At 67.0% G+C, this 57,671-nt stretch carries 44 protein-coding genes and 1 pseudogene (1 of these 45 running past the window's edge); 25 read left to right on the top strand and 20 right to left on the bottom strand.

Annotation, left to right across the window (positions count from 1 at the left end; all coding sequences use genetic code 11):
* The 8 genes from ABDV78_RS03995 to ABDV78_RS03960 form a co-directional block, all read left to right on the top strand.
* On the top strand, window positions 1-906 hold the 3' portion of the coding sequence (locus tag ABDV78_RS03995; RefSeq protein WP_343525920.1) for a hydrolase. The gene continues 297 nt to the left of window position 1, outside the view; only the last 906 of its 1,203 coding nucleotides appear in the window; the start codon falls outside the window, past its left edge; the stop codon is at window positions 904-906.
* Window positions 903-1,922 (top strand): arginine N-succinyltransferase, encoded by a 1,020-nt coding sequence (locus tag ABDV78_RS03990; protein WP_343525919.1) that lies wholly within the window; start codon window positions 903-905, stop codon window positions 1,920-1,922. The genes ABDV78_RS03995 and ABDV78_RS03990 overlap by 4 nt, the downstream gene beginning before the upstream one ends.
* A gap of 5 nt (window positions 1,923-1,927) precedes the next feature.
* Window positions 1,928-3,181 (top strand): N-succinylarginine dihydrolase, encoded by a 1,254-nt coding sequence (locus ABDV78_RS03985; protein WP_343525999.1) that lies wholly within the window; start codon window positions 1,928-1,930, stop codon window positions 3,179-3,181.
* Between the two features lie 40 nt (window positions 3,182-3,221).
* Window positions 3,222-3,440, top strand: a complete 219-nt coding sequence (locus ABDV78_RS03980) for a hypothetical protein (RefSeq protein WP_343525918.1) — start codon at window positions 3,222-3,224, stop codon at window positions 3,438-3,440.
* Between the two features lie 49 nt (window positions 3,441-3,489).
* Window positions 3,490-4,389, top strand: coding sequence for a sulfate adenylyltransferase subunit CysD (gene cysD / locus ABDV78_RS03975; protein ID WP_343525917.1), 900 nt, complete (start codon window positions 3,490-3,492; stop codon window positions 4,387-4,389).
* A complete protein-coding gene (gene cysN, locus ABDV78_RS03970; RefSeq protein ID WP_343525915.1) occupies window positions 4,389-6,302 on the top strand; it encodes a sulfate adenylyltransferase subunit CysN in 1,914 nt (637 codons plus the stop codon). Before cysD ends, cysN begins: the two co-directional genes overlap by 1 nt.
* On the top strand, window positions 6,299-7,030 hold the full coding sequence (locus ABDV78_RS03965) for a 3'(2'),5'-bisphosphate nucleotidase CysQ (RefSeq protein WP_343525914.1): 732 nt from the start codon (window positions 6,299-6,301) through the stop codon (window positions 7,028-7,030). The genes cysN and ABDV78_RS03965 overlap by 4 nt, the downstream gene beginning before the upstream one ends.
* A 215-nt stretch (window positions 7,031-7,245) precedes the next feature.
* The gene (locus tag ABDV78_RS03960) at window positions 7,246-7,953 is read left to right on the top strand and encodes a ZIP family metal transporter (protein ID WP_343525913.1); all 708 of its coding nucleotides are present in this window, start codon (window positions 7,246-7,248) and stop codon (window positions 7,951-7,953) included.
* A 199-nt stretch (window positions 7,954-8,152) separates the two neighbouring features.
* Here the strand turns inward: ABDV78_RS03960 and ABDV78_RS03955 are convergent, their stop codons facing one another.
* From ABDV78_RS03955 to ABDV78_RS03945, 3 genes are all read right to left on the bottom strand, one after another.
* A complete protein-coding gene (locus ABDV78_RS03955; RefSeq protein WP_343525912.1) occupies window positions 8,153-9,328 on the bottom strand; it encodes a zinc-dependent alcohol dehydrogenase in 1,176 nt (391 codons plus the stop codon).
* Window positions 9,325-9,915 carry an SRPBCC family protein gene (locus ABDV78_RS03950; protein ID WP_343525911.1) on the bottom strand — a complete coding sequence of 197 codons (591 nt, stop codon included), beginning with the start codon at window positions 9,913-9,915 and terminating at the stop codon, window positions 9,325-9,327. The genes ABDV78_RS03955 and ABDV78_RS03950 overlap by 4 nt, the downstream gene beginning before the upstream one ends.
* 98 nt (window positions 9,916-10,013) lie before the next feature.
* Window positions 10,014-10,754: a Crp/Fnr family transcriptional regulator gene (locus ABDV78_RS03945; protein ID WP_343525909.1), complete on the bottom strand. Its 741-nt coding sequence runs from the start codon at window positions 10,752-10,754 to the stop codon at window positions 10,014-10,016.
* A 507-nt stretch (window positions 10,755-11,261) separates the two neighbouring features.
* On the opposite strand from ABDV78_RS03945, the gene ABDV78_RS03940 reads away from it, so the two are divergent.
* Entirely contained in the window at window positions 11,262-12,452 is a 1,191-nt protein-coding gene (locus ABDV78_RS03940; protein ID WP_343525908.1) for an aromatic amino acid transaminase, read from the top strand.
* A gap of 124 nt (window positions 12,453-12,576) precedes the next feature.
* On the opposite strand, the gene xylA is transcribed toward ABDV78_RS03940, so the two are convergent.
* Genes xylA through ABDV78_RS03925 form a run of 3 tightly spaced genes read right to left on the bottom strand, consistent with a single transcriptional unit; the run spans window position 12,577 to window position 16,510 of the window.
* On the bottom strand, window positions 12,577-13,899 hold the full coding sequence (xylA, locus tag ABDV78_RS03935; protein ID WP_343525906.1) for a xylose isomerase: 1,323 nt from the start codon (window positions 13,897-13,899) through the stop codon (window positions 12,577-12,579).
* Window positions 13,900-15,348: a xylulokinase gene (gene xylB / locus ABDV78_RS03930; RefSeq protein WP_343525905.1), complete on the bottom strand. Its 1,449-nt coding sequence runs from the start codon at window positions 15,346-15,348 to the stop codon at window positions 13,900-13,902. It abuts the gene before it with no gap.
* Window positions 15,349-15,358: 10 nt separating this feature from the next.
* Window positions 15,359-16,510, bottom strand: a complete 1,152-nt coding sequence (locus tag ABDV78_RS03925; protein WP_343525904.1) for a glycoside hydrolase family 43 protein — start codon at window positions 16,508-16,510, stop codon at window positions 15,359-15,361.
* A 167-nt stretch (window positions 16,511-16,677) separates the two neighbouring features.
* On the opposite strand from ABDV78_RS03925, the gene ABDV78_RS03920 reads away from it, so the two are divergent.
* Window positions 16,678-17,847, top strand: coding sequence for an alpha/beta fold hydrolase (locus ABDV78_RS03920; protein WP_343525903.1), 1,170 nt, complete (start codon window positions 16,678-16,680; stop codon window positions 17,845-17,847).
* A complete protein-coding gene (locus ABDV78_RS03915; RefSeq protein WP_343525901.1) occupies window positions 17,844-20,189 on the top strand; it encodes a glycoside hydrolase family 95 protein in 2,346 nt (781 codons plus the stop codon). The genes ABDV78_RS03920 and ABDV78_RS03915 overlap by 4 nt, the downstream gene beginning before the upstream one ends.
* A 3-nt stretch (window positions 20,190-20,192) precedes the next feature.
* Here ABDV78_RS03915 and ABDV78_RS03910 read toward each other — a convergent pair whose 3' ends face one another.
* On the bottom strand, window positions 20,193-22,808 hold the full coding sequence (locus ABDV78_RS03910; RefSeq protein WP_343525998.1) for a glycoside hydrolase family 3 C-terminal domain-containing protein: 2,616 nt from the start codon (window positions 22,806-22,808) through the stop codon (window positions 20,193-20,195).
* A gap of 211 nt (window positions 22,809-23,019) precedes the next feature.
* Between ABDV78_RS03910 and ABDV78_RS03905 the strand changes: the two genes are divergently transcribed.
* The 4 genes from ABDV78_RS03905 (at window position 23,020) to ABDV78_RS03890 (ending at window position 29,414) form a co-directional block, all read left to right on the top strand.
* Window positions 23,020-24,942, top strand: a complete 1,923-nt coding sequence (locus tag ABDV78_RS03905; protein ID WP_343525997.1) for an NPCBM/NEW2 domain-containing protein — start codon at window positions 23,020-23,022, stop codon at window positions 24,940-24,942.
* Between the two features lie 103 nt (window positions 24,943-25,045).
* Complete coding sequence (locus ABDV78_RS03900) at window positions 25,046-26,179, top strand: endo-1,4-beta-xylanase (RefSeq protein WP_343525900.1); 1,134 nt, start codon at window positions 25,046-25,048, stop codon at window positions 26,177-26,179.
* Entirely contained in the window at window positions 26,176-27,840 is a 1,665-nt protein-coding gene (locus ABDV78_RS03895) for a glycoside hydrolase family 43 protein (RefSeq protein ID WP_343525899.1), read from the top strand. The genes ABDV78_RS03900 and ABDV78_RS03895 overlap by 4 nt, the downstream gene beginning before the upstream one ends.
* Before the next feature lie 20 nt (window positions 27,841-27,860).
* Window positions 27,861-29,414 carry a glycoside hydrolase 43 family protein gene (locus ABDV78_RS03890; RefSeq protein ID WP_343525897.1) on the top strand — a complete coding sequence of 518 codons (1,554 nt, stop codon included), beginning with the start codon at window positions 27,861-27,863 and terminating at the stop codon, window positions 29,412-29,414.
* A 14-nt stretch (window positions 29,415-29,428) separates the two neighbouring features.
* On the opposite strand, the gene ABDV78_RS03885 is transcribed toward ABDV78_RS03890, so the two are convergent.
* Both ABDV78_RS03885 and ABDV78_RS03880 read right to left on the bottom strand, forming a co-directional pair.
* On the bottom strand, window positions 29,429-30,973 hold the full coding sequence (locus ABDV78_RS03885) for a tryptophan halogenase family protein (protein WP_343525896.1): 1,545 nt from the start codon (window positions 30,971-30,973) through the stop codon (window positions 29,429-29,431).
* A gap of 69 nt (window positions 30,974-31,042) precedes the next feature.
* Complete coding sequence (locus ABDV78_RS03880; protein ID WP_343525894.1) at window positions 31,043-34,045, bottom strand: TonB-dependent receptor; 3,003 nt, start codon at window positions 34,043-34,045, stop codon at window positions 31,043-31,045.
* Window positions 34,046-34,285: 240 nt separating this feature from the next.
* Between ABDV78_RS03880 and ABDV78_RS03875 the strand changes: the two genes are divergently transcribed.
* Entirely contained in the window at window positions 34,286-34,975 is a 690-nt protein-coding gene (locus ABDV78_RS03875; protein WP_343525893.1) for a SapC family protein, read from the top strand.
* Window positions 34,972-35,973 carry a cupin-like domain-containing protein gene (locus ABDV78_RS03870; protein WP_343525892.1) on the top strand — a complete coding sequence of 334 codons (1,002 nt, stop codon included), beginning with the start codon at window positions 34,972-34,974 and terminating at the stop codon, window positions 35,971-35,973. The genes ABDV78_RS03875 and ABDV78_RS03870 overlap by 4 nt, the downstream gene beginning before the upstream one ends.
* On the opposite strand, the gene ABDV78_RS03865 is transcribed toward ABDV78_RS03870, so the two are convergent.
* On the bottom strand, window positions 35,970-38,429 hold the full coding sequence (locus ABDV78_RS03865) for a glycosyl hydrolase 115 family protein (protein ID WP_343525891.1): 2,460 nt from the start codon (window positions 38,427-38,429) through the stop codon (window positions 35,970-35,972). The two genes, ABDV78_RS03870 and ABDV78_RS03865, sit on opposite strands and share 4 nt — an antisense overlap.
* Before the next feature lie 121 nt (window positions 38,430-38,550).
* On the opposite strand from ABDV78_RS03865, the gene ABDV78_RS03860 reads away from it, so the two are divergent.
* The gene (locus tag ABDV78_RS03860) at window positions 38,551-39,777 is read left to right on the top strand and encodes an SGNH/GDSL hydrolase family protein (protein WP_343525890.1); all 1,227 of its coding nucleotides are present in this window, start codon (window positions 38,551-38,553) and stop codon (window positions 39,775-39,777) included.
* Here the strand turns inward: ABDV78_RS03860 and ABDV78_RS03855 are convergent, their stop codons facing one another.
* The 4 genes from ABDV78_RS03855 to ABDV78_RS03840 all read right to left on the bottom strand — a co-directional run bounded on the left by ABDV78_RS03855 (window position 39,778) and on the right by ABDV78_RS03840 (window position 46,938).
* Entirely contained in the window at window positions 39,778-42,192 is a 2,415-nt protein-coding gene (locus ABDV78_RS03855; protein ID WP_343525888.1) for a TonB-dependent receptor, read from the bottom strand.
* On the bottom strand, window positions 42,189-43,133 hold the full coding sequence (locus tag ABDV78_RS03850) for a FecR domain-containing protein (protein WP_343525887.1): 945 nt from the start codon (window positions 43,131-43,133) through the stop codon (window positions 42,189-42,191). The genes ABDV78_RS03855 and ABDV78_RS03850 overlap by 4 nt, the downstream gene beginning before the upstream one ends.
* Window positions 43,130-43,633, bottom strand: coding sequence for an RNA polymerase sigma factor (locus tag ABDV78_RS03845; RefSeq protein ID WP_343525886.1), 504 nt, complete (start codon window positions 43,631-43,633; stop codon window positions 43,130-43,132). The genes ABDV78_RS03850 and ABDV78_RS03845 overlap by 4 nt, the downstream gene beginning before the upstream one ends.
* 140 nt (window positions 43,634-43,773) lie before the next feature.
* Complete coding sequence (locus ABDV78_RS03840) at window positions 43,774-46,938, bottom strand: autotransporter domain-containing protein (protein ID WP_343525885.1); 3,165 nt, start codon at window positions 46,936-46,938, stop codon at window positions 43,774-43,776.
* 256 nt (window positions 46,939-47,194) lie between these two features.
* On the opposite strand from ABDV78_RS03840, the gene mgtE reads away from it, so the two are divergent.
* The gene (mgtE, locus tag ABDV78_RS03835; RefSeq protein ID WP_343525884.1) at window positions 47,195-48,553 is read left to right on the top strand and encodes a magnesium transporter; all 1,359 of its coding nucleotides are present in this window, start codon (window positions 47,195-47,197) and stop codon (window positions 48,551-48,553) included.
* Here mgtE and ABDV78_RS03830 read toward each other — a convergent pair.
* The 4 genes from ABDV78_RS03830 to ABDV78_RS03815 all read right to left on the bottom strand — a co-directional run bounded on the left by ABDV78_RS03830 (window position 48,550) and on the right by ABDV78_RS03815 (window position 51,248).
* Window positions 48,550-49,413 carry a glycoside hydrolase family 16 protein gene (locus ABDV78_RS03830; protein ID WP_343525883.1) on the bottom strand — a complete coding sequence of 288 codons (864 nt, stop codon included), beginning with the start codon at window positions 49,411-49,413 and terminating at the stop codon, window positions 48,550-48,552. The two genes, mgtE and ABDV78_RS03830, sit on opposite strands and share 4 nt — an antisense overlap.
* 73 nt (window positions 49,414-49,486) lie before the next feature.
* Window positions 49,487-50,290 carry an SDR family oxidoreductase gene (locus ABDV78_RS03825; RefSeq protein WP_343525882.1) on the bottom strand — a complete coding sequence of 268 codons (804 nt, stop codon included), beginning with the start codon at window positions 50,288-50,290 and terminating at the stop codon, window positions 49,487-49,489.
* Between the two features lie 12 nt (window positions 50,291-50,302).
* Window positions 50,303-51,070 carry an alpha/beta hydrolase gene (locus tag ABDV78_RS03820; RefSeq protein ID WP_343525881.1) on the bottom strand — a complete coding sequence of 256 codons (768 nt, stop codon included), beginning with the start codon at window positions 51,068-51,070 and terminating at the stop codon, window positions 50,303-50,305.
* 19 nt (window positions 51,071-51,089) lie between these two features.
* Window positions 51,090-51,248 carry a hypothetical protein gene (locus ABDV78_RS03815; RefSeq protein WP_343525880.1) on the bottom strand — a complete coding sequence of 53 codons (159 nt, stop codon included), beginning with the start codon at window positions 51,246-51,248 and terminating at the stop codon, window positions 51,090-51,092.
* A 59-nt stretch (window positions 51,249-51,307) separates the two neighbouring features.
* Here ABDV78_RS03815 and ABDV78_RS03810 point away from each other — a divergent pair, with 59 nt between their 5' ends.
* Window positions 51,308-51,442: a hypothetical protein gene (locus ABDV78_RS03810; protein WP_343525878.1), complete on the top strand. Its 135-nt coding sequence runs from the start codon at window positions 51,308-51,310 to the stop codon at window positions 51,440-51,442.
* A 73-nt stretch (window positions 51,443-51,515) separates the two neighbouring features.
* On the opposite strand, the gene ABDV78_RS03805 is transcribed toward ABDV78_RS03810, so the two are convergent.
* Complete coding sequence (locus ABDV78_RS03805) at window positions 51,516-52,391, bottom strand: hypothetical protein (protein WP_343525877.1); 876 nt, start codon at window positions 52,389-52,391, stop codon at window positions 51,516-51,518.
* Window positions 52,392-52,454: 63 nt separating this feature from the next.
* Window positions 52,455-53,735 (bottom strand): S8 family serine peptidase, encoded by a 1,281-nt coding sequence (locus tag ABDV78_RS03800; RefSeq protein ID WP_343525876.1) that lies wholly within the window; start codon window positions 53,733-53,735, stop codon window positions 52,455-52,457.
* An 86-nt stretch (window positions 53,736-53,821) separates the two neighbouring features.
* Here ABDV78_RS03800 and ABDV78_RS03795 point away from each other — a divergent pair, with 86 nt between their 5' ends.
* From ABDV78_RS03795 to ABDV78_RS03775, 5 genes and pseudogenes are all read left to right on the top strand, one after another.
* Window positions 53,822-54,307, top strand: a complete 486-nt coding sequence (locus tag ABDV78_RS03795; protein ID WP_343525875.1) for a sigma-70 family RNA polymerase sigma factor — start codon at window positions 53,822-53,824, stop codon at window positions 54,305-54,307.
* Window positions 54,304-55,002 carry an anti-sigma factor gene (locus ABDV78_RS03790; RefSeq protein ID WP_343525874.1) on the top strand — a complete coding sequence of 233 codons (699 nt, stop codon included), beginning with the start codon at window positions 54,304-54,306 and terminating at the stop codon, window positions 55,000-55,002. The genes ABDV78_RS03795 and ABDV78_RS03790 overlap by 4 nt, the downstream gene beginning before the upstream one ends.
* 92 nt (window positions 55,003-55,094) lie before the next feature.
* The gene (locus ABDV78_RS03785; RefSeq protein WP_343525873.1) at window positions 55,095-56,111 is read left to right on the top strand and encodes an LLM class flavin-dependent oxidoreductase; all 1,017 of its coding nucleotides are present in this window, start codon (window positions 55,095-55,097) and stop codon (window positions 56,109-56,111) included.
* A gap of 531 nt (window positions 56,112-56,642) precedes the next feature.
* A complete protein-coding gene (locus tag ABDV78_RS03780; protein ID WP_343525872.1) occupies window positions 56,643-57,290 on the top strand; it encodes a hypothetical protein in 648 nt (215 codons plus the stop codon).
* 152 nt (window positions 57,291-57,442) lie between these two features.
* Window positions 57,443-57,671, top strand: a pseudogene (locus ABDV78_RS03775) (IS3 family transposase); the annotation flags it as partial.

Below are 57,671 nucleotides of genomic sequence, written 5' to 3'. Positions count from 1 at the left end.
GGCCATATGGATACCGTCTATCCGGCCGATCATCCGTTCCAGGCGGTGACTCGGATCGACGACAACCGCCTCGGCGGCCCCGGCGTCGCGGACATGAAGGGCGGGCTGGCCGTGCTGCTGGCCGCGCTCCACGCGGTCGAGGCGAGCCCGCTGGCGGGGCGACTGGGCTATGACGTGCTCATCAATTCCGACGAGGAAACCGGCTCCGCGTCTTCGGCCGCCCTGATCGCGCGGCTGGCGGCGGGGAAGGTCGCCGCGCTGACCTATGAGCCCGCCCTGCCCGACGGCACCCTGGCGGGCGCGCGCGGCGGGACCGGCAATTTCACGATCGTCGTGCGCGGACGCAGCGCTCATGCCGGCCGCAACGCGGAAGAAGGCCGCAACGCCATCGTCGCCGCCGCCCGCATCACGCTGGAACTGAGCCGGCTCGCGGCGGACGACATCACCGTGAACCCGGCCCGGATCGATGGCGGCGGCCCGAACAACGTGGTCCCCGACCTCGCCATGCTGCACGTCAACTTCCGCCCCCGCGCCCTCGCCGCGATCGCGCGCACCGGCCCCGCGATGCAGGCGATCGCCGAGCGCATCGCCGCCGAGCATGATGTCGAAGTCATGGTCCATGGCAGCTTCAATCGCCCTCCCAAGCCGATCGACGACGGCGCGGCCGCCCTGTTCGAAACGGTCCGCGCGGCGGGCACGGATCTGGGCCTTGCGATCGGCTGGCGCGCGACAGGGGGCGTTTGCGATGGCAACAACATCGCCGCGGCGGGCGTGCCGGTGGTCGACACCATGGGCGTTCGCGGCGGCGCGATCCACTCGCCGGACGAATATATGCTGATCGACAGCCTCGCCGAGCGGGCGGGGTTGTCCGCACTGACGATCCTGCGCATCATCCGCGCCGCATGAGCAGCTTTTGCATCCGCCCCGCCGTCGCCAGCGACCTTCGGCATTTGTATGAAATGGCCAAGCTGACCGGCGGCGGTTTCACGAATCTGCCCCCCGACCGGCGCGCGCTGACGGCCAAGCTCGCCCGCAGCCATGATGCCTTTTCCCATGACGGTGATGGCGAGGTGAAGGACGAACTCTTCGTCCTGATGCTGGAGGACCGCGCGACCGGCGACGTGCGCGGCACCTGCCAGATCTTCACCCATGTCGGGCAGAAGCATCCCTTTTACAGCTATCGCATCGGCACCCTGGCCCAGCATAGCCGCGAACTCGATCGCACCTTCCGCGCGGAGATGCTGTCGCTGACCACTGACCTGGAGGGGGCGAGCGAAGTCGGCGGGCTGTTCCTCCATCCCGGCGAGCGGGCGGGCGGGCTCGGCCTGCTTCTCGCGCGCAGCCGCTACCTCTTCATGCGCGCCAATCGCCCGCGCTTCGCCGACCGCGTGCTGGCCGAACTGCGCGGCGTGATCGACGAGGCGGGCGGGTCGCCTTTCTGGGACGGACTGGCGGGTCGCTTCTTCGGCATGAATTTTCAGGAAGCCGACCAATTCAACGCGATCCACGGGCACCAGTTCATCGCCGACCTGATGCCCAAGCACCCCATCTATACCGCGATGCTCACCGAAACCGCGCGCGCCGCGATCGGCCTGCCTCACCCGTCGGGCCGGGCCGCGATGCGGATGCTGGAGAATGAGGGCTTCGCCTTCGAACATTATATCGACATCTTCGACGGTGGCCCGACCATGACCGCGCGGACCGACCAGGTCCGCACGATCCGCGATGCACGTGAGAGCCGGGTGGTCGCGATCGACGCGCATCCGGGGCGCGAGGCGCTGGTGGCGGCGGGACGGCTGGCCGACTTTCGCTGCGCGCTGGCGGAGGTCCGCGAGGGGGACGGCGGGATCATCCTGTCCGAACAGGCCGCCAACACGCTCGACCTGACGGTCGGCGACACCGTCCTGCATATCGATCGGTGAGCATCATGCTGAGAGAGATCAACTTCGACGGCATCATCGGGCCGAGCCACAATTATGCCGGGCTGAGCCATGGCAATCTCGCAGCCACCCGCAATGCGGGCAAGACCTCCCGCCCCCGCGCCGCCGCGCTTCAGGGCATCGCCAAGATGCGCGCCAATCTGGACCTTGGCCTGGTACAGGGCATCCTCCTGCCCCATCCCCGGCCCGACCATCACTGGCTGACGCGGCTGGCGGCCGATTATGAAAGCGCCTCGGCGGTCCTGAAAGCCCAGGCCCTGTCGGCCTCGGCGATGTGGGCCGCCAATGCCGCGACCGTCTCGCCCGCGCCCGACACGCGCGACGGGCGTTGCCACCTGACCGTCGCCAACCTGCTGACCATGCCGCATCGCAGCCATGAATGGGCCACCACGCTGGCGCAGTTGCGCATTGCCTTTGCCGACCCGGCCTTCATCGTCCATCCGCCGGTTCCCGCCCCCTTTGGCGACGAGGGAGCGGCCAACCACATGCGGCTGTGCCATGCGCATGACCATCCGGGGGTCGAGGTCTTCGTCTATGGCGAAAGCGGTGGCCCCTTCCCCGCGCGCCAGCATCGCGAGGCGTGCGAGACCGTCGCGCGCACGCACCGCCTGCATCCCGACCGCGTGCTGTTCGCGCGCCAGTCGGATGCGGCGATCGCGGCGGGCGCGTTCCACAACGACGTCGTCGCCGTCGCCAATGAGCGGGTGCTGTTCGCGCATGAACAGGCCTTTGCCGATCGCGACACCCTCTATGCCGATCTCCGCGCGCTGATGCCCGATGTCGAGATCGTCGAGGTGCCCGCTGCCCGGGTCAGCCTGGAGGATGCGATCACCTCCTATCTCTTCAACGCGCAACTCGTCACATCGCCGGGCGGCGAACCGACGCTGATCCTGCCGCAGGAGGCACGGGACAATGCCGCCGTCTGGTCCTGGCTTCAGGATCATGTGGCGGGCAATGGCCCGATCCGGCGGCTGGAGGTGGTGAACGTCCGCGAATCGATGGCCAATGGCGGCGGCCCCGCCTGTCTTCGCCTGCGCGTCGTCGCCGATCCCGCGACGATCGACCCGCGCTTCCTGGTCGATCATGTCGGGCTGGACCGGATCGCGGCGGTGGTCGAGGCGAACTGGCCCGAGGCGATCGACCCGACCGACATCGGCAACCCGGCCCTGATCGCACAGGTGGAAAAGGCGCGACTGGCGCTGCTCGAGGCGCTCGACTGTCTCATATTGGCAAAGGGTTAGGGGCTTGGCGACGCGGCGGCCTGGTGGTCTAACCGCAGCCATGTGGTCCCGCATCGTCGCCCTGTTCACGATCAAGTCGAAGTTCGAGGCGTTCCTCGTCATCTATGCACTCGGCCTCGGCGCGGTCGAGCGGGGGCAGCATTATCTGGCCGCCTATCCGGGCGTGACGGGCAAGATCCTGTTCGCCGCCTGCCCCATCGCCGTGTTCATGGCGGGCGGCCGCATCCTGGACTCGCTGGAGCGGGACTATCGCGATTGACAGGATAAGTTGGTCGCGCCGTTCGCTGGCGACATTATCTGACAAACCGATGACTGGCCTTACCCACCTTCAGCGCCTCGAAGCCGAGAGCATCCATATCCTGCGCGAAGTCGTCGCCGAGACCGAAAGGCCGGTGATGCTCTATTCGGTCGGAAAGGATTCGGCGGTGATGCTGCACCTTGCCAAGAAAGCGTTCTTCCCGGCGCGCCCGCCCTTCCCGCTGCTCCATGTCGACACGACGTGGAAGTTCCGGGCGATGTACGAGTTGCGCAACCGGGCGGCCGAGGCGGCGGGCATGGAACTGATCGTCCACCGCAATCCAGAGGCCGAGGCGCTGGGGATCAACCCCTTCGACCATGGCAGCCGCCATACCGACATGTGGAAGACCGAGGGGTTGAAACAGGCGCTGACCGCGGGTCGCTATGACGCAGCCTTCGGTGGCGCGCGCCGCGACGAGGAGAAGAGCCGCGCCAAGGAGCGCGTCTTCTCCTTCCGCTCCGCCGCGCATGGCTGGGACCCCAAGGCCCAGCGGCCCGAATTATGGAATCTCTACAACAGCCGCATCCACAAGGGCGAGAGCATCCGCGTCTTCCCGCTGTCCAACTGGACCGAACTCGATATCTGGCAATATATCCTGCAGGAAGGCATCGAGATCGTGCCGCTCTATTTCGCCGCCCCCCGCCCGACGGTGGAGCGCGACGGGATGCTGCTGATGGTCGATGACGACCGTTTTCCCTTACGCCCCGGCGAAGTGCCGGTGGAGCGTTCGATCCGGTTCCGCACGCTTGGCTGCTACCCGCTGACGGGGGCTGTCGAAAGCGAGGCGGCGACGCTGTCCGAGGTCATCCAGGAAATGCTGCTCACCACCACGTCCGAGCGACAGGGGCGCGCGATCGATCACGATCAGACGGCCAGCATGGAGAAGAAGAAGCGCGAGGGGTATTTCTGATGACCGCCTATCAACCCGATGCGCTGATCGCCGCCGATATCGACGCCTATCTCGCCACCCACGCCGCCAAGTCGATGCTGCGCTTCATCACCTGCGGCTCGGTCGATGACGGCAAGTCGACGCTGATCGGCCGGTTGCTGTACGATTCAAAGACGATCTTCGAGGACCAGTTGGCCTCGCTGGAGGCGGACAGCCGCCGGGTCGGCACGCAGGGGCAGAATATCGACTTCGCCCTGCTGGTCGACGGCCTCGCTGCCGAGCGCGAACAGGGCATCACCATCGACGTCGCCTATCGCTTCTTCGCGACCGAAAAGCGCAAGTTCATCGTCGCCGATACGCCCGGCCATGAGCAATATACCCGCAACATGGTCACGGGCGCATCGACCGCCGATCTCGCCGTGATCCTGATCGATGCGCGCAAAGGCGTACTGACCCAGACGCGACGGCACAGCTATCTGGCGCACCTGGTGGGGATCAAGGAGATCGTGCTGGCGGTCAACAAGATGGATCTGGTCGGACATGACCAGTCCGTCTTCGATGCCATCGTCGCCGAATATGCCGACTTCTCCAGGAGTATCGGCATCGAGCGGTTCACCGCCATCCCGCTGTCGGGGCTGACCGGCGCGAACGTCACCACGCCCTCGCCGGACATGCCCTGGTATGACGGTCCCGCCCTGCTCCCGCATCTGGAGACGGTGGCGATCGACGGAGATCGCGCGGTGTCCGCCGCATTCCGGCTGCCCGTCCAATGGGTCAACCGACCCGATCTCGACTTCCGGGGCTTTGCGGGCCTGATCGCCAGCGGGCATGTGTCGGTCGGCGATCGGGTGAGGATCGCCCCTTCCGGCCGCACGACCAGCGTTGCGCGGATCGTCACCCATGATGGTGACCGGGAACAGGCGATCGCGGGTGAAGCGGTGACGCTGGTACTGGCGGAAGAAGTCGACTGTTCGCGCGGCGACGTGATCGCGGCGGCCGAAGACCCGCCCGAAATCGCCGACCAGTTCGTCGCCACCATCGTCTGGATGGCGGATACGCCACTGGTGCCGGGGCGCAGCTATTCGCTCAAACTCGGCACGCAACTGGTCGCCGCGACCGTGCAGCCGCCGCGCCATGTCATCGACGTGAACAGCCAGGAACAGCGCCCCGCGGCCACGCTGGCGCTGAACGATATCGGGCTGGCGGAGGTCTATACCGACCGCGCGATCGTGTTCGAACCCTATGAGAAGGGCAGCGCGCTCGGCGGCTTCATCCTGATCGACCGCGCGACCAATGCCACGGTCGCGGCCGGGATGATCGACCATGTGCTGCGCCGGGCGCAGAACGTCCACTGGCAGTCCGCCGTCGTGACCCGCGAAGCCCATGCCCTGCAAAAGGGGCAGCTTCCCCGCGTGCTGTGGTTCACCGGCCTGTCGGGTTCGGGCAAGTCGACGATCGCCAATATGGTCGAACAGAAGCTGCACAGCATGGGCCGCCACAGCTTCCTGCTCGACGGCGACAATATCCGCCACGGGTTGAACCGCGACCTGGACTTCTCCGACGCGCGGCGCGTGGAGAATATCCGCCGCGTGGGCGAGGTCGCCAGGCTGATGGCGGATGCGGGGCTGATCGTGCTGACTGCCTTCATCTCGCCCTTCCGCGCCGAACGCGACATGGTCCGCGCGCTGCTTCCCGAGGGCGAATTCATCGAGATTTTCGTCGACACGCCGCTGGAGGTCGCCGAGACGCGCGATGTGAAGGGTCTGTACGCCAAGGCACGGCGCGGCGAGATTGCCGATTTCACCGGCATTTCCAGCCCCTATGAAGCGCCCGAGCGCCCGGAAATCCATATCGACACGACCAAGGAAACGGCCGAACAGGCGGCCGAGCGAATCGTTGAGCGGGTGCTCGGCATTTGGAGTTACGATCTTTGACAGACGCCGAACTCGCGCGCGCCATCGCTGTCGAGGCGGGCCAGTTGCTCAGGGACCTGCGTAAGCAGGGCGGTCTCGACGGGGCGGCGCTGGGGGCCCGAGGCGACCGTGACGCGAACACGCTGATCCTCGACCGGCTGCGCGCCGCCCGTCCTGACGACTTCATCCTGTCCGAGGAATCGGTGGACGATCGGGCGCGCTGCGCCGCCCGTCGAGTCTGGATCGTCGACCCGCTCGACGGCACCCGGGAATATGCCGAGGGCCTGGACGAATGGGCGGTGCATATCGGACTTGCCGTGGACGGTCGCCCCGCGCTGGGCGCGGTGGCGGTGCCCGCTCGTGACCAGGTCTTCGCGACCGACGATCTGCCCCCCGTCCATCCCCCCTGCCCGGCCGGCCTGCGAGTCGTCGTCAGCCGCAGCCGCGCACCCGACATTGCGCGGTGCGTCGGCGATCGCCTGGGCGCGACGCTGATCCCGATGGGGTCGGCAGGCGCCAAGGCCATGGCCGTGGTCGAGGGGCGGGCGGACGTCTATCTTCATGACGGCGGCCAATATGAATGGGACAATTGCGCCCCCGCCGCCGTCGCCCTGGCCGCCGGTTTCCACGCCTCGCGCATCGACGGCAGCCCGCTGGTCTATAATTGCGAAAATCCGCTGTTGCCCGACCTGCTGATCTGCCGACAGGAGGTCGCCGGTCGCGTGCTCGACGCCATCGCCCGCGGCTGAGCCCCTTATCGCCATTCGCATCCGTGCCAATCGGATCGCGCTTTTCCCGGCGCAACCGGCTCGACTCGCGCCCATGCAAAGCCATCCTGTCTGGGTCGCCGGCCAGATGAGCATCATGGATGGCGCAAAGGTGACCTTGTAACGTCACATCCGCTGGTCCATGGGACAGACATGCCGCCCCTTCTCGTTCTCCTCCTCCGATGGCGGATCGCCCGATGACCTTGATCCCGCTGGCGTTCGGACTCGCCGCGATGGTCGCGACCCTCGCGGGCGGCCTGCTGGCACTGCGGCTGCGCAATCGTATCGGGATCGTGCTGGGCGTGACGGCCGGAATCGTGCTGGGCGTCGCGCTGTTCGACCTGGTACCCGAGGCCCTGGAGCTGGCGGGAGATCGCTGGCCGGTACGCAGTCTGATGGCGTTCACGGCTGTCGGGCTGGGCGGCTATATGCTGCTCGACCGGCTGCTGGCGCGCATACCGCAGGCGGCGGATTCATGGCGCGGGCATCTCGGCCCGGCGATGCTTTGCCTGCACAGCCTGATGGATGGCCTGGGCATCGGCATCGCCTTTCAGATCGATACGGCGGCAGGCTGGATGATCGCGCTCGCGGTGCTGACCCATGACGTCGCCGACGGGGTGAATACGGTCAGCCTCAGCCTTGCCGCGCGTTCGGAAGCCGCCGCACGGCGTTGGCTGATCGTCAACGGCGTCGCGCCGATGCTGGGCGTATTGCTGGGAATGGCGATCGCCATTCCACAGGGCATGCTGGCGCCGCTGATGGCGCTGTTCGCGGGCATATTCCTCTATATCGGCGCATGCGAACTGGTGCCGCGCAGCCGGGCGCTCGATCCGCGCCTGCGCACCAGTCTGGCGACGCTGGCGGGCATCGTCCTGATGATGGGCGTCACCCACTTCGCGCATTGAGCCGGATCATAGGGGGCGCAGCGGAAGGTAACCGCGCCAGATCGGCACCGCCGCCTGGGAAGATTATCCCGGCGACGATGCCCCGACCTCAGGCGCGCTCGGCGGCCTCGGCCGCTGCGTTATAGCCTATGCCCATCGAAGCGCCGGTCACGACCGCGAATTTTCGGGGTGCGAACGTCTCTGCCATGATCGCCTCTCCTTATTGACCGGGCTTCAGCACGACCTTGGTCACTTCGTTCTGCTTGTCGTGGAACATCCGGTACCCCTCGGGCGCCTGTTCCAGCGGCAGGCGGTGCGAGATCAGGAAGGTGGTGTCGATCTTGCCCTCCATGATCGCGTCGAGCAGGCCGGGCAGGTAATGCTGGACATGGGTCTGCCCGGTCTTGAGGGTCAGCCCCTTCTGCATCACCGCGCCCAGCGGAAACTTGTCGACAAAGCCGCCATAGACGGCGGGCATCGACACCCGGCCGCCCTTGCGACAGGCGATGATCGCCTGCCGGATGGCATGGACGCGGTCGGTCCCCAGGAAGGTCGACGCCTTGATCTGGTCGATCGCATTGTCGACGAACAGCCCATGCGCCTCCAGCCCGACCGAGTCGATCACCGCATCCGGGCCGATCCCGCCGGTCATGATCATCAGCGCGTCATAGGTCGCGCTCTCTTCGTAGTTGATCGTCTCCGCACCGAATTTGCGTGCGAGTTCCAGGCGGTGCGGGAAATGGTCGATCGCGATGACCCTCTCCGCACCCATCAGAAAGGCGGACTGGACGGCAAACAACCCGACCGGGCCGCACCCCCAGACGGCGACGGTATCGCCCGGCTCGATCTGGGCATTCTCCGCCGCCATCCAGCCGGTGGGCAGGATGTCGGACAGGAAGAGCACCTTCTCGTCCTCCACCCCGTCGGGAATCACGATCGGTCCGACATCGCTGAATGGCACCCGGACATATTCCGCCTGACCACCCGCATAACCGCCGGTCATGTGGCTGTACCCGAACAGCCCGGCCATCGGATGGCCGTAAGCCTCGCGCGCGATATCCTGATTGTCGGCGGGCAGGCCGTTCTCGCACCCCGAATATTGGTGCTTGCCGCAATGATAGCAGGAGCCACAGGCGATGGTGAACGGCACCACCACCTTCTGTCCCTTTTTCAGGGTCGAGGCCGGGCCGGTTTCGACCACCTCGCCCATGAATTCATGGCCCAATATGTCGCCCGACTTCATCGTCGGGATGTATCCGTCATAGAGGTGAAGGTCGGAGCCGCAGATGGCGGTCGCGGTCACCTTGATGATCGCATCGCGCGGATTGACGATGCCGGGATCGTCGACATTGTCGATTCGGACGTCATGCTTGCCATGCCATGTCAGCGCCTTCATGCCGCCTTCTCCTCGAATTGACGGCGGTTCATGGCGTTGGTCGCGACTTCGCCGGTTTCCATGCGTTGCTTGAAACGCGCAAGGTCACGGCGAAGCTGGATATTGGGCTCGCGCTGGAACAGCTTGGCGACCATCTTGCCGATCACGCCCGCCGGGGGATCGTAAAGGATGGTCGCGGTGACCACCGTGCCGCGCGCGCCCGCGTCCCGGAAGGTCACGCGGCCCGAATTGGCGACATCCGCACCTTCGGCAGAGGCCCAGGCGATCATCCTGCCCTCCTCCTCCTGGGTCAAAACGGCATCCCATTCGACCATCGTGCCACCCGGAGCCTTGACCACCCAATGCGAACGCTGGCGATCGATCACATCGATCCTCTCGACATTCTCCATGACGCTCGCCAGGTTGGAGAAGTCGCGCCACCAGGCGAACAGTTCGGCCGCCGGACGGTTGATCGTGGTCGCGCAGCCGGTCAGGCTGTCGCCGCGACCCTCGACCTCTTCATGCTTGGCGATCCTGACCGCGGCGTCCGCATCCTTGGCCGTCGAAATCGGCGCGTCATCATCGGGCCTGTCGGCGATGTCCGGCATCCTGACCTCCTCTTTGCTCTGCCGGACAGCGTTGGATGCGGACGGATGTTCCAGATTATATCATGTTTTTACAATATCTTAATTCATATCAATCCCCATCAGGGCCGATCGTCCGCCGGCCGTCCGCCCACCTTCACCGGAACACGGCCGACCTTACCGGCAAGCTGCTTCGGATCGGGGATGGTCATCGAGCGCGACGACCAGATCAGGTCGCCCGCCCGCCGCGCTGCCTGTAGCATCCGGTTGACGTGCACGGCGGTCAGCCCCAGCGCATCGGCCAGCGTCTCCTGCGTGATCGGCAGTTCATAGCTGCGCCCATTGGTCAGATCGCTCATCGCCAGACGCTCATGAAGTTCGAGCATCAGGTCGCCGATCCGCTCCATCGCGTTCATCCGGCCAAGCCGGGCGATCTGCGACAGCAGATAGGCCTCGTCCAGCGCATGCGCGACCGCATAGGCCTCATCCAGCACATCTGACACGCCCATGCTCGGCGGCGTGCAGGTCGACACCTCGGTCAGCGAGATGACAGTGGTGGGCGCGATCGGACGCGGGTGCAGATAGAGCCCGATGACATCGCCGGGCAGCAGGAAGCTGAGGAACTGCCGCCGCCCGTCCAGCAGGATTCGAACCCGCGCGGCCCAGCCCGACAGGATCAGTTGCGGGCCGGCGATATCCCGCCCCTCGACCATCAGGTCGCGCCGGGGACGGAATAGCTGCGGTCGGCTCATCGCCTCGGCGAGAGCCGCCGATGCGGCTGGATCGAGCGTGGCCAGCCGGGACAGGCGTGTGATCGCGGGCGAGACCGTGCCGGTCGCAGCGCGCACCGAATCCTTGGTCATGGCAGACCTCCCCTCTCAGGCAGCAGGATGGATGTGCCATGGCAAGGTTCGCAGCGGCATAAACTCATCGCGGAAATCCTCGTGAGGCCGTCTGCGGAGTCCGGCAGCGCGGCGAGGGCGATGACGTGACGCACGTCACCGGAACATGGTGATGGGAGCGCTCGATTGCGCCGAAGCGGCAACGATGTCTGGGGTCGTGCCCACCACTCCGAATCCGGTGGACGGACCCGGTACCATCGCAACGTTTTCCGTTCGTAACGTTTACGAACAACCGTTGCCCAAGCTCCATAATACAAATCAATACCAAGCGTTTTTCGTGTGTTAGGTGTAAAAATGGGGCCATCCGAACCGATTTTGGGCGACGGCGGCCTGGTTTGACCCGTCGGCCGCCCCGCCCGTTCGGTCAGATCTAGGAATGAACGCCGTGGAATCGGCACGGATATGGGACATTCCCTTTCCGGGCGATGGCCCTATGGTGCGCGCCTTTCGTTTCCAAAAGGCCTTTGCATGCGTTTCGCAACCCTGACCCGCCAGCCCGACGACCCCCTGCTCCGTATCATCGGACAGCATGCCGCCGACCCCCGCCCGGACAAGGTCGATCTGGGCGTCGGCGTCTTCCGTGACGAAGAGGGCCACACGCCCGTCATGACCGCGGTCAAGGCGGCCGAGGCACGGCTGCTCGCCGAACAGCCGAGCAAGTCCTATCTGGGCCCGGAGGGCGACAAGGGCTTTGTCCGCGCGCTGGCTACCCTGGTTCTGGCGGACACGGTGGCAGCCGACCGGGTGGTCGGGCTCCAGACCCCCGGCGGCACCGGCGCGCTGCGTCTGGCCGCCGAACTGCTCGCTCGCGCGGGTGTGGCGCGCATCTGGATCGGCAGCCCAAGCTGGGCCAACCATGCACCGCTGTTCAAGCAGGCGGGCGTCGAACCCGCACTGATCCCCTGCTATGACCTGACCAGCCAGATGTTCGATCTGGACGGCTTTCTCGCCGGGCTGGACAAGGCGGCCGAGGGGGAGGCGGTGCTCCTCCATGGCTGTTGCCACAATCCGATCGGGATCGACCCCGACGCGACCGGTTGGCAGGCGATCGCCGATTATGTCGCACGCCGCGCGCTGACCCCGGTGGTCGACCTGGCCTATCAGGGGCTGGGCGACGGGTTCGACGCGGACGCGGCCGGAGCACGGACGATCCTGGCGGCGGTGCCGGAAGCCCTGCTCGCCTATTCCTGCGACAAGAATTTCGGCCTGTATCGCGAACGGACGGGTGCCCTGTTCGCACTGTCGCCCGATGCGGATACGGGGGGCGTGGTACTGTCCAATCTGCTGGCACTGGCCCGCGCCAACTGGTCGATGCCACCGGACCATGGCGCGGCGGTGGTGCGGATCATCCTGGAAGATCCCGCACTGACCCAGGAATGGCGCGACGAACTGGAAACCATGCGTCGGCGGCTGGCCGATCTGCGCGCAACCCTGGCGGCTGGCGGGCGGATCGGCACGATCGATCTCGCGGCGGTCGCGGGCGGCAAGGGCATGTTCGCAACCCTGCCCCTCTCCCCGACCCAGGTCGAATGGCTGCGCGACCGGCATGGCATCTACATGGCCGGGTCGGGACGCATCAATATCGCCGGTTTCAGCATGGCGGCGATCCCGCGTTTTCATGACGCGCTGCGCGACATGGCGGCCAACGGGGTGGTGTAACCCGACGCCCTTTCTCCGTTCAGCCTGAGCGGGGGTTGGGTTTGACAGAAAAAAGGGGCGCGCCCGGTCTGTCGGACGCGCCCCTTTTCTTGTCGGAAGGGCCGGGCTACCCGACCGATCCGCCTTACTTGCCCGAATTGACGATCCGGTTGATGATATTCTCGATCCGCTCCTGACGGCCCGAACGGGGCTTGGGATCGATCGCCTTCTCCACCGCCAGATCGGCGATGCCCGCGAGGTCGAGGCCGCCGATCTGCTGGCCGAACGCGCCGGTCCAGCCCGCATAACGCTCCGCCTTGATCGCATCCAGGCGACCGTCCTCGATCAGCGCGGCGGCGTTCAGCAGGCCCTTGGCCACCACGTCGATGCCGCCGACATGGCCGTGGAACAGATCGACCGCATCCATCGACTGGCGACGCACCTTGGCGTCGAAGTTGAACCCGCCGGTGGTGAAGCCGCCCGCGCGGATGATCTCCAGCACGGCCAGCGTCAGTTCCTCGACCGAGTTGGGGAACTGGTCGGTATCCCAGCCATTCTGGTGATCGCCGCGATTGGCGTCGATCGAGCCGAAAATGCCCAGCGCGCCCGCCGTCGCGATCTCATGCTCGAAGGTGTGGCCGGCCAGCGTGGCGTGGTTCGCCTCGATATTGACCTTCACCTCATTCTCGAGGCCGTAGGCCTTGAGGAAGCCATAAACCGTCGCCGTGTCGAAATCATATTGGTGCTTGGTCGGCTCATGCGGCTTCGGCTCGATCAGGATCGTGCCGGTGAAGCCGATCTTGTGCTTGTGCTCGACGACCAGGCTCAGGAAGCGGCCGAGATTGTCGAGTTCACGCTTCATGTCCGTGTTGTGCAGCGTCTCGTAACCCTCGCGACCGCCCCACAGCACATAGTTGGCGCCGCCCAGGCGATGCGTGGCCTCCAGCGCGTCGCGGACCTGCATCGCGCCGAACGCATAGACTTCCGGGTCCGGGTTGGTCGCACCACCGGCGGCGAAGCGCGGATGGCTGAACAGGTTGGCGGTGCCCCAGAGCAGCTTGCGGCCCGAGGAGGCCTGGAGCTTTTCGAGATGATCGACGGCTTCGGCGAAATAGCGGCGATGCTCGGCGACGCCGTTGGCTTCCGCCATCACGTCGACATCGTGGAAGCAGTAATAGGGAATGTCGAGCTTCGAGAAGAAGTCGAACGCCACTTCGCGCTTCTGCGCGGCCGCCGCGCTGTCGTTCGCACCGGCATGCCAGGGGCGATTGAAGGTGCCGCCGCCGAACACATCCGAACCCGGCCAGCAGAAGGTGTGCCAGAAACAGGCGGCGAAGCGGAGATGCTCCTCCATCGTCTTGCCCAGCACGACACGGTTCTTGTCATAGAAACGATAGGCCAGCTCGTTCTCGCTGTCCGGGCCTTCGTAACGGATCGTCGGGATATCGGCGAAGAAATCGGTAGCCATTTAGAAGCTCCTAGGAGTGATACGGGAATAGCTGTCGCGGAAACGCGCGATCTTGGGGGCGAAACGGTCGGCGAGCGCGGCGTCGGGGGCGATGCGGTGGCTGACGGGCGGGGGCGCACAGACCTCCTCCGGCGAGCCGCCATCGACCGCCAGTTGCGCCAGACGCGCCGCACCCAGGGCCGGGCCAACCTCGCCACCCTTGAGATAGACGAGTTCGACATTCAGCGCGGCGGCCAGAATCTGCCCCCAATAGGAGGACCGCGCGCCGCCGCCGATGACGGAAAGCTGCGACAACTCCGTTCCCGCGTCGCGCAGCACCGACAGGCCATCGGCGAGCGCGAAGGCGACGCCCTCCAGCACCGCCTGCGCCAGTCGTTCCGGTGTGGTGTCATGGTCGAGGCCCAGGAACGCGCCGCGCACTTCCGCATCGTTATGCGGCGTCCGCTCCCCCGACAGATAGGGCAGGAAGATTTCAGGGCCACTCGCCGGGCCGACGCTCTCGGCCCGCGCGAAGAGTTCGGCCGCCCCCGGCGTCCCGGTCAGTCGGGCCACCCAGTCGATGCACGCCGCAGCGGACAGATGGACCGACATCTGGTGCCACATATCGGGGAGGCAGTGGCAAAAGGCATGGACCGCCCCGGCCGGATTGGGACGAAACGCGCTGGTCGCGGCGAAGATCACGCCCGACGTGCCCAGCGACAGCAGCGCATCGCCGTCCTTGACCACGCCGACGCCGGCCGCGCCCGCGGCATTGTCACCGCCGCCGCCCGCGACCGGCACCCGATCGATGCCCCAGGCCTCCGCCACGTCCGCACGGAGAAGGCCGGTCTGCGCCGTGCCCTCGACCGCCTGCGGCATCTGGTCGCGGGTCAGGCCAGTGGCGGCGAGGATGTCGTCACTCCATTCGCGCGCGGCGACGTCCAGCCACAAGGTGCCCGCCGCATCCGACACGTCGGACGCCTTCTCGCCCGTCATCCGCAACCGGACATAATCCTTGGGCAGGAGGACGGTGCGGATCTTCGAGAACGTTTCCGGTTCATGGTGCGCGACCCAGAGCAGCTTGGGCGCGGTAAAACCCGGCATCGCCAGATTGCCCGCGATGCGATGAAGCTCGGGGGCCTTGGCCTCCAGCTCGGCGCACTCGGCATGGCTGCGCCCGTCATTCCACAAAATGCCCGGACGCAGGACCTGATCGTCCGCGCCCAACAGCGTGGCACCGTGCATCTGCCCGGCCAGCCCGACCCCGCGCACCGCCCGGCGCACCGCCGGGTCGATCGCGCGCACTGCCGCCGTCGTCGCCTGCCACCAGGCCTCCGGGTCCTGTTCGGACCAGAGGGGGTGGGGCCGCTGCACGGTCAGCGCCGCCGTCCCCTGCCCCACGACCGCGCCATGTTCATCCAGCACGACGGCCTTCACGCCCGACGTGCCGATATCGATGCCTAGGAACATCCCGCCGTCCTTACTTCACAAACGGATCGATGGTCGGGATCGTCCCGTCCGGATTGAACGTTAGCTCGGTCATCTTGACGTTGCGCAGGTGGTTCTTCCCAGACAATTGCGTGTCGGCGTAGAAGAGCCACCACTTGCCCTTCCACTCGACGATCGAGTGATGCGTGGTCCAGCCCTGGACCGGGTTCAGGATATGGCCCTTATAGGTGAAGGGGCCATAGGGACTGGTGCCGATCGCATAGTTCAGGAAATGCGTGTCGCCTGTCGAATAGGTGTAATAATATTTGCCGTCGCGCTTGAAGACCCAGGACGCCTCGAAGAAGCGGCGGTCATGGTCGCCGCCCAGCACCGGCTTGCCCTGTTCGTCGAGGATGACGACATCGCGCGGGCTTTCGGCGAAGGTCTTCATGTCCGGGTTCAGGCGCGCGATCTTGCCCGAAATGGCGGGCTGGTCATCCTGCTTCAGGTCGGTGTCGCTGCCGTTCGGATCGTATTTGCCGTCCTTCCAGCGCTGAAGCTGCCCGCCCCAGATGCCGCCGAAATACATATAGGCCTTGCCGTCGGCGTCCTGGAAGACGGCCGGATCCATCGAGAAGCTGCCCGGGATCGCCTGCGGTTCGGCCTTGAACGGACCCATCGGGTTCTTCGAGGTCGCGACGCCGATCCGAAACGCGCCCAGGCCGTTCTTGTCCTTGGTCTTATCGCGCGCCGGGAAATAGAGATAATAGGTGCCGTCCTTATAGGCCGCGTCGGGCGCCCACATCTGTTGCGAGGCCCAGGGCACGTCCTTCACGTCGAGCGCAACGGGGCCGACCGTGACGGGGCCGCCCGGCTCGTCCATGCGCAGCACGCGGTAGTCGCGCATCGCATATTGGTTACCGAGATCGTCGTCCTTGGTGTCGGTCGGGATGTCGTGGCTGGGATAGATATACATCTTCCCATCGTTCCAGACATGCGCGGAAGGGTCGGCGGTGAAGATATCGCGCACCAGCGGCTGCGACAGATAATGGCGACCGTCCGGCGCGGTCGGATTGGTGTCATTGGACGCTGCGGCCGCTTCCTGCGCCGCGTTGCCGGACTCGTTGCCAGACCCGTCGGACGTCCCGCAGGCCGCCGTGCAAAGACCCAGCACGGCCACGCTGGCCATCATCAAGCGCTTCATCGCTTACCTCTCCCTTTCGCCCCATCTTCGGGCCTTTCGGATACGATAGCGCTATCAAGTAGAAGGATGCAAGGTCGGTTCGTCGTTTTCCGGCGGCCATGGGGGTCGCGCCCGACCGCCGCTTGACAACACCCCGCCGCGCATAGTTGGTAACGATATCCGTCACGATGAACGAACAGACCGACACCCCCGATGTCGGCGCAATCTCCAGGACAGAGGATGACCGCATGGCCCTTCGCCTTTTCCAGCCGCGCTGGCTGATCGCCGCCGCTCTGTCGCTGTTGCCGCTTGCCGCGGCACCCGCGCAGGTCGCCACCCAGTCGCCTGCGATCGTACCGGGTGCCAAGCCGGTGACGATCGAGCGGATCAAGGTCCATTCGGCGGCGATCGAGGGCAATCTGGAGGGCAACAGCCCGGACCGCGACGTCATCGTCGTCCTTCCGCCCGGCTATGCGGCCGAAACGGCCCGCCACTATCCGGTCGTCTATGCGCTGCACGGCTATTCGATCGGCGCGGACCAGTGGACGAAGGAAATCCATGTCCCCTCATCGGTCGAGGGCGCCTTTGCGCGCGGCGTCCCGCCGATGATCCTCGTCTTCCCTGACAGCCGGACGATGCACAACGGGTCGATGTATTCGGCGTCGCAGACGGTCGGCGATTTCGAGCGGTTCATCAGCCACGACCTGATCGCCGCGATCGACGCCAGGTACCGGACGATTCCCCGGCGCGAGAGCCGGGGCCTCGTCGGCCACTCGATGGGCGGCTATGGCACCGCGCGCATCGGGATGAAACATGCCGACATGTACGGCGCAATCTATATGATGAGCCCCTGCTGCCTCTCGCCCGGGATGATGGCGCGGGCGGAGGGGACCGATGAGACGCTGCTGACCGGCCTGTCCTCGCCGCGCGAGTCGGAAAAGCTGAACTGGGGCCAGCGCGCGATGCTCGCCGCCTCGGCCGCCTGGTCGCCCGATCCGAAGAACCCGCCACTCTATCTCGACCTGCCCGTCAAGGACGGCAAGCTGCGCGAGGACGTGATGGCGAAGTGGACGGCCAACACCCCGCTCGCCTTTGCCGACCAATATGTGACGCCGCTGCGCAGCTACCGCGCGATTGCGCTCGATGTCGGGTCGCAGGACGGGTTGAAGACGGATGCGCAGGCGTTGCACGCGATGCTCGACCGTTATGGCATCGCGCACCGGTTCACGATTTACGATGGCGACCATGTGAACCGGATCGGCGTGCGATTCCAGGAACAGGTGCTGCCCTTCTTCGGACAGGCCCTGGTCGCAAGCGCATCGGCGAAGCCCGCCGCGAAACCTGCGGCCCGCAAATGATGCGCGCATCGCGGCGCGGCGTCCTCCATGCTCTGGCGGCGGGCGCGGTGGCGGGACGCCTGGCGCGACCGGCCATCGCCGCGCCACGCGGCGATGCGCCCGACCCGGCCCATGTCTTGTGGTATCGCCAGCCCGCCAAGGCCTGGACCGAAGCGCTGCCGATCGGCAACGGGCGGCTGGGCGCAATGGTGTTCGGCGGGATCGCGCAGGAACGGCTGCAACTGAACGAGGACTCGCTATGGGCCGGTGGTCCCTATGACCCCGTGAACCCCGCTGCCCGCGCGGCCCTGCCCGAGGTGCGGAGCCTGATCGCCGCCGGGCGGTTGCAGGAAGCGCAGGCGCTCGCCGACCGCACGCTGATCGGCACGCCGCGGACCCAGATGCCCTATCAGCCGCTGGGCGACCTGATCCTGCGCTGGCCAGGCCTGTCGGAGGGCGAGGCGACCGATTACCACCGCCAACTCGATCTGAGCACCGCGACCGCGACGACCCGCTTTCTCCTTGGTGGGGTCGCGCATCGCCGAACGGTCATCGCTTCGCCGATCGATCAGGCGGTGATGATACGGATCGAGGCGGATCGCCCCTTCGATCTCGACATCGCGCTCACCTCGCCCCAGCCCGGGGCGCGTGTCGAGGCGGGCGGTGATGCCCTGATGCTGACCGGCCGCAACGCCGACCATGCGGGCGTGAAGGCGGCTCTGCGCTTCGCCGCACTCGCGAAGGCGATCACGACGGGCGGCACGGTCCGGGCCGAAGGCGATCGCCTGGTCGTGCGAGCGGCGCGCTCGGTCACGCTCTTCGTCGCCATGGCGACCAGCTATCGCCGGTTCGACGACGGCAATGCCGATCCGGTCGCCGCCGTGACCACCGCGATCGGCAATGCGCAGGCCCGTGGAGCCGCGAAGGTCGCCGCCGACGCGCTGGCCGAGCATCGGCGCCTCTATGCGCGGGTGGCGCTGGACCTCGGCACCAGCCCCCAGGCGGCGCGTGCGACGGACGAACGCATCCGCGCCGACCAGGCGCGGGACGATCCGGCGCTGGCGGCGCTCTATTTCAACTATGGCCGCTATCTGCTGATCGCCTCGTCGCGCCCCGGCGGACAGGCGGCCAACCTGCAAGGTCTGTGGAACGAAAGCACCAATCCGCCCTGGGGCTCCAAATACACCGTCAACATCAATACCGAGATGAACTACTGGCCCGCCGAGCCCACCGGCCTTGGCGAATGTGTCGCGCCCCTGGTCCAGATGGTGCGTGACCTCGCCATCACCGGCGAGCGGACGGCGCGCGCGATGTACGGCGCACGCGGCTGGGTCTGTCATCACAATAGCGACCTGTGGCGCGCCACCGCGCCGATCGATGGCGCGACCTGGGGCCTGTGGCCGACCGGCGGCGCGTGGCTGTGCATCCATTTATGGGACCATTATGATTATGGCCGCGACCGTGCCTTCCTCGCATCGATCTATCCGCTGATGCGCGGGGCGGCCTTGTTCTTCCTCGACACGCTTCAGCGGGATGCGAGGACGGGCCATCTCGTCACCAGTCCTTCGCTCTCGCCCGAGAATGAGCATTCGCCGGGCGTATCGATCTGCGCCGGGCCCGCCATGGACCAGCAGATCCTGCGCGACCTGTTCGATCAGGTGGTCCGCGCCGCCGCGATCCTGAACACCGATGCCGATTTCGCGCGGCAGGTGGCCGCCGCCCGCGTCCGCCTCGCCCCCGATCGGATCGGCCGGGACGGGCAGTTACAGGAATGGCAGGAGGATTGGGACGCCAGCGCGCCCGACCCGCATCACCGCCATGTCTCGCATCTCTACGCCTTGTTCCCCAGCGACCAGATCGCACCCGACCGCACGCCCGCGCTGGCGGCGGCGGCACGCCGGTCGCTGGAAGTGCGCGGCGACCAGTCGACCGGCTGGGCGACGGCCTGGCGCGCGAATCTGTGGGCGCGGCTGCATGATGGTGAGCATGCCCACCGCATCATCGCCTATCTGCTGGGGCCGCAGCGCACCTATCCCAATCTGTTCGACTCGCACCCGCCCTTCCAGATCGACGGGAATTTCGGCGGCGCGCGGGCGATGATCGAGATGCTGATGCAGAGCCGGGGTGATGACATATTGCTGCTGCCCGCCCTGCCCCGCGCCTGGCACAGCGGGTCCGTCAGCGGGCTTCGCGCGCGCGGACGGACACGGGTGGACCTGAACTGGCGCGACGGTCGACTGGTTTCGGCGGTGCTGACCGGCGATCTGCCGGGCCAGCGGATCGTCAGGCTGGGCGAGCGCCGAGTGACGGTGACGCTCACCCCCGGCCGTCCGGTCCGATTGCGCGGACCGGACCTCATCTGAGGCTCAGTCGGGAATGACGCGGGGCGTATCGATGCGCAGCGTCATGCTCCGCGTCGCTACCCCCGTATCCGGCTGGCCCGAGCCGACCGAGATGCGGTAATCGCCCTTCATGACCAACCGCGTGCCCTCGGCATCGACCGCACTCAAGTCCCGCGAGTTGAGCGTGAAGGTCAGCGACCGTCGCTCGCCGGGGGCGAGATGCACCCGCTGGAACCCGCGCAGGGCGACACGCGGCGCGCCCTCGACCTTGGGGAAGTTGAGGTAGAGCTGCGCCACCTCGTCCCCCGCCCGGCGGCCGGTGTTGCGGACCTCGGTGGTCACGGTCACCCCGTCCTGCGCGCCGCCCCCGACCGGGGCGACCGACAGGGGCGCATAGGCGAAACCAGTATAGCTGAGGCCATGACCGAACGGATAGACCGGCGTGCCGGTGAAGTAGCGATAGGTCCGCCCCTTCATCGCATAGTCGCCGAAGGGCGGCAGATCCTCGACCGAGCGATAGAAGGTCAGCGGCAGGCGCCCTGCCGGATTGGTCTTGCCCGACAGGACATTGCCGACCGCTAGCCCTCCGGCCTGCCCCGGATACCAGGCCTCGACGATCGCATCGGCATTCGCCTTGGCCCAGGCCAGATTGATCGGACTGCCGTTCATCAACACGACGATCAGCGGGCGGCCGGTGGCCTTGGCCTGTTCGAGCAGCGCCTGCTGGTCGGCAGGCAGGTCGAGACTGGTCTTGTCGCCACCCTTGAAGCCGGGGACCGAGATCGGCGCTTCCTCCGCCTCCAGATCGGAGGTCAGGCCGACGACCGCGACCAGCGCATCGCTGGCCCTGGCCGCCGCGCGTAGTTCGCCCGCCGGATCATCGCTGACCCGCTTCCACACCAGGTTGATGCCGGTCAGGATGCGCGCCTCGGTCGTGATGCTGATCGGATAGCGCCGCCCCTTCTCCAGCGTGACGGTGCGCATCGTCGGCAGGCTGTTCCAGGACGCCTTGGTCAGGTCGACAAAGGGCTGCCCCTCAAAGCTCATCGCGCCGTTGAACCCGGCGATGCCCAGGCGATAGCGCCCCGTCTCCGGCGGCACCAGATAGCCGGTCCACACCGCCCGGTGCACATCGCGGACCGAGGACAGATCCAGGCTGCGCGAGGCGACACCGGCCTCGACCCGGGTGACGACCGGGCGATCCTCAAACTTCGCGGTCTTCAACCACTCGGCCAGCGCGCCGGGGGCGAAGCGCTCGGGAATGCGGCCGATGACATTATAGTAGCGGGCGAGCAGCCCCGGCTGACCATCCTCGGTCCTGAGCGCCGACATGGGCACGGGATCGCCATCGGTATAGGTCTCGGCAAAGGGCACATGGCGGATTTGCGCCCCCGGCATGGCGCGGCGCAGTCCCTCCAGCACCGAGACTGGCGGCCCCGACAGGGCGGAGGAATAATTGCCGCGCAATACGCGCGTCGCATCGCCCAGCGGTCCGACGACCGCGATCCGCGCATTCGGCCGGAGCGGCAGCACGCCCCGGTTCTTCAACAGGACGAGGCTCTTTTCCGCCACCTCCAGCGCCAGCGCCCGATGGGCCGGGGTGTCGATATCGGCCGACGAACTCGTCTGCGTCGACAGGGGCCGCAGCCCCGGCAGGTCGCCGGTGCGATAACGCGCGGCGAAAAGGCGGGTCAGCGACCGATCGATATCCGCGACCGAGATCAGCCCGCGCGCCAGCGCCTCGCGATAGGGATTGGTCAGCCCGTCTGTGTCGGTCAGCGTCGCATTGTTGCATTCATTGTCGACGCCCGCGCGCATCGCCGCCGCCACCGCACTCGCCGCATCGGGGGCATAATGATGGTTCGCGGCGATGTCCTTCACCGCGTCGCAGTCGGACACGACATAGCCCCGAAAGCCCCAACTGCCGCGCAGCCTGTCCTTGAGCAGCAGGTCGCTGGCGCAGGCGGGCTGGCCGTCGATCCTGTTATAGGCGCACATGATCGATCCCGCCCCGCCCTCGACGATCGCGGCGCGAAAGGCGGGCAGATAGGTGTCGGCCAGGTCGTGGCGCGAGACATAGACATTGGCCTCGTGCCGGGTCGATTCCGGCCCGCTATGCACCGCATAATGCTTGGGGGTGGCGACGACATCGATCCGCATCGGGTCTGTGCCCTGCATCCCCCGGACAAAGGCCACGCCCATCCGCGCGGTCAGATAGGGGTCTTCGCCATAGGTTTCCTGTCCGCGCCCCCAGCGTGGATCGCGGAAGATGTTGATGTTGGGCGACCAGCTATCCAGCCCGGTGCCGATCCGTCCCATCCGGCCGGTCGTGCGGGCCAGCGCATGAAGCCCGCGCACTTCCGCACTGATCGCCTGCGCTGTCCGCCCGATCAGCGCGTCGTCGAAGGTCGCGGCCAGCCCCACCGGCTCGGGGAAATTGGTCGTGGGAACCGTGCCGATCGCCCCGTGAAGCGATTCCGTCCACCAGTTATAGGCGGGGACGTCCAGCCGGGGGATGGCCGGGGCGGTGTTGAGCAACTGCTCCAGCTTTTCGTCGATGGTCATCCGCCCCACCAACTGCGTCGCAAGCCCCTCCGCCGCCTGCGCCCCGCCGCCCGCATTCTGCTGGGCCAATGCCATGCCCGACGCCGACAGCGCCAGAGCCGACAGGATCGACGCACGCCATGCCTTCATGCCACCCCACTCCCCGTAAAGCCTGTTTTATGGTAACGGTATCACGAGCGATACAATTGTCGATAGAAAGAATTTTCAATCTCTTACCGACGAGACAAAGATGGACAGCGTTACTTTACTCGGACAATAATAGGCGACAAAACAAGGGAGGATCATGATGCGGCGCACCATCCGGTTGGGCCTTGGCCATGCCTTTGCAACCATCCTGCTGGCGACATCGCTCCCTGCCGGGGCGGCCGCCGGACAGGCCGATCCACTCGCCCCGACGGGCCGGTGGAGCGCCAATCAGGACGGACAGGCCATGCTGCCGCCGATGGGCTGGAACAGCTGGAATGCCTTCAACAGCGATGTGGACGAGGAAAAGGTCATGGCCTCGGTCCAACTGATCCGGGACAAGGGCCTGCTCGACGCCGGCTATCGCTATATCAACATCGATGACGGCTGGTGGCTGCGGCGCAGGCAACCCGATGGTCGCATGGTGATCCGTACCGACAAATTCCCCTCCGCCGCGACAGGCACGGCTCAGCAGACCAGCTTCCGCCCGCTGACCGACCGGCTGCACGCCATGGGATTCAAGGCGGGAATCTACTCCGATATCGGACGCAATAGCTGTGGCCAGATCTATACGCCGGGTTTCGCCAACCAGCCCGAGGGGACGATCGCCGAGCGCGAGGTCGGGCTCTACGGCCATGTCGAACAGGACATCGCACTCTATTTCCGCGAATGGGGTTTTGACTACATCAAGGTCGATGGCTGCGGCATTCGCGGGTTGGGCAAGGATGCCGAGCATGTCCGCAAGGGCGATTATCGCGAACTGACCCCGCTGATCGACATGGCATCGCTGGCCCGCACCGACATTCCCGCCGTTCGCGCGCTCTACGATCAGGTGCTGGTCGCGCTGAAGCGCAACAACCCGGACGGCGACTTCATCCTCTCGCTCTGCCTCTGGGGTTCGGCCGATGTTCGGAGCTGGGGCAAGCAGATCGGCAATGTGTCACGGACCAGCGACGATATCAGCTCGCGCTGGACGCGGATGCTGACCAACTTCGACACGACGGCCACGCGCGCGCTCTATGCCCATCCCCAGGGCTGGAACGATCCCGACATGCTCTATGTCGGGTCGGGCGAGTTCGATGCGAACCACATGACGGAGGCGCGGTCGCATTTCGCGCTCTGGGCGATGATGAACGCGCCACTGCTGATCGGCTTCGACCTGCGCAAGGCCAATGCGGAGCAGCTTGCCCTGCTGGGCAACCGGGCGATCATCGCGCTCAACCAGGATCCGGCAGGGCATCAGGCGATCCCCGCCTATATGTCCGACGACGTGCAGATCTTCGTCAAGACGCTGTCCGACGGCGACAAGGCGGTGGCGATCCTCAACCGGACCGCCGCACCCGTCACGCCGATGCTGACCGCCGATCATCTGAAGATGCGGGGCGATCGTCCGGTGACGCTGACCGATCTGTGGTCCGGCCAGAAGAGCGCGTTTACCGCTCAGACGAACCTGACGCTCGCGCCACACCAGACGTTGATCTACCGCGTGCATGGCGACCGCAGGCTGGCCGATGGCGTGTTCCTGTCGGAGATGCCGGGCGATGTGAACCCGGCCCAGGACGGCATCGTCACGCCGGAGGGCGATCCCACCATCCATCAGGACATCAGCCCATGGGCGGGTAGCCGCGGTCCGGGCGACTATCCGCAATATGCCGGCTGGGGCGGCGCGCAGGCGGACCGGACGCCGTTCGGACATGCGCTGCGCACGGCGGGCAAGCTCTATGACACCGGCATCGGCATCTTGGCCAATTCGCGGCTGGAGGTGCGCAATCGGGGACACAAGCGTTTTGCCGCCACGGTCGGGATCGACGATTCCACCACGGGGCGCGGCGCGCGCGTGTCGTTCGAGGTTTATGGCGACGGCACGCTGCTCGCCCGCTCGCGTCCGATGGCGTTGAACGAGGTGCCCGCGACGCTGGAGGCCGATGTCCGGGGCCGGAAGCTGATCGAACTGGTCGCCCGCAGCGACCGGCCATCCACCGCACCGCTCGCCGTGACATGGGGGGAGGCCCGCCTGCTGGATTGAGCCGCAAGAATGGCGGCCGAAAGCGGGATACCATAGCGCTATCACGGACTTGCCGTTCACGAACGCGCGTGCAACTATCCGGGCAAATAGCAAGGAGAGGGTGATGAAACCCAATTGGCAAGGGCCGATGCTGACCCGTCGTCAGCAACTGGCCGGGGTCGCGGGTGGCCTGATCATGGGAGCGCTCCCTTCGACGCTTCACGCCGCCGGGGACGAACCGCTGAAGGACCTGGCCGCGCGCAAGGGCATCCTGTTCGGCACCGCGATCAGCGCGGGCCAGTCCTCGCCGATGGCCGATCCCGGCTATGGCGCGATCGTCGCACGCGAATGCGCCGTGCTGGTGCCCGAGAACGAGATGAAGGTCTATGTCCTCGGCCATGATCCGCAGGCGTTGAACTTCGGCCCCGCCGACCGGATCGCGGCGTTCGCCCGCGACAATCGCATGAAGCTGCGCGGCCACACGCTGCTGTGGAACTATGGCAAATATATCTCCCCCGCGCTGGCCGAGACGGTTCGCGCGACCGGCGCGGAAAAATGGCTGCGCGCCTATATCGCGCAGGTGGCCGGGCATTTCGGTGACCGGATCTATTCCTGGGATGTGGTCAACGAGACGATCGATCCCAAGACCGGCGAGATCCGCGACACGGTATTCACCCAGGCGCTCGGCTTCGACGCGCTGAAGATCGCATTTGAGGCTGCGCAGGAACATGCCCCCCACGCCCAGCGCGTCTATAACGACTATATGTCGTGGGAGGTCGGCAACGAGACGCACCGGGCCGGTGTGCTGCGCCTGCTGGAGCGGTTCCGCAAGGAGAACGTCCCCGTCGACGCGCTGGGCATCCAAAGCCATCTGGGCAATGACGGCAGCCATTCGAAGCTGCAACGTGCCGAGTGGAAACAGTTCCTCGATCGCGTCACCGCCATGGGCTATCGCCTGCTGATCACCGAATTCGACATCAATGACCGCGAGATGCCGCGCGACATCGCGCAGCGGGACGCGCAGACAGCGGCAGTCGCAAAAAGCTATCTCGACCAGATGCTCGCCTATCCGCAGCTCGACCAGTTGCTGTGCTGGGGGCTGTGGGACAAGCATAGCTGGCTGAACGGCTTCGCCCCGCGCGCCGACGGCCTGCCCCAGCGCCCCCTGCCCTATGACGACGCGCTGAAGCCCAAACCCCTGCGCGCCGCCATCGCCGATGCGCTGCGCGCCGCGCCTGTCCGAAAGGGTATCGCATGATCCGCCCGACGCTGACCGCCCTGGCTCTATCGCTAACGCTGGCCGGAAGTGCGACCGCCCAGACAGCGAGTTTCGAGCGTTTCACCTATCGGGGCCGTTCGCTCGAACAGGTGAAGCCGAAAGCCGGGGACTATCTCAACCCCATCCTTTCGGGCTATTATCCCGATCCGTCGGTGACGCGGGTGGGCAAGGACTATTATCTCGTCAACTCGTCCTTCGCGCACTTTCCCGGCCTGCCGATCTTCCATTCGACCGACCTCGTCCACTGGACGCAGATCGGCAATGCCATCGATCGGCCGGGGCAGCTCGACTTTTCGGGACGCGCGATATCGGAGGCGGTGTTCGCGCCGGACATCTCCTATCACGACGGCATCTTCTACATCGTCAACACCTGCGTTCAGTGCCGGGGCAATTTCGTCATCACCGCCCGGAACCCCGCAGGCCCCTGGTCGGACCCGATCTGGCTGCCCTTCGAGGGGATCGACCCGTCCATCTATTGGGAGGGCGACCACGCCTTTATCGTCAACAACCGCGCCCCCGCCGAACCGCCGCGCTATGATGGCCACCGCGCCATCTGGATCCAGGAATATGACTGGCGCGCGGGCAAGATGGTCGGCGAGAGCACCCAACTGGTCAATGGCGGCGTCGACCTGTCCAAGAAACCCGTCTGGATCGAAGGGCCGCACATCTTCAAAAAGGATGGCTGGTATTATCTGACCGCCGCCGAAGGTGGCACCAGCGTCAACCACTCGCAGGTCGTCCTGCGATCGAAGCAACTGCGCGGCCCCTATGCGCCATTCGCGGGCAATCCTATCCTGACCCAGCGCGACCTCGATCCCCGGCGCCCGCACCCGATCAGCGCGGCGGGCCATGCCGAGCTGGTCCAGACCCAGAATGGCGACTGGTGGGCGACCTTCCTCGCCACACGGCCCTATGCCGAAGACTATTACAATATCGGGCGGGAGACCTTCCTCCTCCCCGTGACATGGCGCGACGGCTGGCCGATCATCCTGGACAAGGGCAGGACCGTGCCCTGGACGGGAAAGGCCCCGAACCTTCCTGCCAGCCCCTCCCCCAGACTGCCGACCAGCGGCGATTTCGGTTACACCGACGAGTTCGACGGCAACCGGCTGGCCATGCAGTGGATCGGCATCCGCACGCCGCAAAGCCCCTTTTACCGTGTCGCCAATGGCCGGCTCTCGCTCGACGGCCGCGCCCCCTTGGGCGACAGGAGCGGCGTTCCCGCCTTTGTCGGGCGGCGGCAACAGCATGTGGTGGCCGACGTCTCGACGACGGTGGACTTCACGCCGGCCAGGGACGGCGCGCGCGCGGGGCTGGCGGCGATCCAGAACGACTATGCCTATCTGTTCTTCGGGCTGACCCGTATCGACGGACAGCCCCGGATCGCGCTCTATGCGCGCGAGGGGAAGAATACGCGCGACGAAGCAGCGCCGGAGACGCTGATCGCCTCCGCGCCGTTCCGCGCCAGGGGTCCGGTCACGCTGACCATATATGCCAGGGGTGGGACGATGAGCTTCGACTATCAGGCGGACGGACGGACCGCGACGCTCAAGTCCGATGTCGATGTCCGTTTCCTCAGCACCGCGAAGGCGGGCGGGTTCGTGGGCACGGTCGTCGGCCCCTATGCGTATATGCCGTGATGCGGACGGCACGAACCCTTATGCTCGCCGCCATGCTGGGCGGGGGCGCCGCCATCGCAGGCGCGCAGGTTTGGCAATCGGATCGCGGCGACGGCACCTATGCCAATCCGCCGCTCTATGCCGATTATCCCGATCCCGACATCATCCGGGTCGGGCGGGATTTCTATTTCATCACCACGACCTTCGCCAATGTTCCCGGCCTGACCATCATGACCTCGCGCGACCTGGTGAACTGGCGGTTCGTCGGCCATGTCATCGACCGACTGGACGGGTTGCCCCATTATGACCTGAAGGAGGGCGGCGCGTACCGCAAAGGCATTTTCGCGCCCAGCCTGCGTTACCGCGACGGGGTCTTCTACATCGCGGTGACCCCGGTCGGGGAAAAGACCCGCATCTACCGCGCTCGCGACATTCGCGGCCCCTGGACGATGAACCGCATCAGCGAGGAGGCGTTCGATCCGGGCCTGTTCTTCGACACCGATGGCAGCGCCTATATCATGACCTCGGTCGGGTCGGATGGAACAACGACCCTGCTCAGCCTCGACCGTGATCTGCGCGCCGTCACCGACAAGCGCGTCGTCTATTTCAACAAGGGCGCCGAGGGCTCCAAGATCGTCCGGCGCGGCGACTATTATTACATGTTCAACGCCATTCCGCGTCGGCTGGGCATGACGGTCTCGCGCGCCAAGAGCCTGTTCGGCCCGTGGGAGACGCGCGACCAGATCGACGACAAGAGCGGCGGCCATCAGGGCGCGATCGTCGATCTGCCCGATGGGCGCGACTATGGCTTCGTCATGATCGATGCGGGTGCGATCGGGCGGATGACCAATATCAGCCCGGTCTTCTGGCGGGACGGCTGGCCCGTCTGGGGCACGCCCGACGCCCCCGGCCGCGTTCCCGCCACCGCGACCAAGCCGATCCAGGGACAGCCGCTCAGCGTGCTTCCCGCCTCGGACGATTTCGCAAAGCCCAGGCTGGGCCTGCAATGGCAGTGGAACCACAACCCCCTGCCCTCCGCCTGGTCGCTGACCCAGCGACCGGGCTTCCTGCGCCTGCGCGCGACGCAGGCCCCGGCGCTTTGGAGCGCCCGCAATACCCTGTTGCAAAAGGGGCAAGGGCCGTTCGGCCGCGGCGTGGTGGCGATCGATGCCGCGCATATCGTCGCCGGGGATCAATGCGGTTTCGGCACCTTCGGCAAATATAGCGGGCATATCGCGGTCGGGCGCGGCGCGGATGGGCGGCTGACGCTGACCATGCGGGTGATCGAGGACGTCGCCGCCGGCAAAGGGACGACCCAGAAGACCGACCTTCGCGTCGCTGCCCGCCCCGTCGCCGGACAGCGGCTGTTCCTGCGGACCGACATGGATTTCAGGACCAACCGGGCGAGCGTGGCCTATAGCCGCGACGGACGCGCATGGGAGACGCTGGGCGGCGATTTCCCGCTGGCGTTCGACTGGCGGACCGGCACCTTCCAGGGACAGCAATTCGCGCTGTTCTGCTACAATCCGGGTGCGAAGCGCGGCTGGATGGACGTCGACAGCTTTACGCTATCGGGATTGGGGGCAGAGCGTTAGGGCCTTCTGCGTGGTCAGATCGTCGGAAGGCCCCGCTCGACGATCTTGCGGATCAGGTCGCGGTGGCGCGGCAGACCGGCGAGCAGCCGCCCGGTCTGCACGTCATTCTCACGCCGCGCACGCTGCGCCACGATCGCCTCCTCGCCCAGGCTGCCCGGCGCGATCTCGGTCCGCTGTCCCATGCCGTAAAGGACATATTGATAGCTGGCGGAAGGAAAGACCTCTTCCGCCCGGTCGAACTCGTCGTGCATCCAGGGGGCCTGGTAACGCCATAGCGCCATCAGCTCGCGCAAACGGTCGGGCATCGTCTCGGGGCGGGCATTGTCGCGCCAGAAGTCGCTGTCGGTGCGCCGGGTCAGCGCATAATGCAGCTTCAGGAAATCGACGATCCGGCCCCAGCGATACAGGGTCGTCTCGTTGAAGCGCTTCGCCACCGTATCCATCACCTCGCGACAGGCGGGCATCTGCTCGGCGATCAGCTTGGCGGACAGTTCGATCAGTACGATCGCGGAGGCCTCCAGCGGTTCGAGGAACCCCGCCGCCAGCCCGACGCCGACGCAGTTGCGCTCCCAGAAGCGGGTGCGGTGCCCCGCCCGGATCTTCAGTTCGCGAACGGGCAGGTCACGCCCCGCCTCACCCAGATAGGCGCGCAATTCCCGCTCGGCCTCGTCCCGCCCGATATGGCTGCTGGAAAACACATGGCCCACGCCGCGCCGGGTCGGCACCCCGATGTCCCAGATCCAACCCGAGGACTGTGCGGTGGAGATGGTATGCGAAGCGATCGGCGCATCCTCCACGTCATAGGGCACCTGGATCGCCAGCGCGGTATCGCAGAACAGCACGTCGCCCAGCGGCTTGAAGGGCACGCCCATCGCCTCGCCCAGCAATAGCGAGCGAAAGCCGGTGCAGTCGACGAACAGGTCCCCCGCCACCTCGCCCGCCTGCGCAGTGCGGACGGCGCGGATATCCCCGCCCTCGGTCAGCAGCACCTCTTCGACATCGGCGAGCACATGCCGCACGCCAAGCGTGTCGCAGCAATGGCGGCGCAGGAAATCGGCGAACTTCCCCGCATCGAGATGATAGGCGTAATTGGCCAGCGCCTCATATTCCGGCGTCGCGATCGTCTTGGGCGCGAGCCCCGCGTCGCAGATGCGCCCCTGCGGCGTGACCGCGTCGCAGAAGGTCACGTCCCCCTCGCCCGCCAGCCAGTGCGGCGCCAGGTTCACCTGCGCGAAACCCTGCGGCAGCATCAGGGGATGGTAATAGCCATCGTCCGCCGCGCCCGTGGTCCAGCGATTGAAGCGCGCGCCCTGTTTGAACGAAGCGTCGCATTCGCGGAAAAAGGCGGTTTCCGACACGCCCATCCGCCGGAGCGTGGTGCGCAGCGTCGGCCACGTCCCCTCGCCCACCCCGATGATGGGCACATTGGGGGATTCGACCAGGGTGACGGTGAAGCCATGCGGCCGCCGTCCCTGGTGCCGCGCGGCGATGACGCCTGCGGTCAGCCATCCGGCCGTCCCGCCGCCGACGATCACGATATTCTGAACCGGCTGAACCATGGCGTTCGAAAGTCCAAGAAGCGGCGGGGATGTCAAGCCGAAGCCCGACATCCCCGCCCCCGGCCATCGTCAGAAGCGATAGCGCGCGCCGAGCGTGAAGCGCCGGCCATAGTCGAACACGTCGAGGAGCTGGTTCTTGAACCGGCCATGCGTGCTCTGCTTGTTCTTGTTGAGGTTCAGCAATTCGCCGAAGATCGAGAAGTTCTTCGTGACGTCATAGCTGCTCGTCAGATCGATCTGGAAGCTGCGGTTCACGAAGGTCGGCTCGGCCCCGTAGGAGCCGGTATTCTGGTTCTGGCCGAAGCCCGCCAGATACTCGTCACGCCAGTTGAGCGCGGTGCGGAACTGGAAACCATTCTTGTCATAGAAGCCGACGAAGTTCGCCGAATTCGCCAGGCCGGTCACCGCGAAACCGCTCTGCGAGACGATCTTGGGATCATAGGGCTTGTTGGTGTTGACCAGCGTCGCATTCGCCTGGAAGCCGAAGCCGCTGTCGCCGAACACCTGCTGCCACGCGATTTCCACGCCGCGCACCGTCGCATCGGGACCATTGACCTGCGCCGAGATGGCGAAGACCGCGGGCTGGCCGGTCGTCGGGTCGATCACGCCGTTCACCGTCTGGCGCGTCACGCCGCCGACGATGAAATTGCTGACATTCTTCAGGAAGAAGTCGACCGCGAGATAGGAGTTGCGCTGATAATACCATTCGGCGGCGATGTCGAAATTGCCGGCCAGATAAGGCTTCAGGTTCGGGTTGCCACCGCTACCCGACAAGGCGCCGACCCGCTGCCCATCGCCAATCCCCAGCACCGGGTTGAGCAGGCTGAGCCCCGGACGGGTCAGCGTGCGCGACGCATCGAAGCGCAGTTGCAACTTATCGGTCACTTCCAGTCGCATGTCGAGCGAGGGCAGCACATAGGTATAGCTGCTGCGGCTCGACACTGCCTGGGGCGTGCTGAACGCAATCGAAAGCAGCGAGGGATCGGCGATGCTACCCTTGATCAACGTCGGCTGACGTCCCTGACCTGTCGACAACAGACGCGTATTCTCGGTCCGCAGGCCGAAGCCGACATGCAGCGGCATGCCACCTACCTGTCCCTCCATCGCGGCGCTCGCGAAAAGCGAGAGCGTCTTTTCATTGACCGACAGGATGCTGCCCGGATCGACAGCCTCAGTGAACTGCCCGCGGAAACCCAGCAGGCCGTTCGTCTCGTCGTCTGGCTTCGGATAATTGAAGCCCGGGACATTTTGCGCGTAAGGATTGCCGAGGCCCGACAAATAGGCCTGATAGGCCTGCGGGCTATAGATCAGCACCGATGGCGGCAGGCTCCCCGAGAAACCCGAGATGAAGTTGTTGAGGCTGATCGCGCCCTGATACAGGCTCGACGGCAAAGGCGACACGCCCGAACCCTGGCCCGACGGCGTGCCGTAACCGGCATAGGCCTGCCAGAAATTGTTGGTGAAGGTGCTGCGGTTCAGCAGCTTGAAGGTATCATCGACATATTGGCCGCCCGCCTTCAGGGTCAGATTGTCCCCCTTCCAAGTCACCGCGCCGCGGAACTGCTTCAGTTCGTCGGTATTCTGCTGCGTCTGGAGCACGGTGACATGCGATCCGATCGCCGTCTGGTCGGCCCAGCGCGCGGCATTGCCGGCGGGGCCGAAATTGCTGATCGTCGGGAAGGCCTTGTTGCTGTCGCCGGTTACGTTGAAGCCCAGATTGGTGCCCAGCGCGCCGCCATAGCCGATATCGCCGTTGCTGCTGCCGATCACGTTGCCGGGGTTCAGCCAGCTCTTGGCATAGGCACCGTCCGCCTCGACGGTCAGGCTGGGGGTGACGTCCCACTTGACGTTCAGGCCGGTCTGGTTGGTCTGAAGGATCTGGCGGTTGTGCGCGCTCGTGAAGTCGGTGGGCGAGCCCGCCTGGGTGAAGCTGACCGCCGTGCCGTTCGCGTCCTGCTTGACGTTGCGCAGCGCGTCCTGGCTGAACCACACGCCGAAGCCATACACATCGGTGTTCAGCGTCTGGCGCGAGAAATTATTGTCGAGCGTGACCATCACCTCGTTCGAGGGATGCCATTGCAGCGCGATGCGGCCATCGACACGCTCGTCCTGCACCCGCTGCTGTTCCGCGCCATATTGCTGCGGGAACCAGCCGGTCAGGCTGCGGACCTGGCTGGGATCGGCGGTCGTGTCGAACGTGGGACGGCACACCGTGGCCGTGCTGCCCTGCAACTGGCAGGGCGCGAAGCCGTTGCCGGGCCAACCCGAGACATAGACGCGATTGGTATCGGTATCACGGCGGGTATAGATGAAGCTCGACAGGATGCCGATCGTATCATTGGCGAAGGTGTCGCTGACCAGGGCACCCAAGGTCGGAACGACATGGCCCGCACGGTCCTGCAGCGAGCCCGAGGCGCTGGTCGCGACGCGGAAGCCGGGATGATCGAAGGGCTTGGGAAACTGGATGTCTACGGTCGCGCCGATCGAGCTCGACGCGAGCGATACGTCCGGGGTCTTCAGGACGCTGAGCTGCCCGATGAAGTCCGAGCCGACGGTGCTGAAGTCGATCTGGCGTCCACCGGTCGCGGTCGAAATGCGGCGACCGTCATACAAGGTGGTGTTGAAGTCGCCGCCAAAGCCGCGAACGGTGATGCCGGTCGGCTCGCCACGTGCGCCCGAACGCTGGATCGACACACCCGGCAGCCGCTGAAGCGAGGCCGCCACGTTGGAATCGGGAAATTTACCAATATCCTCGGCGGAGATAGCATCCACGACGCCGGTTGCGGTCCGCTTGATGTCAAGGTTGCGCTGAAGCGAACTGCGCAGGCCGGTCACGATGATGTCGGCAGTCGTCGGCTCGTCGGACAGGGACGGGTCCTGCGGCGTGCCGGCTTGCTGCGCAGAGGTCGCATTGGCCTGGGCGGGGGTATCGGAGCGGACCGCGCCGGGTGCCGCTGTCTGAGCAAAGGCGGCGCCGGGGGCCAGGAGCGCCAACGCCATCAAGGGCGATACGCCGCCCATCAGTGCGCGACGCGAAGCCAGCGCAGCCATAGAAACAGTGCGAACCACCATTACCCCTCTCCTAACCATATGACCCATGGGCAATCGGCTTTATGCCGCCGTACCACCCATGGAAGTAGCGGACCGTAGCGCGATGATAGCGCTATAACAAGCAGTTTGTCAGAGCAACGAACCCACGCTAATCCCCACACTTGACGAAGAGACGCGAGGACCGGACACAAGGCCGGCTTCGATCCCGGCCTGACGAAATGATCGCCGGGGCGTGGAGAGGATGGAAAGGGAAGGATCGCCATGGCCGAAATGGAATTGCTCGATAGCGCCCGTCACACAGGCCTGCGCGTCTCAGCCGCCGCGGATACGGCACGGCATTTCGTGCAACTGGTGGCGGACGAGTTCCTTCCCGCCGCGCTCCATTACCCAATCCTGTTCGCCCGCCATCCGGGCACCGGCGATCTCTATCCAGGCGCTCTGATGGGACTGGTCCCTGACGAGAATCTGTGTCTGGATTCAAAGGGGGCGCTGGCAGGATACCGGGCGGCCGATCTGGAGCGACAGGGCTTTTACGTCTCGGGTGAGAATATCGCGATCGATCCGGGTCACGCCGCGTTCGCCGGACCGGGCGGCGATCCGCTGTTCGACGAAGAGGGCGATGCGGCCCCCGCGCTGCAACGCGTGCAGGCGGCACTGCGTCGCCTGCACCGGGGCCTGCCCGAGACGGAGGCCTTTGTCGGCCGGTTGCTGGACCACAAGCTGATCGAGCCGATCGACCTGAGTTTTCAGTTCGACAATGGCGAGAGCCTGCGGCTCGATTCACTCTACACGATCAGCCTGGATACGCTGCACGCCCTGCCCGATGCCGTCATAGCGCCCCTGTTCCGATCGGGGGATTTGCAGATCATCTATGCGCAGACCAATTCGGTCCGGCACATTCCCTTCCTCGCGCGTCGCCGCAACGACCGGTTGAGCGGGCTGGTGGCGTGACCGCCACCGCGATCGAGGTCGATCGCGACCTGCTGACCGACCCGGACGCCTTCCGGCACCTGGTCGCCGAACCCTGCCGCCCGGCTGTCATTCGCGGCGCGGCGGCCGACTGGCCGCTGACCCGGATGACGGCATCGGGGGGCGAGGCGCTGCGCGATTATCTGTCCGGCTTCGATATCGGGCGGCAGGTGGAGGCCTTTGTCGGCGATGCGAGCATCGCAGGGCGCTACAGCTACACCGACGATCTGTCGGGCTTCAACTTCCGGCGCGAGGCGATGCCGCTCCGCGATGCGATCGCCCGGATGACCGACGATCGGGAGGCGCAGGACAGCCTCTATATCGGTTCGGTCCCGATCGCGGGCGTGATGCCCCGTCTGGTCGAGGACAATTACCTGCCCTTCGTGCCGCCGCGCGCGGGGCCGCTGATCTGGATGGGCCACGCCTCCACCGTGCCCTGTCATTACGACATGATGGATAATGTCGCCTGTGTGGTCGCGGGGCGGCGGCGCTTCACCCTCTATCCGCCCGAGGCGATCGGCGATCTCTATGTCGGGCCGATCGACCACACCATGGCCGGGCAGCCCGTGGCGCTGGCGACCGAAGCCACCCCGGACGATCCGCGCTATCCCCGGTTCGCACAGGCGCGCGAGCGGGCCATGATCGTCGATCTCGAACCCGGTGATGCGCTCTATATGCCCAAGCTCTGGTGGCACCGGGTGGAGGCGACGGGGCCGCTGAACATGCTCGTGAATTACTGGTGGGATGCGTTTCCGGTCAGCCACGATCCGCCCTTCGCCGCGCTGTTACTGGCGATGAGCGCCATCGCAGAGCGGCCCGCGCCCGAACGTGCGGCCTGGCGCGCCTGGTTCGATCATTATGCCTTCCGCCCCGACGGCCATCCGCTGGCGCATCTGCCCGAGGAGCGGCACGGCGTGCTTGGCGAAGGCAAGGGCGCCATACTGCGCGCCCAGGCCATGCGGATGCTGCGCAGCGGCTAAGCGGCGGGATCGAGTTCGATCCCCTCGACCACCACCTCCGGGTCGACCAGCCACAGAGTCAGCCGGTGCCGCCCCGCCGCCACGCTCGGCAACATCATGGTCGCGACCCGGCGGTTCTCGATCACCGAGCGATCCCATTGGGCCGCATCCTCCCCCGCCATCAGGTTCAGGGTCACCGGCGCGCCGCCATCGATCGAGAGGGCGATCCGGTGGCGCCCGTCCCCCCGCACATCGAGCCCGGGTGCCGCCACGACGCCGATCTTCAACGCCCCCGTGCGGGCGATGCGCACGTCATAGTCCAGATGCGGGCTGTTCCCGCCCGGCCGCTCGATCGGAGCCGCGATCGTGGGTGTCGCGATCATCGCCGCCCCTTCGGCGGTGAAGCCGGGTACGCGCTGCCACCGGACGCCCGCGCCATCGACCGCCTTGCCGCTGTCCGCCGCCAGTCGGATCGGTGCTCGGGCAGACGCGGGCGGTAACGGCAAGGGATGCGCGACCGTCGCAAGCGCGGGCATCTCGTCACGGTCCGGCTGCTGCCAGCCGGTATAGCCGATATGGGTCTGCGCCATCATGTCGGGCCATTTGCCGCCCGCCGTCTCCACCTCGTAGCGGTGTCGGATCGCCGCATCGCGTGCGTAGAAACCGCGCGCTGCCGCCGCCATCCGCTCCGCCGTCCTCGCATCGCCCGCGCTGGCAGCCGCCCGGTTGGCCGCGACCGCCTGGTACAGGCGATGCAGGTTCGTCATCGCCTCGATCCGGTGGAGCACCAGTTCATAATAGGCGTCCCGCTGGTCGGACGGCAACATCGCCTCGACCTTGCGCGCATCCATGTCGAGCGCATTCCATTCGCCCAGCACCCGCGCCCATTCCCCGCTCTTCAGGTCATAGGTGGTGGCGTCGATCAGTTCGGGCTTACGGCGGCTGGCCAACTGGCCATAGCGGCGGATCAGTTCCCCGATGGCGGACGCATGCGCCGGGCCGAACTGAGCCGTCGCCCAGCGGACCGGATAGGCATGCATCGCGGCCAGATCCATGCGATCCGGGTTCCACGCCATGTCGAGGAAAAAGCTGGTCGGATATTCCATCGGCTTCAGGTCGCCGACATTGACGATCCACAGCCGATCCGCGCCATATTGGCGGGCCATCGTCATCTGTTGCCAGACGCGGGGGATGGCGTTGGTATCCAGCCACTTATAATTGCGCGGACCACCGACATAATCGAAGTGATAATAGACGCCCGCCCCGCCCGTGCGGCGTTCGCCCGGCGGCGGCAGGCGACGGATATTGCCCCAATTGTCGTCGGCGAACAGCAGGGTCACGTCATCGGGGACGCGCATCCCCTTGTCATAATAATCCTGCACCTCCTTGTAGAGCGCCCAGACCTGCGGCGTCTGCGACGCCGGTTTGCCGGTGACGTCGGCGATGATCCTGCGCTGGTCGGCGACGATCGTCTGCAACAGGTCGGTCGCGGTGCCTTCGGTCATCGGCTCGTCGCCGTCGCCGCGCATGCCGATCGTCACGGGGTCTTCGGCCTTGCCGCGCCGCTCAATCCCGAAGCGCCAGAATTTGCGCAGCTCCTCGGCATTCTTCGTATAGTCCCAGGGGCCGCCGCCTTGCCGCTTCCATTCGATCTGGGCGCGCTGCATCGGCTCGTGATGCGAGGTGCCGAGCAGCACCCCCATTTCCTGCGCCAGTGGAGCGGTGGCGGGATCGTCCTGCCATAGCGACTTGCCCCACATGGCGGGCCACAGGAAATTGGCCTTGGACCGCAGCAGCAGGTTGAACACCCGCTCATAAGCGCGGTGATTGATCCCGCCAAAGGCCTTGCGCGCCCAGCCGCCAAAGGCAGGCTCCTCGTCATTGATGAAGATGCCGCGATACTTCACCACCGGATGATCGGCGACGCGCCCCGCGGTCAGATAAAGCGTCGGATGGCGCTGCACGGGCACATCCGCCCACCAGGTCCAGGGGCTGACGCCCGCCTTCGCGCTGATATCATACAGGCCAAAGATGGTGCCGCGCCGATCCGCCCCCACGATGACCAGCGCCCGCGCAACGCCGGGCATCGGATTATCGACGACCTGTTCGACATAGCCCTCCCACTGGCCCGCAAGGCCGCTGACATCGACCCTGCCCGCCTTGACCAGCGAGTCGATGAGTGCGCTGTGCCCCAACGTCCCCGCGATCACCGTCGCCCCGCCGGTGACGACCGCCGCCAGCCGCACATCGCCGCCGCCCACCGCCTTCAGATCGGCGACCAGATCGCGCGCGGCCCGGCCGACGCCCGGTTCGTCCCGGGGATCGACCACGACCGTCGCCTCGCGCCCCGGTGTCAGCAGCGCGACGGCCCCAGGCATGGCGCGTTCGCAGGCAGCCACCGGACCGACACAATCCTGCGCCAAGGCGTTGCCGGAAATCGGCGCGATCAGCGCGGCGGACAAAAGCAGGTGGTTCATCGTCTCTCCGGTCCTCCCGCGTTCATTACGACCGGGAGTATTTTCGTTCTTCGCCCATCCTGTTATCGCTCCCAATCGACAGGCCGCAAGCGCGGATCGGACAAAATGGGAAAGGATGGGCATGAAGCACTGGACGATGGCGACGCTCGCCGCGCTGATGATCGCGACCGGCGCGGATGCCCGCGTCGCCCGCTGGACCCCGGCCTGGGGATCGTCGCAGGTGCGGATCGAAGGCGCCAATGCCGAACGGATCACCAAGGCCGGCCCGCTCACCATCCGCCAGACCGTCCGTCTGACCGCCACGGGCAAGGTCGTCCGGCTGCGCGTGTCCAACGTGGCGGGGACGACCCCGCTGCATATCGGTGCGGCCAGCATCGGGGCGGCTATGCCGGGCCAGGACATGGTGGCCTCACCGCGTGTCGTGACCTTCGACGGCGCGGGCGAAGTGACAGTGCCGCCCGGGGCCGAACTCTATTCCGACGAAATCCCCCTGTCGGTCACCGCGGGCGGCGATGTGGCGGTCAGCCTCTACTTCCCCGAAGCCGTCGCCACCCCCACCGGCCATTCGGGTGCGCGCGCCACCACTTTCCTGAGCGCGGGCAACGCGACCGCCAGCGCCTCGCTGCCCGACGCGCAAAAGATCGGCGGCTGGTGGGCCCTGTCGGATATCGATGTCGGCGATGCCGCGCAGAGCGCGACCATCGTCACCATCGGCGATTCGATCACCGACGGCTATGGGATCAAGGACGACAGCAACACCCGCTGGCCCGACGATTTCGCCCGGCGGCTGGCGACGACGCCCGCGACCCGACGCTTTTCGGTGGTGAATGCCGGGATCGGCGGCAACCGGGTGCTGCTCGACGGGATCGGCCCCAATCTGATGGCGCGGTTCGACCGCGACGTGATCGCCCGGCCGGGCGTCACCCATGCGATCCTGCTCGAAGGGGTGAACGACCTGGGCGTGCTGACCCGCGATCATCCGGTCGATGCCGCGACGCACAGGGCGATCGTGCGGGCGATCACAGGTGCCTATCGCCAGCTTGCCGAACGCGCCCATGCGCACGGCATCCGCCTGGTCGTCGGGACGATCACGCCGTTCCAGGGCAATGACTATTATCATCCCGGCCCCGAGATCGAGGCGGACCGGCAGGCGATCAACGCCTTCATCCGCACCTCCGGCCTGTTCGACGGCGTGGTCGATTTCGACCGGGTGGTGCGCGATCCGGCGAGGCCCGACCGGCTGGCCCCGCCTTACGACTCGGGCGATCATCTCCACCCCAGCCGGGAGGGTTATCGTGTGATGGCCGATGCGGTGCCGCTGTCGCTGTTCGTGACACCGCGCCGGTGATCAGAACGCCGCGTCGAGCCCGATGCGCAATGTGCGCGGGCGCAGCGGCGTCACCTGATCGCGCCCCGTGGTGAAGGGCGTGCCCAGCGCAAAGCGGTTGCCGCGCACATCGGCGAGGTTGGTGACGGTGGCGCTCACCCCGATCGCCCCCAACCCCAGTCGCGCGGTCAGCCCGCTGTCGAGATAATCGCCCTGCCGCTCGCCCAGCATCGGCCCAACGCCCAGCCGCGACGGGCCGACATAGCGCAGCCAGCCATCGACCCGCAGGTCGCGCCCGCCCGCCAGCATCCGGTGATAGGCCGCACCGGCGCGTGCGGTGACCTTCGCGATGTTCGGGATCTGGCTGAGCCGTGCCAGCACCTCGGCGCGCGCCATCGCCGGATCGAAGCCATAGGCGCCGGTCAGCGCAAAGGCCCGTGCCTGGGACGGCTCGTCGATCCGGCTGTCATTATAGGATAGCGCGCCCTCGATCCGCAGGCCCTCGGCCAGCCGCACGCCCGCCAGGGCCTCGATCGTCCAGAGCTGGCCGTCGCCGATATTGGCGGTGCTGGGCAGGCCGGTCGAATCGATGAAATCGGCCTGGATGTCGCGCCATGCGGTATGCGCCAGCGTGACGGACCCGTCGAAGCGGTCGCGCCCCGGCCGCCCGGTGCGCAAGCCGGCCTCGATCGTGGCAACCCGGTCGTTGCGGAACTGGCGGACGACCGGCCCCTCGATCGTCAGGCCGCCGGGACGAAATCCCTGCTGATAGCGCAGGAAAAGCTGCGCCCCCGACGTCAGGTCGATCAGCGCGGCGGCGGAGGGAAGCAGGATCGTCTGCCCGCGCCGCGCGGTCACTTCGCGCAAGCGGGCCAGCGTCTGCACCGACAGCGAGGCGGGCAGGTCCTCACCCGCACCGTCGATCACCGAATGGGTGATCCGCAAGCCTGCCGTGGTCAGCAGTCCAGGCAGCAGGCGCAGGCTGGCCTCGCCATAGAGCGTCGCCTCCTCGACGCTGTTGACGACCCCGGTGCGCGGGACCAGCGCATCGGGCTCGCCGTACAGGCGGGTCAATCGGGTGCGGTTATGGACATAGCTGAAACCCGCCAGCCAGCCCGATCCGTCGGGCGACGATTGCCAGGCCCGTGTCTCGTTCGCCTGCATCCGCGTGGCATTGGCCTGTGCGAACAACTGGACCGGACCGCCCGGCGGCGTGGCGTCATAGCGCTCCATCAGATCATGCGCGGTCACGCCGCTGGTCGAGCGGAAACGCACCGCGCCGACGCGCCCCGACAGGACCAGTTGCGCCTGCCCGAAATCGGCGGAGAAACCCTCGGTCACCGGCGCGGACCGGCTCAGCGGCGGCCCGTCGCGATCGGCATATTGGCTGTCGGCCCCGCGTATCCGCTGGCCGATGCCGATCGCCTCGACGCTCCACCCGCCGCCCAGATCCAGCCGCGCGGCGGCACGACCGCCCTCGATCCGGGTCCGGTTGACGTCGGTCCGACCGAGCAGCGGCTTGTCGATATAGCCCCCCTCGCTCGCCGTATCCGCGACGATGCGGACGGCCAGCCGGTCGGCGATCACCGGCATGTTGAGCACCGCCTGCGCATCGGCTCCCGGCGCGCCGTGCGTCGTCGCCGATCCGCCGAGCATCACCGATCCCGCCGCGCGCGTCGCGTCGGGAGCGTTGGGCACCAGACGGATCAGCCCGCCCAGCGACCCGGCACCGTAAAGCGTGCCCTGTGGCCCCTCCAGCACCTCGACCGCCGCCAGATCGGCCAGCCGGAGATCGGGATCGGGCGCATTGTAGCTCAGTCGCAGGTCGCCGAAATACTGCCCCACCGTCGCCTGGGTCGGCCCGGTGAAGCTGGAATCGGCGATGCCCCGGATGAACAGCTTATTGCGCCCCGGACCCAGATAGGTGGAGGCGACGACCGTGGTCCGGTCGGCCAGCCGCGACGTGCCGCCCGCCCCGCCCAGTTCCAGCACGTCACCACCCACCCGCACGATCTGACCCGCGAAATGGTCGCGGGTCGTATCGCGCTTGCTGGCGGTGACGACCACGTCCGCGCCCTGCGTGTCGGACGGCGGCGACGGGGGCACATGGTGGCGAACCGCCCTCTCGACCTTCGGACGGCGGGGGACCAGCCGCCAGCTCGAGACGCCGATCGTCTCGACCCGTGCGCCCGCGGCCCGCGCGATCATCGCGACGGCACGCTCGACCGACATTCGGCCGCGCAAGGCGGGCACGGGGCGGCCCCACAATCGAGGGTCAGGGACCGCGACATTGGCCCTGCCCTGTCGCCCCAGCGCCATCACCTGCGCGCCGACCGTCCCGGCGGGCAGGTCGACGGACAGGCGTTCGGCCGCCGCGACGGGGGCCGCCGTGACGATATACAGCCCGATCGCCAGCCGCCCCCCGGGGAATCTCACCCGCGCGGCTCCAGCGTCCAGCCGGTGTCGCGCCGCCGCACGGTTACGTCCAGCAAGCGTCCGAGCAGATCGGGGTCGCGCCGTGCCGCCTCCAGATCGATCGTGCCCCGGAACTGGCGCGCGGCCACGCGCGGCGCGGCGACGACAGGCTGTCCCAGGAAGCGGGCCAGATCCTCCGCGACCTCACTCAACGGTGCGCCGTCATAGGCCAGTCGTCCCGCCTGCCACTCGCCCACCATCTCCGGCGCGACCGGCTGGCGGACCAGACGGCTGCCCTCCATGACGACGGACTGTCCGGCATCAAGGCGAAGTGCCGCCCCCTTCGGATCGACCAGCACCGCGCCCTCGGCCACCGCGACCCGCGTGCGGTCCTGGCCCAGTCGGACGTCGAACACGGTGCCGAGATCGGTCAATGCCAGCCCATGCGCATCGACCGCGAAAGGATGGCGGGCATCGTGGCGCACGCGAAACAGCGCCTCGCCCCGGTCGAGCACCGCCCGGCGCGGCGCCTGCTTGTCCAGTGTCACGCGCGATCCGCCGGCAAGCACGATCATGCTGCCGTCGGCCAGGGGGATGCGACGCACCTCGCCCGCCGCCGTCTCGACCGCATAAGGCTGTGGCCGGTCGTTCCACAGGTTCAGGCCCAGCGTGCCGACCAGCGCCGCCGCCACCGCCCCGCCGATCCAGCGCAACGGGCGGCGCGCCGGTCTGACCTCGGGCAGGATCGGCGCCGGCGATGCGATATCGGGAAAGGCGGCCAGCGCCTCCTCCGCCTCGATCAGCGTCGCGGCCATCCGGTCGTAGCGCTCGGCATGGCTCGGGTCGGCCTCCAGCCAGAGGGTGAAGGCATCCCAGTCGGCTCGCGCCGGATCAGCCATGCGAAGCGCCCAGTCGAGCGCCACCGAGTCAACCGCGTTCGAAGATTGATCGTGCTGGCTCATCCGATCCGTTCCTTGAGCGCGGCGAGCGCGTGGGCCGCCATGCGAAGATCGCTTTCGACGGTGCTGAGGCTGATGCCAAGTTCGGCGGCAACCTGTTTCTGGGGCGCGCCGTCCACACGCACGCGACGAAAGACCAGAGCCGGCCGCTCGCCCAATTCGGCCAGCGTCCCCGCGATCCGCTCGGCGGTCTGGCGCGCGACGACGATGCGTTCGGCCGCCGGGGCCTCGGCCCCGCCCGCATCATCCTGTCCCTCGGCCCAGTCCCGCTCGCGCCGTTCCGACTGCCGCTGCGATCGATAGCGGTCGATCATCAGCATATCGGCGGCGCGATAGAGATAGGCCAGCGGATTGGCGATCGGCCCGTCCATCCGCGTGGAGAGCTTCAGCCACAGATCCTGCACCAGATCCTCGGCCGCATCGCCCGCGCCACGCGCCGCCAGGAAGCGGACGAGCTTTTCGCGATTGGCGAGGAAAACGGCCTCGATCCCGGTGGGCGTCATGGTCTGGACCGGACAAGATGGGCGGAAGTCTCGCCGTTTAGACGAAGCCTCCGCCCATGGAAAGGAGCCCCACCGGGACGCATGGTGGGGCTCCGAACGGCCGCGCGCGCTACAGGGGGGATGCACGCGACCGAACTCGCCTAAAAGGCGAACTGAAGGGCAGCGCGCGCAGAAAGCGCAACGTTGCCAAGACGTTGTTCGGCATTCACCTCACCACTCAGGCGGATTTCGCTGGTCCCGGTGATCGCACGGACCCGGCCGATCCAGCCGCCATCGCGACGCTCGGGGTCGAGGACGAAGGGTGTGCCGTCGCCGAAGCTGGCGATCGTGCGGCCCAGCGTGCCCGCAATCCGTTCGCGACGCCCCCCCTCGATCTCCAGGCGGCTCCACTGCGCGTAGCGATTGTCGCCGCCGAAATTGATGCCCGCCGCGACGCTGGCGGTCAGCGCCAGTTCGTCGCTGGTCCGCTTGCGCACGGTCAGGTCATATCCGGTCCCGCCGCCGCTTTCGCGATACGCGTCCTCGTTCAGCCGGTAATAGTCGATCGCAAGGATCGGCCGCACGTTGAACTGGCCTACCCAATGCTCCCACGATACCGAGCCGGAGCCCGAATAGAGCATCCCCTTCCAGTCGGCGGTCGCGCGCCGCTGCACCGCTTCCGACCCGACCACGCCGTTGAACTGGCGCTGCGAATCGAAGGACAGGAACGCCGCCGAGCCGCGCGCCTGGGCCGCCAGCGCACCCCAGCGGGCGCGCCAGAACCCGGCCAGTTCATACTGGCTGTGATTGACCCGGTTGACCGCCGACCCCTCATTTTCGCGGCCGCTCATATAGGAGAGCGAAGCGCCGAAATTGCCCGCATCGGTCTTGTTCTCGATGCCGCCGCTGATGCCCCAGCCGCGCACATCATAGCTGCGGGTCGAGCGCGTGCCCTTCGATGCGTCCCAGCCGAGCGGGGTCAGCCAATAGCCCCATTTCCCCTCCTCGCTGAACTCGCCCGCAGGCTCGCGCAGCTGCGCGGCGGCGGCACGGGAGGCGAGCGTCACGCCCTCGAACACGCTGCCGGTGTAATTGGGCAGCATCTGTTCGACCGCACCGCGGAAGGCCGCACCGTCATAGATGCCGCGAATGGCATCCGACAGCTTGGCGTCCGATCCGATCGCGGCATCGATCGCGTCGAAGGCGCTGACGCCCGCGTTGCTCAGGCCCAGTTCGGTCTTGGCCTTGCGGCTGACCTCGACCGCGATCTCGTTGGGCTGGGTCGCCACGATCGCACCCTTGTACAGGAACGGCATGGCGGAGGGGGCGAGCGTCAGGTTGCCCGCGCCGGTCAAGGTGCCCGAACGCAGCACGACATAGCGGCCCGTCACATCGGTTCCGCCGGACACGCGGAGCGCCAGCTGGCTGTTCGCGCCGATCGTCGTCGCGCCGCCCACCTGGATCAGGTTGCCGGTCGGGTTGGCCTTGTCGAGCGCGACGCTCAGGATCGACTGGTCGCCCAGGCTCAACGAGGCGATGTTGGTCACGCCATTGGCCGCGAAGGTGCCGCCACCGCTGGCCACCGTCACCGCGACATGGCTCGCATTGGCGAGCCTTCCGGCGAAAATGCCCTTGCCGGTGATCGCCAGCAGATCCTGTCCCTGCCCGGCGAAATCGGCGACCCCGTCGAACCGGGCGGTATCGCCGATCGTCAGCGTGTCCGCCCCCGTCCCGAAGGTCGCGGTGCCCGCATAGATGCCGGTGCCGCTCATGGTCAGGCTGTTGTTACCGGTGCCGAACCCGACGTCGCCGCTGACCGTACCCGCGGCGATCTCCAGCCGGTCGTTGCCGCTGCCGAACCGGATCGCGCCGGTGATGGTCGGAGCCGCCGCGCCGGAGGCGGGTGCGATCTGGCGGACGACCGCGCCGCTGGTGTTGGCGGACAGGTCGATCGCGACGCTGCGCGAGGAATCGCCCCCCGCCGCCGCGATCGTCCCGGCATTCTCGACCAGGCTCAGCCCACCCGTCCGGTCGAGGATCGCGGTGGCGGCAGACCCCGTCGCGCCGGCGCGAATTGCGCCGGTGTTGCGGATGGTCGGCAGCGATGCGCCGGTATCGACCAGAATGGCGATCGACACCGCATCCGCCGCGCCGCCGCCCGTCGCGGTGATCGAGCCGCCATTGCGCAACTCCGGGGTGGACGCGCCCGCACCGATACGGATCGCGGTCGCCTCCGCGCCATTCGCGGTCGCCTGCACCGTACCGCCCACCGCGATGCCCTGCGCGATCTGCACCGCGCCGCCAAGCCCGCCGATCGACAGCGCGGTCGCCCGCACGCCGCTATAGACGCCGACGCCCGAGATGCGGCCATTGACCACCAGCCCCGCCGTCGGGGTCGCCCCGCCGGTCGCGCCGATCACCACGGCGCGATCCGCCGCGCCGATCTGCATCGCGGGCGCCGTGCCGTTGGAGATGATGTCCGCCACCTTGCCGGTCGCATTGCCCAGCGTGATCCCGCCCGCGACATTGCCGCCGACGATCAGCGCCGATCCGCCCTGCAGCAGATCGTCGGGATCGAGTTTCGACACATCGGCGGGCGGCGTGGTGTAGCGATAGCCGGTGGAGCCGATCGCCCCTTCGATGGTCAGGGCACCGCCGACATCGCCGTCGATCCGCGCGCCCACCGCGCCCTGGCCGACCGCGACGATCGTGCCGCCCAGCGTCACATTGCCCGACACAGCACCGGCCGCCACGCCGACCGAGCGGTCGCCCAGCGTGCTGATCTTGCCCGACTGGACCAGATTGCCGGTCAGCGGACCGCCGAGGCGGATAGCGGCGGAGTCGTTACCCTCGATGGTGATCTCGCCGCCATTGGTGACGTTGCCGGTAAAGGCCCCGGCGGTGCGGATGCCGGTGCGGCGCGCGCCCTGGGCGAAGGGACCGTCGAGATCGCCGTCCTTGTCGATATCGACCGGCGTATAGCTTTCGTCGAGGATGATCTTGCCGGTGTTGGTGATCTCACCGCTCGCCCCCGCATTCGCGCCGATGCCGATCGCGTCATTGGCATCGGTGATCTGGATGGTCCCGGCATTGGCGACCTTGTTGTTGCTGTCGATCGTGACGGCGGTGCCCCCCGTGGTGACCACGCTGCCCGCCGCCGCGATGCTGACATCGGCGGGCGCGCCATTGTTGGCGGTGGCGGTGCGGACCGGCGTCGTCCGCTTCGTGTCGATCACGGTCTGGGCCGAGGCGGCCGCCCCCGCCGCCAGCGCGAGCGTGGCGGTCGAGGCGAAGAGCAGGCGGTGCACGAATATGATCCCCTTCATGGACTTTGCCCTCCAGACGGAGCCGCGACGCCCGACCCTTGATGCGCAGATTAAAAATTTGTCAGATGGCCCTCCCGGTGTTGACGATCGCCTCGGCGAGGATCAGAGGGCGGCCCAGGCGCGGGAGCCCCCGCGTCGTTCCAGAAAGCGAGAACATGTCCAGCGACAGTTCCAGTAGCGCCGCACGCCCCGGGCTCGTCCGCTAGTTTCGCAACTGGCTTTCGTCCGCCCGGGTCGTGCGGACGAAAGGTTTGAAATGGTCAACGATCTGATTGCCGGTGTCGCCGCCGGTTTCCGTTCCTCCCGGCGCGGCCTGTCCATCGCCGATCTCGTCGATACGTTGCAGTCGCTGTCCGTCGAGGAAGCGGCCGACGCCCTGGCGCAAATGCCCGACGCGCGCGCGGTCGCCGTGCTCGACAGCCCCGAACTGCGCTCCGCCGCCGAGATCCTGCCGCGCCTGACGCCGGCCCGCGCGGTCGCGCTGATCTCCCAGATGTCGGAGGACCGCGCCGCCGACGTGCTGGCCGAGATGGACGAGGAGGACGCCGCCGCCATCCGCGCCGCGCTGCCCGCCGCCGTCCGCGCCTCGATCGACACGCTGCTCAGCTGGCCGCCGGACAGCGCGGGCGGCATGATGACGACCGAATATGTCGCCTGCTCCGCCGACGTGACCGTTGCGGAAGTGCTGGCGCATATCCGCACCGTCGAGCGCAGCCGCGAGACCGTCTATTCGGTCTTCCTGCTGGAGCCGCAGGGGCGGCTGGTCGCCACCGTCTCGCTGCGCCAGTTGATCGCCGCCGACCCGGACTCGCGCGCGATCGACCTGGCACGCGGCCATGATCCCATCACCGTCGCCCCGACCACGGATCGCGAGGAGGTCGCGCATCTGATCCGTCGCCACGACCTGCTCGCCCTGCCCGTCATCGACGAACAGGGCCGCCCGATCGGCATCGTGACGGTGGACGACGTGCTCGACGCCCTGGTCGCCGCGCATACCGAGGATACGCAGAAGTTCGGCGGCGTCGAAGCGCTCGACAATCCCTATCTGGAAACCGGTTTCCTCGCGATGATCCGCAAGCGGGCCGGGTGGCTGAGCATCCTGTTCTTCTCAGAGATGCTGACCGCCAGCGCGATGCAGCATTTCGAGTCCGAGCTGGAACGCGCCGTCGTGCTGACGCTCTTCATCCCGCTGATCATGAGCTCGGGCGGCAATAGCGGCAGCCAGGCGACCTCGCTGATCATCCGCGCGCTGGCGCTGGGGCAGGTCCGCCTGCGCGACTGGTGGCGGGTCGCCCTGCGCGAACTGCCCGCCGGGATGACCCTGGGGGCCATATTGGGCGCGCTCGGCATCGCGCGGATCGCGCTATGGCAGACGCTGGGCTTTTACGACTATGGGCCGCACTGGGTGCTGGTCGCGACGACGGTCGGCACCGGACTGGTCGGGATCGTGACCTTCGGCTCGCTGGCCGGCTCGATGCTGCCCTTCGTCCTGCAACGGATGGGCTTCGATCCGGCGAGCGCATCGGCCCCCTTCGTCGCGACGCTGGTCGATGTGACCGGCCTGGTGATCTACTTCACCATCGCGCTCGCCATCCTGTCGGGAACGCTGCTCTAGCGCCTCCAGTAGCGGACGTAATCCACCGCCATCCGCTGTGGCAGGGCCTTGTCGTCGATGCCCTTCGCCCCGCCCCAGTCGCCGCCGACCGCAAGGTTCAGGATCAGCGAATAGGGCCGGGTGAAGGGCCAGGCCCCCGCCCCGCCCGGCTGGTCATTCTTCACCCGCATATAGGCGCGACCATCCACCCCGATGGTGATCGCCTTCGGCGTCCAGTCGAGCTGATAGCGGTGATAGGCGGTACAGGCCCCCGCGACGGGCACCTGCGCCCCGCGCTGCGTCTTGCGCACATGGTTATAGAGCGCGGAATGCATCGTCGCGTGGATCATGTTCGGATCCCAGCCCACCATCTCCATGATGTCGATCTCGCCCCCGTCGGGCCAGCGCGATCCATCCATCGGCAGCAGCCAGATGGCGGGCCACATCCCCCGTCCGCAGGGCAGCCTGGCGCGTACCTCGTAAAAGCCATAGCCGAGCGGTTTCTGCGTCACGAGCTTGGCCGAGCTATAGGCTTGTCCGCCCCAATCGTCCTCATCCCGCAACGCCTCATGCCGCGCCTCGATCACCAGCGCGCCCTCCTCGATCCGGGCATTGGGGCGGTCGGGCCCCGCATAATATTGCAGTTCGTGATTGGGCCAGCCCTGGCGGTTCCGGCTGACATCCCAGCGCCAGCGGGCGGGATCGATCCGGCGGGTGAATTCGTCGCCGAAGCTGGGTGCCTTGCGGGGCGGGGCCATCGGCCCGTCAAAGCCGTAATTGATCGCCCCCAAAGTCGGGCTCGCCATCTGCCCCTGTTGCGCGGGCAAGCCGCCCGCCACCAAAGCGATGCTCGCAACCGCCAGCGCCGAGCGTCCGATCATCCGTCTCTCCCCTGTTCTGCCGCCAGCCTAGCGCCGCCGGTTCGCGCGCGCCACGCCGACGGCAGGGGCGAAATCAGGTCGCGATGGTGAACACCGAACCGGAATCGACGCGCAGCCCCGCACCGTTGATGAAGCTCGCCCGCTCCGACACCAGGAAGGCGACCGCCGCCGCGACCTCCTCCGGCCGACCGCGCCGCTTCAGCGCCATGCCGGGGCGCTCTTCCTCCAGGAACGTGGCGATCGCCTCGTCGAAGCTGACACCCTTCTCCTTGGCGCGCTTCTCCATCATCGCATCGGTCATCGGCGTCGCGATGAAGGCCGGGGATACCGTGTTCACCAGCACATTGTCCCCGCCATACGCCTTGGACAGGCCCTTAGCCAAGCTGAGGATACCCGCCTTCGCCGCGCAATAGGGCAGTTCCTCGACATAGGGTTGCACCGCGTCTTCGGATGCCATCAGGATGATCCGGCCCCAGCCTTTCCGGCGCATTGCGGGAATCGCCTCCCGGCACATGCGGACCGCGCCCATCAGGTCGATGTCGAGCGTCTCGCGCCACCCATCGTCATCGATCTCCAGAAAGTCGCCGGTCGCGCCCGTCACGCCCGCCGAGTTCACATAGATGTCTGGATCGCCCAGCCGCTCGCGAACCTTGGCCCATAGCGCGGTGACGTCCTCCGGCTTGGTCACGTCGGCAGTCACGGCCATGACCTCGCCCAGCGATTCCAGCTCGGCAACCGCCGAGTCCAGCGACCCGCCCGCCTTGTCGGTCAGCGCGACCCGCACGCCCGCCTCCAGCAGCAGCCGAGCCGTTTCCTTGCCCATGCCCGAATCCGCGCCACTGATCAGCGCGATGCGGCCCTTGATGCCCAGATCCATTCCGTCTCTCCCTCAGAAATCCTGCGCCGCGCCCCGCCCGGCAAGGTCAGCGATCAGACGGGCGACGGCATCCGGCCGTTCCAGCGGCAGCAGATGCGCCGCGCCGTCCACGACATGCAGCGTCGCTTCGGGATAATGGGGCAGGTTCAGCCGTCGCTGCGCCGCCTCGCCCAGATCACCATCCTCCGCGCCCGCCACGATCAATGCGGGCACCGCGATCCGATCGACTTGAGCACTCCAGTCCTCCCGGCTGTCGCGTTCCAGCCAGCCTCGCCAGGCCATGGGCGCGGAGCGCTGCACATCGTCCATCGCAGCATCGCGAAGCCGGTCGGGAAGACGCTCTGCCGTATTGGCATCGACGAACCGTGCAGCCTCCGTCCTGCTGAAACGGCCATCGGCGGCCCAGGCCAGCATCTCGGCCCGCCGGTCCTCGTCCATCGGCTCTGGGCCGGGCGGCGAAGCGGCGATCAGGGCGACACCGGCCAGCCCTTCAAGCCCCACTTCCCCGGACCCGGCGCGGGCGGCGACCAGCGTCGCGATCTTGCCGCCCATGCTGTGGCCGACGATGATCCAGCGATCGACGCGGGCAGAACGAACGACATCGATCACGCCATCGACCATGCGTTCGACGTCCGCATAGCCCTGGTCCGCGCGCGCGCCGAACCCCGGAAGGTCGAGCGCCCTGCATGCGACACCAGGTCCGATCCGCGCCATGACCGCATCCCAGGCCCGCGCACTACCGCCCAGCGCATGAAGCAGGAAGAGGGCGGTGCGCGGCATGCCGAGGCGTCTCCAACGATCAATCAGGATCAATAACCTGCGCTTGAAGGGCCGAGCCGGCATAGGGTTCCACGCCCATCCGACGAAATAAGCATTTGATCCGGCGAGAAACGTCGCCGCGGCCCGCCCGTTCGACACCGAAATCGCCACCCTGCCCCCGCGCCTGCGCGATCCGCATGTCACCTCCGCCCTGATCGGCGCGCGGACGGTCGAACAGCTCGACGAATCCTGGGAGCGGTGAACAGGCTCGACTTCGCGGAGGGCGAACTGGCCGAGATCGATCGTGCGGCGCGGGATGGCGGCATCAACCTATGCGCCGGATCGACCGATATCCGTTTGCTGCCCGGCCCGCCGGAGCCCCTTCATACCTGACACCTTCACAAACGATGCGCCCGCTCCTGAAGGAACGGGCGCACCATGAGTTGGGACCTGACGCCCCGCCGGATCAGTCGGCGCGCTTGGACAGCTCGCCCTGACCCATCGCCGAGACCAGGACATTGCCTGAACCCGAGAAATTGGCGGCGGGCACAGCGGCGACCTTGTTACCGACCTTCACCAGCACCTGCTGGACCGCGCCCTCGGCATTGCTGCGGACCGACTGAACCGCGCCGATCGCCCGGCCCTTGGCATCGGTCACCGCCATGCCGGGGTTGACCGGAAAGGCACCGCCCTGCGCCGCGCCGCTGCCCGCCAGAGCCAGGTTGCCCATGACGGAAGCATTCCCGCCAGCCCCCGACAGCGCGGCCGAGCCCGAGCCGGTGACCGCGCCGGCAACGTTGCCGCCGGCATTGGACGCCCGGTCGGCAAGATTGGCGACCGTGCCGCGAGCCCGGTTGCCGACCGCCCCCGCCGTGCTACGCGCCCGGTCCGCGACCTGGCCGACCGTGCTCACCGTGCGTCCGGCGGCATCGCGGACCGCATCGGTGCCGACGAGCTGCGCATCGACGCTGCCACCAACCGCGCCCGAGGTCGCGCCATTGGCGCCACCCGAACTCTGGCCGACCCGCGTCGCCTGATCGAGCGCGCCGCCGCCCGAGGCATTGCCGGAAGCCGACACCCGGCCACGGCGCGTATCCACGCTGCGGTCCAGACGGCCCGCGCCACGGGTGCTGACCACGCCATCGGTCGAGACCGGACCAGTGTGCGTCATGCCATTCAGCGAGCCGTTGGCCGCGCCGCTCAGCGCGCCGGTCGCGCCACCCAACTGGCCACCCAGCCCACCGGCAAGGCCACCGCCGCCAAGCAATTGCGCGGAAACAGGGGCCGCAACCAGGGTGACGGCAAGAAGGGCGGTACCGGACAGGACGTTCTTCATCATCATTCTCCTTATCTTCTGGAGAGACAACGGAGCAGCGATCCGGTTTAATCCCCTCTCCCGCAAAATTTACTGCGCAGGGGTCCGACATTCCGCGCAAACCACTCCACGGCCAAAGATTTTATCTTCGCCGCGCCGACCCAGATCGCGGGCAGAGGCGTCGACACGCGCCAGCGCCGGACGGATCTGTCCCGGTTCCGGGGCCGGATAGACCGCCGCGATCCGCGCTGCGACCAGCGGCGCGGCGAAGGAGGTTCCGCGCACCTTGATCCGTCGCCCGCCGACCCCGACCGCCATCATGTCTGCCCCCGGCGCGGCATAGTCGACATGGCTCGCCCGCCCGGCCTCGATCAGCACGCGGTCCCAGGCATCGACCGCGGTGACGGCGACGACGCCGGGATAGGAGGCCGGATAGGACAAGGGCTGCATCGGCCCGCCATTGCCGACCGCCGCCACGATGATCAGCCCGCGCGCCTGGGCCGCCGCGACGACGCGCGCCAGCAGCGGATTGGCGGGGCCGACCAGGCTGATCGTCGCGACCGGCACGCGCTGCCGCACCATCCCCCCCAGCGCCTTGGCGATCGCGGTCGCGTTCCCACCCGCCGGATCGCTGCCATAGACATCGGCCGAGGCGATCCGCGCACCGGGCAGTGCACCGCGCACGCCGTTGCCGCCCGTGATCAACGAAGCGACCGCCGTGCCGTGATCATTGGCGCGCGGCGCGCCGGTCGCGAACCCCTGCACGACGGCCGCGCCATCGACTCCCCCGTCGATCACCCCGACCCAAGGGCCACGGCCGCCGCTATCCGCCGCTGGTACAGGGGCACCGCCCGACACCACCCCGCTCGGCAGGTGAAGCTGGTCCGCGCTGACCTCGCCGCCGCCCAGGCGGGTGATTTCACTCAGCGCCGCCTTCAGCGAACGCCCCTCCGGCACCCGCAACCGGGCAAAGCCGACGCCCAGCACCTCATCACGCTCGATCAGCGTATAGCCCGCCTTCACCGCCGCGCCGAGCAGCGCATCGCTGGGCGCATCGACCACCACCTCGCCCGCGCGGGCCGGAAAACCCTGAGGATCGAACGTGATGGCGTCGGGGTGATCGCGCACCAGCCGGGCGAAGGTCTCGCGCCGGACCGTGTCCAGCCGCTCGACCGCCTGTCGGGAGATGCGCCCCACGGACGCGATCGCCGCGCCGGGATCGGGCAGGTCGGACAGGCCGCGTCCGATACCCGGCAGGCCGGGCAGCGCGGGCATGGCGGGAAGCAGCTGCGCCTCTCCCGCACCGCCGCCTGCACCGATCAGCGTCGCGGCCAGCACCGTCGCCATGCTCCATGCCCATTTCCGCTTCACCCGCACGCTCCCGTTGCAAAACGCATTGCGACATGGATTAAACGATCATCCTTATTCGTTTCATCCCTGCAATTAAGGAAACAGGCTTGGCTGCGTTCGAGAATGAGTTGCTGCTGCTGCTGCCGCGACTGCGGCGGTTCGCGCGATCGCTCACCCACGATGCAGCCGATGCCGATGATCTGGCCCAGATCACGATCGAAAAGGCGCTGATGGCGCGGGGATCGTGGCAGGCCGGAACGCGATTGGACAGTTGGATGTACCGGATCATGCGCAATGCCTGGATCGACACCGCCCGCTCCCGCACCCGGGCGGCGCAGACCTTCATCGCCGAGGATGCGGGCCTGGGCGTCGGCGCGCCGGGCGGCGCGGAAGCGCGGGTCGCATTGAATGAAGTGGAGGCCGCGATGCGCACCCTGCCCGACGAACAGCGTGAGGCGGTGGCGCTCGTGCTGGTCGAAGGACTGGCCTATAAGGAAGCCGCCGATATCCTCGATATTCCGATGGGCACCCTGACCTCGCGGCTGGTCCGGGGGCGACAGGCGCTGATGGCGCGGCTGGGAGAAACGGCATGACGATCGAACCCGAACTGCTCATGGCCTATGCCGACGATGCGCTCGATCCGCTGACCGCCAAAAGGGTAGAAGCGGCGATCGCAGCCGATCCCGCACTGGCCGAGGACGTCGCGCGCCACCGGCAATTGAGGGCGACGATGGCGGCTGCCTATTCGCCGGTCGCAGAAGAACCCGTGCCGGACCGGCTGGTGGCCCTGCTGCGCTCCAACGTCATCCCTCTTGCGGAGCGTCGTCCCGCCCCGTCGCGCTGGTCCCGCGCGCCCTGGCGTTCGGCGGCGGCGATGGCGGCCTGCCTCGTTGTCGGGGTTCTGGTCGGGCGTGGTGTCGATCGCGGGCCGATCGCCGCCACCGATCACGGGCTCTATGCCTCGGGCGCACTGGCCCAGGCACTCGACCATCAGCCGAGCGGCGGCGATGGCGCGGTGCGGATCGCGGTCAGCTTCCGCAGCCAGGGCAATCACTATTGCCGTGTGTTCCAGTCCGCGGCCGCCGACGGCATCGCCTGCCGCAGGGACGATCGCTGGGCGCTGGAACGAACCCTGCCGGGCAGCGCCCCCGCGGCGAAAGGTGGCTATGCCCAGGCGGGATCGTCGGACGCCGCGCTGATGGCGGAGGCGCAGGACATGATGGTCGACATGCCGCTCGACGCCGAACAGGAACAGGCCGCGCTCGCCGCAGAATGGCGCCCGCGCTGATGCGGATGGCCTCCAGTTGGAAACACAGGCTTTCCCACTGAGAGCCTCCCAGGCCCGGTGTAAGTCGCGTCGGCCCATATTATCTTGGGGCCATGAAGAAGATCGGTTTCCTGTCGTTCGGCCATTGGTCGCCCTCCCCCCAGTCCGCCACGCGCTCGGCGCAGGACGTACTGCTCCAGTCGATCGACCTGGCGGTCGCGGCCGAGGAACTGGGCGCCGATGGTGCCTATTTCCGGGTTCATCATTTCGCGCAGCAACTGGCATCGCCCTTTCCGCTGCTGGCCGCCGTCGGTGCCCGCACCTCGCGGATCGAGATCGGCACCGGCGTCATCGACATGCGCTATGAGAACCCGCTCTACATGGTCGAGGATGCCGGATCGGCCGATCTGATCAGCGGCGGTCGCCTGCAACTGGGGATCAGCCGGGGATCGCCCGAACAGGTGATCGAGGGCTGGCGGCATTTCGGCTATGGCCCGGCACAGGGCGAAACCGACGCCGATATGGGCCGCCGCCATGCCGAGGTGTTCCTGCACCTGTTGCAGGGACGTGGCTTCGCCAAGCCAAGCCCCAACCCGATGTTCCCCAATCCGCCGGGCCTGCTCCGGCTGGAGCCCTATTCCGAGGGGCTGCGGAACCGTATCTGGTGGGGCTCGGCGTCGAACGCGACGGCGATCTGGGCGGCGGAGCGCGGCATGAACCTGCAAAGCTCGACCCTGAAGGAGGATGAGAGCGGCGAGCCCTTCCACGTCCAGCAGGCGAACCAGATCCGCGCCTATCGCGAAGCCTGGACGGCGGCGGGCCATACGCGCACGCCGCGCGTTTCAGTATCCCGTTCGATCTTTGCGCTGACGACCGACCAGGACCGCGCCTATTTCGGCCGCGACGACAGCCAGGACCAGGTGGGTTTCATCGACAATATGCGCGCCGTGTTCGGCCGTTCCTATGCGGCCGAGCCCGACGCGCTGATCGAACAGCTCCGTGCGGACGAGGCGATCGCGGAGGCGGATACGCTGCTGCTCACCGTGCCCAACCAGTTGGGCGTGGCGTATAACGCGCATGTGATCGAGAACATCCTGCGCCATGTCGCTCCGGCGCTCGGCTGGCGATGATCAAGAGAGGCGCGGGCGCAAAGCCCCCGTCGCAAGCTTGGGAAGCTTATGCCTGGCAACGAGCGGCAAAGGCGCGATGCGAAGAGCCTTTACGGGCTCCACCAGCCCGCTCTGGATATACAACTGGGATAATGGCGCGCCCGCGGTAAAAGCGATGGGCACTCGAATTATTGGGAAATTCTGGTGCCGAGGACGACCCGGCGTGATGATCAAGGCATCCTGGCGCGGACATCCTGATCGCTGGCCCTGGTCGTGCCACCCGCATTCGATCTTTAGGTCGAGTCGGCATTGGGCATTGCTTTTTCTTCTCTCTCTTTCCTTGTGAAAGGGGAAGATCCTGCAGACTCGGGCTTCGCGTAGCAAAGGCTTGGCCGGAGTTGGGTGAGGGCCGCGCGCGGATGCGGGCGTTGTTCTGCCTTCCGCGTCGTTTCTCCATTTTCTGTCGGGATGAGGCATCACCCAAATGGGATTTAATTTCATCTTTTAATGAGGAAAATGATTGTCTAGCCTTGCCCCTGGCAAGGGGGCTGCATGCAGAATTCTGACGCAGGCAATTTCGACCGATCGAGCATCGACCGGCCTCAGGAGAAAAGCCCGATACTCGTAGCGGACATTGCTGGAAGTTTCACCTATGCTTCCTATCAGAATGCGATACCTGTTGTTCGCGGGATAGGAATCGAAAACGCCGATGGCCGGCATCATGAAAACATCCGGCTTGAGCTCGCGTCGTCACCTGCTTTCCTCAGGGCGAAATCCTGGACCATCGATCGGCTCGCGCCGGGCGATAGCCTGTCCATCAGTGATCGGAAGATCGAACTCGATGCTGCGTATCTGGCGGGTCTCAACGAAGCCGAGCGCGGCGAAATCACCCTCCGCTTAGCTGCGGGCGACCAGTTGCTGGACGAACAACGCGTCCCTGTCCGCCTGCTGGCGCGGGACGAATGGGGTGGCGTTGCCGATATGGCACAACTCCTGCCCGCCTTTGTAATGCCCAACGATCCTGCCGTCGGGCGCATCTTGCGCAGCGCAGCCGACCGTTTGGCGGAGCACGGCCATCCCAGCGGCCTTGATGGCTATCAGTCAGGCGATCCGCAGCGTGCCTATATGCTGACGGCCGCGATCTATTCCGCAATCGCGGCAATGGCGGTTCATTACGCCGAGCCGCCCGCCAGTTTCTAGGCGCGCGGGCAGAAGGTGCGCCGCCCCGCGACGATCGCCGACGAACGATTGGGTACGTGTCTCGATACCACCTTGCTGTTCGCCGCTGCGCTGGAGGGGTGAACCGCCCCGGATTTCGCGGAAGCTCCAACTTGTGAGTAGGAGTATCCGGAATGAGCAAGACGACGAACAAGTTTTCCCCCGAGGTCCGCGAGCGTGCGGTTCGGATGGTTGGCGAACACCGGGCGGACCATGCTTGGGAGTGGGAAGCGATCACCTCGATCGCGGGGAAGATCGGCTGCACGGCGGAGACGCTGCGGCGCTGGTGCCGGGATGATGCGTCGCGGTGTGCTGGGCCGGCCGTGCAGGCGGCCGATGACCGTGAACGGCTGCGGTTGCTGG

The sequence above is a fragment of the Sphingomonas sp. genome (assembly GCF_039594485.1).
Taxonomy (GTDB): domain Bacteria; phylum Pseudomonadota; class Alphaproteobacteria; order Sphingomonadales; family Sphingomonadaceae; genus Sphingomonas.
This window is presented reverse-complemented; position numbering and strand designations above follow the sequence as displayed.

Coding starts and splice junctions, on each gene's coding strand:
- ABDV78_RS03990 (WP_343525919.1), top strand. CDS start 903: ATGAGCAGCTTTTGCATCCGCCCCGCCGTCGCCAGCGACCTTCGGCAT.
- ABDV78_RS03985 (WP_343525999.1), top strand. CDS start 1,928: ATGCTGAGAGAGATCAACTTCGACGGCATCATCGGGCCGAGCCACAAT.
- ABDV78_RS03980 (WP_343525918.1), top strand. CDS start 3,222: ATGTGGTCCCGCATCGTCGCCCTGTTCACGATCAAGTCGAAGTTCGAG.
- cysD (WP_343525917.1), top strand. CDS start 3,490: ATGACTGGCCTTACCCACCTTCAGCGCCTCGAAGCCGAGAGCATCCAT.
- cysN (WP_343525915.1), top strand. CDS start 4,389: ATGACCGCCTATCAACCCGATGCGCTGATCGCCGCCGATATCGACGCC.
- ABDV78_RS03960 (WP_343525913.1), top strand. CDS start 7,246: ATGACCTTGATCCCGCTGGCGTTCGGACTCGCCGCGATGGTCGCGACC.
- ABDV78_RS03955 (WP_343525912.1), bottom strand. CDS start 9,328: ATGAAGGCGCTGACATGGCATGGCAAGCATGACGTCCGAATCGACAAT.
- ABDV78_RS03950 (WP_343525911.1), bottom strand. CDS start 9,915: ATGCCGGACATCGCCGACAGGCCCGATGATGACGCGCCGATTTCGACG.
- ABDV78_RS03945 (WP_343525909.1), bottom strand. CDS start 10,754: ATGACCAAGGATTCGGTGCGCGCTGCGACCGGCACGGTCTCGCCCGCG.
- ABDV78_RS03940 (WP_343525908.1), top strand. CDS start 11,262: ATGCGTTTCGCAACCCTGACCCGCCAGCCCGACGACCCCCTGCTCCGT.
- xylA (WP_343525906.1), bottom strand. CDS start 13,899: ATGGCTACCGATTTCTTCGCCGATATCCCGACGATCCGTTACGAAGGC.
- xylB (WP_343525905.1), bottom strand. CDS start 15,348: ATGTTCCTAGGCATCGATATCGGCACGTCGGGCGTGAAGGCCGTCGTG.
- ABDV78_RS03925 (WP_343525904.1), bottom strand. CDS start 16,510: ATGAAGCGCTTGATGATGGCCAGCGTGGCCGTGCTGGGTCTTTGCACG.
- ABDV78_RS03920 (WP_343525903.1), top strand. CDS start 16,678: ATGAACGAACAGACCGACACCCCCGATGTCGGCGCAATCTCCAGGACA.
- ABDV78_RS03915 (WP_343525901.1), top strand. CDS start 17,844: ATGATGCGCGCATCGCGGCGCGGCGTCCTCCATGCTCTGGCGGCGGGC.
- ABDV78_RS03910 (WP_343525998.1), bottom strand. CDS start 22,808: ATGGCATTGGCCCAGCAGAATGCGGGCGGCGGGGCGCAGGCGGCGGAG.
- ABDV78_RS03905 (WP_343525997.1), top strand. CDS start 23,020: ATGCGGCGCACCATCCGGTTGGGCCTTGGCCATGCCTTTGCAACCATC.
- ABDV78_RS03900 (WP_343525900.1), top strand. CDS start 25,046: ATGAAACCCAATTGGCAAGGGCCGATGCTGACCCGTCGTCAGCAACTG.
- ABDV78_RS03895 (WP_343525899.1), top strand. CDS start 26,176: ATGATCCGCCCGACGCTGACCGCCCTGGCTCTATCGCTAACGCTGGCC.
- ABDV78_RS03890 (WP_343525897.1), top strand. CDS start 27,861: ATGCTCGCCGCCATGCTGGGCGGGGGCGCCGCCATCGCAGGCGCGCAG.
- ABDV78_RS03885 (WP_343525896.1), bottom strand. CDS start 30,973: ATGGTTCAGCCGGTTCAGAATATCGTGATCGTCGGCGGCGGGACGGCC.
- ABDV78_RS03880 (WP_343525894.1), bottom strand. CDS start 34,045: ATGGTGGTTCGCACTGTTTCTATGGCTGCGCTGGCTTCGCGTCGCGCA.
- ABDV78_RS03875 (WP_343525893.1), top strand. CDS start 34,286: ATGGCCGAAATGGAATTGCTCGATAGCGCCCGTCACACAGGCCTGCGC.
- ABDV78_RS03865 (WP_343525891.1), bottom strand. CDS start 38,429: ATGAACCACCTGCTTTTGTCCGCCGCGCTGATCGCGCCGATTTCCGGC.
- ABDV78_RS03860 (WP_343525890.1), top strand. CDS start 38,551: ATGAAGCACTGGACGATGGCGACGCTCGCCGCGCTGATGATCGCGACC.
- ABDV78_RS03850 (WP_343525887.1), bottom strand. CDS start 43,133: ATGAGCCAGCACGATCAATCTTCGAACGCGGTTGACTCGGTGGCGCTC.
- ABDV78_RS03845 (WP_343525886.1), bottom strand. CDS start 43,633: ATGACGCCCACCGGGATCGAGGCCGTTTTCCTCGCCAATCGCGAAAAG.
- ABDV78_RS03840 (WP_343525885.1), bottom strand. CDS start 46,938: ATGAAGGGGATCATATTCGTGCACCGCCTGCTCTTCGCCTCGACCGCC.
- mgtE (WP_343525884.1), top strand. CDS start 47,195: ATGGTCAACGATCTGATTGCCGGTGTCGCCGCCGGTTTCCGTTCCTCC.
- ABDV78_RS03830 (WP_343525883.1), bottom strand. CDS start 49,413: ATGATCGGACGCTCGGCGCTGGCGGTTGCGAGCATCGCTTTGGTGGCG.
- ABDV78_RS03825 (WP_343525882.1), bottom strand. CDS start 50,290: ATGGATCTGGGCATCAAGGGCCGCATCGCGCTGATCAGTGGCGCGGAT.
- ABDV78_RS03820 (WP_343525881.1), bottom strand. CDS start 51,070: ATGCCGCGCACCGCCCTCTTCCTGCTTCATGCGCTGGGCGGTAGTGCG.
- ABDV78_RS03815 (WP_343525880.1), bottom strand. CDS start 51,248: ATGCGGATCGCGCAGGCGCGGGGGCAGGGTGGCGATTTCGGTGTCGAA.
- ABDV78_RS03805 (WP_343525877.1), bottom strand. CDS start 52,391: ATGATGATGAAGAACGTCCTGTCCGGTACCGCCCTTCTTGCCGTCACC.
- ABDV78_RS03790 (WP_343525874.1), top strand. CDS start 54,304: ATGACGATCGAACCCGAACTGCTCATGGCCTATGCCGACGATGCGCTC.
- ABDV78_RS03785 (WP_343525873.1), top strand. CDS start 55,095: ATGAAGAAGATCGGTTTCCTGTCGTTCGGCCATTGGTCGCCCTCCCCC.
- ABDV78_RS03780 (WP_343525872.1), top strand. CDS start 56,643: ATGCAGAATTCTGACGCAGGCAATTTCGACCGATCGAGCATCGACCGG.